The following is a 57151-nucleotide window of genomic DNA, read 5'->3' on the forward strand; positions in this document are numbered from 1 at the left end:
TTAATGTGCCATTAATCAAAAGCGGTATCAGAAGATTTATAAACACGAAAAGAGTATTTTAAAAAAATCAAATAAAAGCCTTAGAGGCAATTAAAAATAAAAACTTTGCGCCTTCGCGTCTTAGTGGCTAAAAAAAGTAGTGCCTTATTATGCTAAAGCAATTTTTAAATTTAAAATTATCCCAAAAATTATCTCCACAGCAAATTCAGCTGATGAAGTTAATTCAATTGCCTACGCAAGCTTTTGAACAGCGTTTATTAGAAGAAATGAACGAAAATCCAGCTCTGGAAGCTGGTAAAGAAGACGATTACGAAGCTGATGAATACGCTAATGAAGACTACGACGATTATGATGATGCAGAATCTGACAGAATCGAAGCAGACGACATTAACATTGATGAATATCTAAGCGACGACGATATGCCTGATTACAAAACTCAGGTAAACAATTACAGTGACGATGAAGAACGCGAAACGCCTTTTGCGGCTCCCATCAGTTTTCATCAGGACTTAATCAATCAGTTGAATACTTTTATTTTGAATGATGAAGAACGCGAAATCGCTGAATTCCTTGTTGGAAGTATTGATGATATGGGTTATATCCGTAGAAGTATTCCAGATATTGTAGACGACATGGCTTTCACTCAGGGAATTTATACTGATGAAGCAATGGTCGAGAAAATGATGACGGTAATTCATGAGCTTGAACCTTCAGGTGTTGGAGCACGTGATTTGCAGGAATGTCTACTTCTTCAGTTAAAACATAAAACTCCAACTGAATATGTTGATTTAGCGATTGACATTATCGAAAATCAGTTTGATGCTTTTACGAAAAAACATTACGATAAATTATTACAGAAATACAGCATTTCCAACGAACAGCTTAAAAAAGCAATTCACGAAATTGAACGTTTGAACCCAAAACCAGGCGGTTCTTTTACGGGAAACAATAAAGTTACAGAAAACATTGTTCCCGATTTTGCCATCAGAATTGTAGATGGCGAATTAGAACTGACCCTAAACGGAAGAAATGCTCCTTCTTTGCACGTTTCTAAAGATTATCAGGAAATGATGCAGACGTATAAAGAATCCCGTGATAAATCGACTGCGCAGAAAGATGCCGTTCAGTTTATCAAACAAAAACTGGATTCTGCTAAATGGTTTATCGATGCCATCAGACAACGTCAGGAAACTCTTTTTGTAACCATGAATGCGATTATGCATTATCAAGAAGAATATTTCTTAGACGGCGATGAAACCAAACTAAAACCAATGATCTTAAAAGACATTGCTGATATGGTTGGTTTGGATATTTCTACGATTTCGCGTGTAGCCAACAGCAAATATGTTGAAACGCCATATGGAACAAAACTGATTAAAGAGTTTTTCTCTGAAGCCATGAAAAATGATCAGGGAGAAGACGTTTCAACTTTAGAAATCAAAAAAATTCTTCAAAATACCATTGAAGAAGAAGATAAGAGAAAACCGCTTCCAGACGATCAATTGGCCGAAATCTTAAAAGAAAAAGGGTATCCGATTGCGAGAAGGACTATTGCAAAATATCGTGAACAGTTGGATATTCCAGTGGCGAGAATGAGAAAGAAAATTTAGGTTTTCATTTTTCCACCATTAAACATTAAGAAATTAACTTTTTATAGCGAATAGCAAACCTAACAGATTTTAAAAACCTGTTAGTTTTTTTTATTTATTATTTCAAATGATGGTGAATTCGTTATTCCGCTAGGAATATTTGATCGGTAAAAAAAATTAACGTGCTGAATTGTGTTCCGTAGAAACACCTGTTTACGGAATTAACCTCAACAATAATTTGTCCGATAATCAAACGTCCATCTACCGATGAGACATTCCTACGGAATGAAATATTGCTATTTCTTTTAAGCAACAAACCCGACAGGTTTTAAAAACCTGTCGGGTTTAATACGTTTCTAAAACGCTAAATTATTTATATTGATCTGGGAGTATCTTCACAGTAAACAAAAACACTTTCTTTTTGTCAGAGTAACTGTACACCAAAGAATAATCGTTTTCTCTAAAAACCTGCAGTCCAGGATTTGCTTTTGCCGTACTTAAAAGACTTTTTCTAATTTCTTCCTGAATTACACTGATTTCTGCAGTTTCTTTAACTACCTTCAGCAAGGTTAAATTATATTGAACTGTTCTTTCTTGAGGCAAAGTGACACTGTCTAAACGAATTCCTTCCTGAATATTTAACGGACAGCTTTTATTGTATTTCGCAACTAGCTCTTTAACTTCAGTATTTACTTCATCTTCCTTCTCACCAAGATAAAACTGAAAATAAGCCACCAAAGCAACTGCAATTCCAATTAATATTAACAATAAACCAGTCGATTTTCTCATATTTTGTAGTATTTTATTAAGGCTTATACAAGGAAAATAAATCTATTTTTCCTGATTTTTTTTCATGGCGTTAAAATACGCTGCACGGCTAAGTGGCTCGTATTCTTCGGTTTCGCCAAGCATTACCAATTTATCATTAGCGGTTTTTCTAAAACTATAATTTGCTAAGTTACCAGTTCTGGTGCAAACCGCATGAACTTTCGTTACATATTCGGCAGTTGCCATAAGTCCTGGCATTGGTCCAAACGGATTTCCTTTAAAATCCATATCCAATCCAGCCACAATTACTCGGATTCCCTGATTAGCCAAATCGTTACATACGGTAATAATTTCGTCATCAAAGAACTGAGCTTCGTCAATACCAATCACATCACAGCCTTGTGCCAAAATTAAAATATTAGCCGCTGCAGGAACTGGCGTAGAACGAATTTCGTTGGCATCGTGAGACACGACCATTTCGTCATGATAACGGGTATCAATAGCGGGTTTAAAAATTTCGACTCTTTGTTTGGCAAATTGGGCGCGCTTTAATCTTCGGATCAGCTCTTCGGTTTTACCCGAAAACATTGATCCACAAATAACTTCAATCCAACCAAATTGTTCTTTGTGATTTACTGTATTTTCGAGAAACATTTTGTATTTTTCTACCTTTAAAAATGAATAGTTTTTATTACTTTGTACTGGCAATAAATTGATGTAAAAATGTACTGTTTTACATTTTTTCAAAAGTAGAAAATTTTTATCAAACCTTAAATTCGCGAAAGCTTATTAACAGAAATAAAAAATTATCTTTTGAATTTACTTGAGAATAGAGACATTCAGACATCAAATACACTAAAATACCTTATTCACTATAATTTTCAACAGTTATGAAAAAAAAATTGGAAGCTGATTTAATTAGCATTGCACATCGAATTTTAAAACTTAAAAACAAATCCGATATCAATCAATTGTATCTTGAAACTCAGAAATTATACGAGAAATTAGCGGTATTAAAATTTGTCGAAGAGAACTTTGACGCCGCAAAACCAACAATTGGGCAAAGTGATATTGTTTCAGAATTAGAAACGATTTTTGATAAAGAAGAAGATATGGTTCCTGCCATAATTGAACTTGAAGCTCCAGCGGAAGAAAAAGTTATTGCACTTGAAGAATCTTATGAAACTGAAATTTCAGAAGAACAACCAGCAGAAATTGTTGAGGCTCCTGAACCGCTCATTGAAACAGAAGAGCCAGTAATCGAAGAAACTGTTGAACCAATTTCTGCAGAAATTGAAACACCAATTATTGCGGAAACTGCAGAACCAGTTTCTGAAAAAGTAATTGAACCAGAAATTGAGATCGAAGAAACTAAAAATCCTGTTGAAGAACTTTCGTTTACGACTGTGAATGAATTAAACCCAATTCCAGATTTTAAACCTGCTTTCGAATTAGAAACAGAGGCAATAAAAGAAGAGATTAAGGAAGAAATCAAAGAAGAGCCAAAAGCTGAGACCCCTGCGCAGCCAACAATTTTATTTGAAGATTTTGGCATTAATTACGCCGATGCACAATTTGTAAAAGTAGATAGCTTTGAAGCTGTTTCTCCAGTTAAGACTCCTTCAATTAGCGATTTTAAAGAAGAAAAGAAGGAAGAGAAAAAAGTGGAAACAGCTATTCTAGAAACTCCTGTACAGCCAAAATCGGTAAGCTTAAATGAGAAGTTGGCAAGAGGTTTTCATATTGATTTGAATGACAGAATTGCTTTTACTAAAAATCTTTTTGGAAATAGCACAGAAGATTACAGCCGTGTTTTAAACCAATTAATGACTTTTGATTCTTATAGCGAAGCAAAAGAGTTTATCGAAAACATGGTAAAACCAGATTATAATAATTGGGAAGGAAAAGACGATTACGCAGAGCGTTTTATGGGAATTATCGAGAAAAAATTTTCTTAAAGACATTTTCCCATCTCACATTTTACATTTCACGAATAAAAAACTATGTCAAAATTATATATCGTTCCAACGCCAATTGGCAATCTTGAAGACATGACTTTTAGAGCCATTCGGGTTTTGAAAGAAGTCGATTTGATTTTGGCGGAAGATACAAGAACAAGCGGCAAACTCTTGAAGCATTTTGAAATTGGCACGCACATGCACAGCCATCATATGCACAACGAACACAAAACAACCGAAAACTTAATTGCACGTTTGAAAGCTGGCGAAACTATCGCTTTAATTTCAGACGCAGGAACTCCGGCAATTTCAGATCCCGGATTTTTATTGACTCGCGCTTGTGTCGAAAATAAAATTGAAGTGGAATGTCTTCCTGGCGCAACTGCTTTTGTTCCCGCGCTTGTAAATAGTGGGCTTCCAAATGACAAATTTGTTTTTGAAGGATTTCTGCCTGATAAAAAAGGGCGTCAAACTCGTTTTTTGGCTTTGGCCGAAGAAACCCGAACAATGATTTTATACGTTTCGCCACATAAACTCGTTAAAACGTTAGCCGAATTTATACAATATTTTGGAGAAGACAGACAAGTTTGCGTTTCGCGAGAATTATCAAAAATGCACGAAGAAAATGTTCGCGGAACCGCAAAAGAAGTTTTAGCACATTTTGAAAAAACAGCACCACGCGGCGAAATTGTCGTAGTCGTTGCCGGAAAAACAATAACAAAAGAACCTAAGAAAAGTAAGTTTTCTAAGGATGAAGAAGAATAAAATAATATTAGCCACAGATTAAAATGATTGTCACAGATTTTTTTTAAAATCCTTTCTAATTCTTTTAATCTGTGGCAAAAAAACAACTATTATCATGAGCATACAAGCCTTTTTAGAAAAAGTAAAACAAACTCCAACTCAAATCACATTTCCCGAAACCATTGCAGTAATCGAGGAAAATTACAATTTTACCCCAACCGCTTTTCAAAACGGAACACAGCATAACGCAGCTGGAGAAAACTCAGGTTCTTGTAAATTATTTTCTTTCGCAAAATTGCAGAATTTAAGTAAAGAAGAAACTCTAGCATGCTTTGGAGCTTTTTATTTTGAAGAAGTTTTAGGTGATCCAAACGGAACCAATCACCAAAACATTAGAAACTTCATCAACTTAGGCTGGGACGGAATTCAGTTTGAAGGAAATGCTTTAGAAGCGAAATAATTATCTAAGATTTTCGATTAACGATTTTTAATTTCAGAAATCAACAATCTAAAATCTACACTCTAAAATCTAAAATCAACAATGCGTTGGACTTTAAAACCAAGACCTTCTGAAGATAAAATCAAGCATTTAGCAGAGGCTTTAAATGTTGAAGATTTTGTCGCAACCCTTTTGATTCAGCGCGGCATTGAAACTTTTGAAGATGCAAAGAACTTCTTTCGCCCTTCATTAGAACATTTGCACGATCCGTATTTGATGAAGGATATGGATAAGGCCGTTGTCCGAATCGAACAAGCCATTCAGAACGAAGAAAACATCTTAGTTTTTGGCGATTATGATGTTGATGGTACAACAGCAGTTTCTTTGGTTTCTTCTTATTTAAAATCACATTATCCAAACATTGCCACATATATTCCAGATCGTTATGATGAAGGATATGGCATCTCATATAAAGGAATTGATTACGCAGACGATAACGGAATTTCTTTAATTATTGCTCTAGACTGCGGCATCAAATCAATCGATCATATCGCTTACGCGAAAGCAAAAAATATCGACTTTATTGTTTGCGATCACCACCGTCCTGGAGAATTTCTTCCTGACGCTATAGCTGTTCTTGATCCGAAAAGAGAGGACTGCTCGTACCCTTACGACGAATTGTGCGGTTGTGGAGTTGGTTTTAAATTGATTCAAGCTTTAGGACAAAATCGAAATGAAACGATAGAAGATTTAGTTCCGTATTTAGATTTGGTCGCTACTGCAATTGCTGCCGATATTGTTCCTATTACAGGAGAAAATCGTGTTTTAGCACATTTCGGATTAAAAGTTATTAATAGCGAACCAAGACCCGGAATTAAAGCTTTAACACATCAGGTAAAAAAGAAAGTTCTCGATATTACCGATGTTGTTTTTATTATTTCGCCAAGAATTAATGCGGCCGGAAGAATCAAACACGGAAATCACGCCGTTGAATTATTGACTGAGTTTAATTTTGAGCAAGCACAGCAATTTGCCTCGGAAATTGAGCAATACAACGCAGACCGAAAAGATTTAGATAAAAAAATCACCAAAGAAGCTTTTCAGCAAATAATACAGAATAAAGAAGAAGAACGTTTTTCGACTGTCGTTTTTCAAGAAGACTGGCACAAAGGTGTAATCGGAATTGTAGCTTCGAGATTGATTGAAACGTATTATCGTCCGACTTTGGTTTTTACTAAAAGCGGTGACAAATATGCGGCTTCTGCCCGATCTGTAAAAGGTTTTGATGTTTACAATGCTTTAGACGCCTGCGCCGAACATTTGGAACAATTTGGAGGCCACATGTACGCTGCAGGAATGACTTTAAAAGCAGAAAACTATCAAACTTTTAAGGATGCCTTCGAAAAACAGGTTTCTGAAACTATTTTACCCGAAATGCTTACTCCAGAAATTGAAATCGATGCCGAAATTAATTTCTCTGATATAACACCCAAATTAATTCGAATTTTAAAACAATTCGAACCTTTTGGCCCTCAGAATATGACGCCTGTTTTTATGACTGAAAATGCTATTGATACAGGTTACGCTAAAACTTTAGGTGCAGAAGAAGAACATTTAAGGCTTTTTGCCAAACAAAACAACTCAGACGGAATCGCTGCAATTGGTTTCGGATTAGGAAAAAAATTAAACATTGTAAAAAATCAAAATCCGTTTCAGTTGGCATACTGCATTGCCGAAAACGAATGGAACGGAACTGTTTCAACACAGCTTATGCTGAAAGACATTAAAACAAATGGAAGAAATTAAATCCAATAAGCCCGATCCCTATCAGGCACTTCGATATAAAGAATTCAACGTATTTTTATTATTGCGTTTTGCAATGGTTTTTGCCTGGTCAATGCAGTTTATCGTAATTGAATGGGAAGTTTATAGTTTAACCAAAAACCCACTTTCTTTAGGAATTATTGGTTTAATGGAAATTATTCCTGCCGTTTCAATGTCACTCTTTGCTGGACATATTGTCGATCAAAGAGAAAAGAAAAGTTTATTGGTAAAGTGTATTTTAGGATTTTCAGTAATTAGCTTTGGGCTTTTCTTATTGACTTGGCCAAAAGTAGTTGGAGGCTGGTCTACACATGTTATTTTGTATTCGATTTACGCTTTAGTCTTTTTTGGCGGAATCGTCCGTTCCTTTATGGGACCAACTATTTTCTCTCTTTTATCATTGATCATTCCTAAAAAAGCATATCCAAATGCTGCCACTTGGAGTAGTTCGGTTTGGCAGATTGGAGCCGTTATGGGACCTGCACTAGCTGGATTCTCTATTAATTGGATTGGTGTTCACTGGTCAATGTGTTTGGTTTTTGGATTTTCAATTCTTTCGTTAATTGCCTTATCTCAAATCAGCCAAAAACCGATTGTAAATCCGAAAATGGGAGAATCTATGAAAGACAGTCTTATGGAGGGTATAACTTTTGTATTTAAAAATAAAATTGTTTTGGGTGCACTTTCACTCGATATGATTGCTGTTCTTTTTGGAGGTGCCGTTGCATTATTGCCCGTTTTTGCTCAGGACATCTTGAAAGTAGGTTCTGAAGGTTTCGGAATTTTAAGAGCCGCTCCTGCTGTAGGTGCTTTTATCACGATGCTCGTTTCTGCTTATGTGCCGTTGTATGAAAATGCAGGAAAGAAACTTTTAATTGCCATCTTTGTTTTTGGTTTATCCATTATCTTGTTTGGATTGTCTACTTATTTCTGGCTTTCTGTTTTCGCCTTATTTTTAAGCGGATTGGCAGATGGAATTTCAGTAGTAATCCGTCAGACTATTTTACAGCTTAAAACCCCTGATCATATGCGCGGACGCGTGGGTGCTGTAAACTCAATTTTTGTTGGATCTTCTAATGAATTAGGTGCTTTTGAAAGTGGCGCAACGGCTAAATTGATGGGAGCAGTTACTTCTGTTGTTTTTGGAGGAAGTGTTACGCTCTTAACCGTAGTTTTTACTGCACTAAAATCGCCTACATTTAGAAATCTGGATCTGAAAAGAGATATGGATGAACATCATAAATTGGAGTAAATAATTAAACCATATAAGGCATATAAGTTTAACCGTTGGATGCAATTTTAATTTGAATAAAATAGCACGCGGATAAAACGGATTTACTTTCGTAAAAACGCGGACAAAAACGGATTTTTTTTCTTTATACAAACCCGTTTTTATCCGCGTTTTCGTGATAACGAATCTGCGTAATCCGCGTCAAAATTTATACTATTTCAGTATCACCCAACGGGTTAAGTTTATAAAAAATTCAATCCATACAAATGAAATTATTAGTAACCGTTTTATTTCTTACTATTTCGCTTTTCGCGAAAGCACAAAACCTTTACATCAAAACTTACGGAAACGAAAAGAATAAAACCATCATTTTTATTCATGGCGGACCAAGTGGCAATGCGACTTTGTTTGAAGGAACAACGGCTCAAAAACTAGCCGATTTAGGTTTTTATGTAATCGCTTACGACCGAAGAGGCGAAGGAAGATCTGCAGATCCTGATGCTAAATTTACTTTTGAAGAAGCTTCTCAGGATATAAATTCGATTTATAAAAAATATAACTTAAAGAAAGCGACCATATTAGCTCATAGCTTTGGCGGTTTGGTTGCTACGCTTTATACCAATAAATATCCGCAAAATGTGAGTGCTTTGGTTTTGGCTGGCGCGTTGTTTTCTCAGCAAGAAACTTATGATCATATTGTAAATACGCTGAAGAAAAAATACAATACCGATTCTGAACAATTGAAGAAAATCAGTATTGTAGAAAATCTAAATAAAAATTCTGCTGCATACAGAAAAGGATGTTACGAACTTGCAGGAGAAAATGGCTTTTTTAAAATGCCAAATCCGACTGCAGAATCCAAAAAGCTTTACGCCGATTACGAAGCTGGAGAATTTTATAAAACCAACATTCGAAATAAAAATGCGCCGTTAGTTTTTTATCAAAACGAAAAACAAAATAACATCGATACGCGTCCGATATTAAAGAAAATTAAAACCGCTGATGTTCCTATTTATGGAATTTATGGAAAACAGGATGGTATTTTTTCATCCGCACAAATAAATTCTCTAAAGGCAATAACTGGAGAAAATCACTTTGCTTTCATTGATAATTGCTCGCATTATTTGTTTGTTGACCAACAAGCAGCATTTCTTTCTAACCTAAAAAAATGGCTAAAATAGTCTTATTATGAGATAGAACTTCCTAAAGAAGCAAAACCACAAACATTTTATAAATAGCTAAAAATCAATTATTAATAATAGATTTTAGCTTTTTTTTATGCTTTTGTTAATCAAGTATTAATACAAAGACTCCGTATCTTTGTGGCCTAAAAAAATTGCCATGAAAGATATCGAACAGATATACCGAAACGATTTTGGAATTTCATTTTATTGGAAAGAAGGCAACCAAATTATATCAGATAAAATCCAGTTGCTTTTTAAACAAATGGGATTCTATTTTTCAGTTCAAGAATTAAATGAATTTCACGATTTAATTGAAGACTGCGTAACAGATCATCATAATTATGACTTAAATGGTGTAAAACGCGCCTTCGATAAATTTTTATTAAAAACCCCTTATGTTGCATTGGATTTAGAAATATCTCCAATTGAATTAAATTCTATAAAAGACTTGGTTGATGGTTCTTTATTTCGACTTAATCTTAATGAATATATTTACGGTTCGGGCATGAACTAAAGCGTTTCCAACTATTTCAAGAGCCAAATTCCAACTTTTACTGTGCTTAGCTGAGAAAGATTTTTTCAAATTTTTATGATTTTTTTATTTAGAATTAATATAAATAATATTTATATTTGTTGAAATAAAAGGATTTACGATGAGAGAAATTGAACAAATATATCATAATAACTTTGGAATAGCTTTTTACTGGAAAGATCACAATACTACGATTTCAGACAAAGTACAATTGGTTTTTAAAGAAACTGGCTTTTATTTTACAGTTCAGGAATTGAATCTTTTCTGTGATTTGATTGAAGATAGCATGATTGAAAACTCTTGTTGCGAAGCGTGCGAAATGAAATATTCTTGCCATAAATTTTTATTGAAAACACCTTGTAACTCCATAGATTTAGCTGTAAACATGACCGAATTGAAATCGATTAAAGATTTGGTCGAAGGTTCTTTATTTAAAATTGAACTAGATGAATATGTTTATGGAGTTGGCATGAATTAAGAAGCATTCTAAATATTTTAACGTCTTTTTTTCATTATTGAAATATATTTTGATTCCATTCAAAAAAAAGTATATTTACAGCAATGAAAAAAGCTGTATTTCTACTTACCATAACCGTTCTGGCAATTCTTTTCGCCAGTTGCAATAACAAATCAGAGGAATATATTGACCCGCGCGGAACTGATTATGCCGGTTCAGAAAGTTGCATACAATGTCACAAGGTACAATCTGAAATGGCATTTCAAAGTTCGCACTTTAAAGCAACCTCCCCCGCTATTTTAGGAAATGTTTCGGGTGATTTCGATTCTAAAAATCATACTTTCATTTATGATAAAGACACCAAATTGGTGATGGAAAAGCGTGGAGACAGCTTGTATCAAGTTGTATATAAAAACGGTAAAGAAACGGCTAAATACAAATTTGAAATTGTGTTTGGAACCAAACATGCTCAAACTTCAGTTTACTGGAAAGACAATAATACATACGAGCTCCCAGTTTCTTTTTATCATTCTATAAACAATTGGGCAACAAGTCCAGGCTTCCCTGCTGATAAGCCTTATTTTGACCGCATGGTGGTAAAAGATTGCTACTCTTGCCATAGTTCTAATATTAGCTCACGAACGGTAGATCAAAGTTCTGCAAATAAAAACTTTATGTCGATGGATGTTGAAGACATAATAAATAAAAAAACTATAGTTTACGGAATTGATTGCGAACGATGCCACGGCCCAGCTAAAAAACACGTTGAATTTCATTTAAAGAATCCAAACGTAAAAGTGGCCAATAGCATTACCAGTTTTAAAACCTTAAACAGGCAGCAAAAACTTGACGCCTGTGCTTTATGCCACGCAGGTAATGATGGAATGAAATTAAAATCCCGTTTTGAGTTTAAACCTGGAGATAATTTATCGGAGTTCTTTCGCGAAACCAAAAGCATTAATGACACAACAAACTTTGATGTACACGGCAATCAGTATCGATTAATGGCACAGAGTAAATGTTTTATAAAAAGTGATAAAATGGATTGCATTACCTGCCATAATCCACATGAAAATGCTTCTAAAAACTTGGCTTCCTATTCTAAAATCTGTATGAGCTGTCACGAAGGTTTAAAACATAAAGAAACTACTTTAAAAACAATGCCTGAGAAGTTATTGGCCAGCAATTGTGTAGAATGCCATATGCCTAAAAAAGCGTCTGGAGCAATTAAATTTCAGCTTTCAAACAGTAAACAACTTTCAGAATATATTCTGCGAACACATAAAATCGGAGTTTATCCAACAAACGCAAAATAAAAATTTTGCGTTAAAATTTCCACGATGCCTTTTGATTGATTTTTACCGTATTAATTTGCCCTTTTGACTTTCGACTTTTGACCTTCGACTTTTGGCTTTTGACTTTCGACTAACTTAAACTATTTCTCGAATTTTTTAAGTTCAAATTTCTCACCATCAAAAACACCATAAGTAAAATAGCCGATCCAATCTCCAAGATTGACATATTCGGAATTTTCCCCAACCGGAATAATCATTGGTAAATGACGGTGTCCGAAGATAAAATAGTTGTAATGTTTGGTTTCTAGTTTTCGTTTAGCGTATAAAACCAACCATTCGTTTTTTTCGCCTAAAAACTTCACATCTTCGTCACCAGAAATCAGTTTATTTTTGACTGATAAATATTGAGCCAAACTAACTCCAACATCTGGATGCAACCAACGGAAAAGCCATTTTGAAAACGGATTCGTAAAGACTTTTTTCATTCTTTTATAACCTTTATCACCAGGACCTTTTCCATCTCCGTGGCCAATTAGGAATGTTTTTCCGTTAAAAGTAAATTCTTTATTATCATGATAAACCGGAATATTCAATTCGGTTTCAAAATAATCGTTCATCCATAAATCATGATTTCCGACGAAAAAATAAATCGGAATTCCGCTGTCGCGAATTTCAGCCAGTTTGCCTAAAATTCGAACAAATCCCTTTGGAACAACCGTTTTATATTCAAACCAAAAATCAAATAAATCTCCCAGTAAAAAAATCGCTTCTGCATCTTCTTTAACCTCATCAAGCCAGGCCACGAATTTCTTTTCGCGCGGTAAACTCAATTCTGGAGTAGGCGCACCAAAATGCTGATCTGAAGCAAAATATATTTTTTTCATTTAGATTTTTAGATTACTAGACTTCTTAGAATTTTAGACTTTATCTATATGAGCGAAGTCAAAGAGTTTGGAATTTGGAATTTAAAAAATTGAAAATTAATCTTTTTACAAATTATCAGAAGCGTACCATTCTGCAAACGACGATTCTGTTTCTTGAAGCTTAAGAGAGAAAAGAGAAATTCCTTTTGGAAGTCTTGCCACGATTCTTTCAGCAAAATCTACCACCATGTTTTCGCTTGTTGGCTGATAATCTACCAAAATAACATGATGTCCACGGTTTTTCAATTCATTTGCCAATTCGATATGCGGAGTTGTCTGATTAAAAACAGTTGCATGGTCAAATTGATCGACAATTTCTTCTTTTACAATTTTCTTTAGATCCGAAAAGTCAATTACCATTCCGAACTTTACATTCGATCGATCTGTAATTGGCGAGCCAATAACCGTTACCGATAATTTATAACTGTGTCCGTGAACGTTCTTGCATTTTCCGTCGTAACCGTACAAAGCGTGACCGGTTTCGAAACTAAATTGTTTTGTAATTCTGATATTACTCATCGATGTTTAATTTTAAGCTCGCAAATTTACAAATTAATTGCCGTTTTTAGCTCTTTTTTTAGCACGAGTATACATCCACAAAGCAATTCCGCCCAAAACTAGAAACGGAATAAAAGATCCAATGACAACCCCAATCTGATAACCGCTGTCTGGAGCATCTTTAATTTTCTCTGCAATGTCAACCTTTTGCATTAACGAAATAATAGTCATGTTAATAATTTATAAAGTGAAAAATTGATTTTAAAACATTTTACAAAACTATGTTCCTATTTGTCTAAAACCAATGACTTATATCATACCTTATTTTTTAAACTGAAGCAAAGCGTTTTTAGTGAAATCAGACAAAACGAGCTTACCCGTAATTGCAGCACGCTCAAACAAAAGAGATTCCCATTGTTCTGTTCCTTCCCAAATAATCTTTTTCATTTCGTAAAGTGCTTCAGGATTATATGAACTTAGCTTTATTGCAAAATTTTCAACCTCAGCATCGAGATTTTCAGCTTCGCATAAAACCGAAAAAAGTCCTTTTTCAAAAGCCCAATCTGCCGATTTCCATTCATGTGCCGCCAATGTCATTTGGGTCATTGCTGTTTTTCCTATTTTTCTTGAAACTGCTGGCTCAATTACAAAAGGACCAATTCCGATCGCTAATTCCGAAAGTTTTATGTCACTATGCGGAGTCGCAAAAACATAATCGCAGGCCGAAATAATTCCGACACCGCCGCCCACTGCTTTTCCCTGCACACGTCCGATTATAATTTTATTACAATTTCGCATGGCATTCAATAAATGAGCAAAACCTGAAAAGAATTCGACACCTTGTTCTTCGTTTTCTACTTTCAAAAGCTCATCAAAAGAAGCTCCAGAGCAAAACGTTTTTGCGCCTTCACTTTTTAAAATAATAACCGAAACGTTTTCATTTCGGCTTAATGCATTTATTTCGGCAGTAAGACGATCTAATAATTGTCGCGGAAAAGAATTACTTGCAGGATGACCAAACTGAACCGTTGCAATTGTATTTTGAAAAGAAGTTTCTAAACTTCCGTTTACATTTTCTAAACTCATAAAAAACAGATTTAAAAGTAAAGTTACGCTTTTGAAAAATAATACTCCAGAAACTCAGTGAAATTTGTTTTTTGAAAATTATTTAACTTTATTTGCTAACGCTTTGGGGGATTAGCTCATTTGGCTAGAGCGCTACGCTGGCAGCGTAGAGGCGACCGGTTCGAATCCGGTATTCTCCACCACAAACGAAAAACCCTTGTAAATTTTGTTTTACAAGGGTTTTTAATTTATTTAGATTATAAAAATCCAATCTTACTCATATTCAAAAACAGTAATATCGGTTGTATAATTAAATCCAGCAGCGTCATACTTTATTAAGTAACCCTCCTCATCATAGAAATATTTCGGAATTGCTTCAAATTGTGACTGCCAGATCCCATTAGATAAAATTTTTGCAGCAATTTTTGTGACATGAAGATATTGATTATCCAATCTATAATACGGTTCTTTATTATAAACCCCAGCTTTATTACGGTCAAATGTATATACTACATAACTAGTTAAAGTTCCAGTTTGATCTTCATTAACAGCATACCAGCTTTTAATATAGCTTGTGTCATCTGGATAAGTATATTTATAGTTCATTTGTAAAACATCATGAATGTAAAAATAAACATCGCTAATCCTATCTTGTTCATCATAAAAATACTTATAACTTACAAAACCGTCTTTTTCAATTCGTTTATCAATTAAACCTTTATCGTTATAGGTATAACTGCTTCCAAATGCATAAGACGAAATCATTTCATTTAAAGAACCGCTTTCATTATATGTAAAACTAAAGCTTTCTGGTGTATTAGTATTACCATTGTTTGTATACACTTTAGCTGCTTCAATTTTAGTAAGCTGTCCTAAATTATTATACTTATATACAAGTTCGTAATCTCTTTCTGTATTTTTATTTAGAGCTGTTTCTACCGTATCATATAAATTTTCTGAAGGCAGATCTTTATATATACCGGCATCTCTATCAAGATAGTATTGATAAATTTTACCCATGTAATTTTGGGCAAACTTAGTAGATCGTATTAGTCGTTTTCGAGTTTCATTACTTTTTGAAGTTTTAGAAGAACCAATATTTACAATAGCAGGCTTCATCATTTCTGACTTTGGAAGAACAGGTTTTGGCTTTACGGGATCTACAGGTTTTGGTTCTACAGGAATTACAACTTCAGGTTCTACAGGTGGTTCATCTGAAGAACAGCTAGTCATTGTAAATTGAAATAAAATGGCAAAAAACAGTAGTAATTTAAGTAGTTTTTTCTGCATATTGATCGATTATTTAGAGCACTAATATACCATTTATCTCATCACACTAATCAGATAATTATCTTATTTTTTGCAGTCTTTTTTTCGATGTTTACTTATTTCTCATTAGCAGAATCATCTGCATCAACTCTATCTTTCTCAGCTTTTTTAAAATCATTATTGAGCAAATTTTCCAATTTCTTTTTTTCTCGCTGATTTTTTCTGATTGTTAGCACAACAAGAATAATTACCAATACTGCTACAATCGCTATTAAACTCCAATTAATATCCATAGTTTTAATTTTTAATTAAAAGTAAATAATTAAAATTATCTTTCATGTTATCAAACAGTTAACTGTTTTTACTAACAAATAAATTTTATTCTGATACAATAAAACTTTTGAAAAATATTTCTTCAAAACTGTTTCCTATTTTTGTGTATCTAAAAATCTTCAAAAGAAGATATTGATAATAATTTTATAAGCCACTCAAAATGAATCAAACTTTAAAACATAAAATATTCTCATTCATAAAGAAACCCCTTATAATTGCAGTTTTATTTTTCGTTTTTACTTTAATAGAAATCTATTGGGCAATGGGCAGTTTCTCAGACAAACCATCAAGTGCTTGTTTGGATTGTTCTTTTTTTGACGATGCTTATTTAATGACTTTATTTTCTACTGTTTTCTTATCCATAGTTTTTCTGGCTCTTTCATTCATTAAAAACAGTACTCTAAAAGTTATACTTCAATTACTAATCCTAATTTCTGTTTGGTTTTTCTGGAATTACACCATTTTTGTAGATCGAGAATCTTCATGGAGCACTTATCTTTTTAAAGAGGAAATAATGTATACCCTTGAATTTTCCTTCCTTCCTATTTCAATTTTATCTCTTGTTACAATATTTACTTTAAACTATATTTCAAGAAAATTATGAGTCAAAGTAAAAAAATAATATTGCGAATTTATTTCATGATCAGCGCTCTTTTTGTCCTAGACTGTCTTTTGTATTATTTTAAAGAAATTAGTCTTAGCGGATATTATAGTGATGTAGTTTTATCATGGCTCTTGCTGATAAGCAGTTTTGCAATCATTATCCTCTTTTGGAAAAAACTTTTGGCAAAACTCTTTTTGGCAGCAATAATAGTAACATTTGCAATCAGCATTATTGCCATGATGCTACCGTTTTATGCTTTACTGCTTTCAAGTACATCTTTAGGTTTATACCAAAATAAAGACCTTAATGAAAATTACAGAGCCCAAATTGTTGGCTATAGTGTGATGGTTCATCCTTGGCTGGAAATAATTGAGAAAAAAGGATTATTTGAAAAACGAATTATCAAATGCACCGATCCCCAACTTATGAATGATAATTTGGAAATCAAAATTAGAACGGCAAAAGATATTCTTTTTAAAAGTGAAACCGATAGCACGCTGACTTTGACACTATTTTATGGCGGACCAAATAAAACTATTACTTTTAATAAAAACACAGGAAGTATTACTGCAATAAAAAACAATTAATTTTAGAACTACTTAAACCATCTAAGTTTCATTTTAAAAATTAATAAAGTATTTTCGTATACAGCAAAAAATTAAGTAAGATCTATACCTATAAAATGACAACAAAATCATTACTAATATCAATCCCTTTTTTAATTCTATTATCGGCCTGCAATAAAAAAGAAAACACCACAACGGCTAAACTTCCTGAAGTAACAGAACATGTAGAAACTGAAAACGATACACTGCAAACTGAAGAAACTTTAAGAAAAGAAAGCATTTATCTATTTAACGTGATGCCAAAAGACAGCAGCGATGTTGCTTTTGTTTCTCTTTCGGATATTTATCCTATTAACGACGAAAAAGATACGCTCGTTTTGCCCAACATAGAAAAAATGGGAAAATATGATGCGCAATATTTTACATTTGATAAAAACTACAGAAAGAGATTTTTGTCTAAAACCAATATCTCCGAAACCGATTCATTGTTTGTTTACGATTATGCTAAAAACAAACTGGTTTCTTTTGCGGTAAAAAATCTGAAAACCGCTGCACTGTTAAACGGATATTCTTCTGAAGAAGATTGGCCGTATCACAATTATGATTTTATGATTGGTTTTGAAATCAGCAAAAAATATTTAAACGGATTCAGTGAATATTACAGAGATGCTTTGGTATATGTAGGCAAAGAAAATCCGTTTTCGAAAGAACGTTTGAAGCCCATTTCGTGGAAAAAAATTGCAAAAAAGGATTATCCATCAAAAGCATTGAAAAATGACGCACGTGCTTTACTAAAGAACACAGTAACAGGCAATACGTATTTTTACAAAACCGATAGCTATGAGTATTTTTTACAAGACTATCTGGACAGCAATAAAATAATTTATGGCAGACGTCTTTTGGTCGTTGATTCTAAAACCAAAGATGTTATAATCGAAAAGCTTTTCAGCCAAAGCGAAGGCACATCTCCTTCTCCATTAAATTATGAAAATGGAGAAGATTCTATTGATCAATGGACAGGAAAACTTTTTAAAAACAAACCTGAAGTTCTTTTTGGTTTCGAATATTTTTCTTTTGGGTGTCCGAATATTTCTGTAATCGACAAATCAAATGAAGAAATTAATATTCAGTGTGATAATCGTCATTAATAGCTAAAAATTCCAAATTCCAAATTCCAAATTCCAACTACAAAAATTATATTTATACAATGGAAGAAATTAAAAATCGTATTGCTGCATGCGAACTTGATTATGATGAAATTCAAGAATCATCAAAGTAAATTCTTAATCAAACATTAGCTAAAGAAAATTTTTGCGTCTCCGCAACTTCTTGGCAAAAAATTGCTACAAGTTTATCACTAAATATCAAACCCCTTCTTTAATATACTTTATGTAATACTTCAAAAAATATAAAGGAAAAAATGCTCCTGCAATTGGTAGATAAATACCGCTAAAAGCATCATCATAATTCATAGTCTGTTTTTGTACAATCATTAATAAAATAGATACAAGAATAGGAAATATGTAGTAAGTTCTTTTTTCTTTCTGTCTATCAAAATATATAAATACGGATGAAATAAAAACTAATACGTATAAAAACAGATTAACCATAGAAATCAGAATCAATCCCCTATCAGTATGTTTATAATAAAAATAGGTCAAGAATAGCAACACAACAAATCCCACAACAAAGTTTGGAATCAAAAATGATCCCCATTTGTAACTCAGAAAAGCATATAAGGCAAAAAAGACAAACAAGAAAAAATAATTCCACATAACTTTTACAATTTTATTCTATTAAGAAATCTTTGCGTCTTAGCGCCTTTGTGGCAGAAATCCTTAACGCAACAAAAACCCCATCCTAATAGATCCATAAAAATATCCCGAATTAGTATCAATTCCTGGATCGTTTAATTCTCTTCCACGATATAGGAAAGAATACGACATATTAAAGTTGTTGTGTCGATACTTTAAACCCGCTTCGGCATTAAAACGGAGCGGTTCCAAATCGAACGTAATCGGACTTGTATCGTTAAACATACTGCCTTCGATCGTGGCATCATAAAATTGATAATTGACACTTGGCGCGGCATAGAAATAAAATTCTCTAATATTGGGCTGCGCTTCTTTACTTACTGAAGCATCGTACATATTTGAATTGTAAATTGGAATTAGTCTTTTAAAACCAAATCGAGCCATAAATCCTGTAGAAACTCCAGAGAAAATAGTTCCCAAATTACCTTCCGACTGCCAATGAAGATCTACAAAATCATTATGTTTTGAAGAAAACATTTTTTTTGAGTAAATAGCGTGAGCCTGAAATCCTAAAGCATTATGAATCTGATTTTCCCAGCCATATACTTTTTTATAGCCAATTATTTTATGAAAACCTTCCTGTAATTCTTCACCCAAAGCATTCGGACCAAGAAAACCAATTTGAAAATCAGTCTTTAAAACCGATTCGCTCTCGTAGAAAAAGCTTTTTCCCACTTCTGCAAAAAGATAGCCTGCAAAGGGCCGGTCGTTTATCGTAACTGCTTCTTTGTTTAAAAATCTGGGATTGTAAAGGTACTGACCAATTCTAAATTCGGTTATTTCTTTATTTATTTTCGGATTGTCATTTTTTGATAAAAAACGATAAAAAAGCTCCAAACCGTTGGTATAATACATATCATATTTAGACGATGTGTATAAATCGTTATCAGATATAAAACCTATTTCTGTAGTTTTTCCTTGTCCAAAAGTGAGCGTTACGGTCAATATTAGAAAAGCAAAAAGCGATTTTTTACTTTTTCTTTTCTTCTTTTCCATTATAATTGATTTTTCCAACGTAACGCATCTCACGTACAATTCGTTCTTTTCTTCTATTGATATAACTTGAAGATCCTGTAGCTTTAAATTTTCTTGGATTAGGCAGAATCGCGGCAATTCCTGCTGCCTGCATTGGTGTTAAACTCGAAGCATCTCGTCTGTACCAATGTTCTGTGGCTGCGTAAGCGCCATAAACTCCGTCACCCATTTCGATACTGTTCAAATAGACTTCCATGATGCGCTCTTTGCCCCAAATAATTTCAATCAAAATCGTAAAATACGCTTCTAGACCTTTACGGAAATAACTTTTTCCTTGCCATAAAAAGACATTTTTGGCCGTTTGCTGCGAAATAGTACTTCCGCCTCGAATTCGGCGTCCGCGTTCGTTACTTTTATAAGCTTTTTGAAGTGCTTTAAAATCGAAACCATTGTGAGTTAAAAAAGTTCCATCTTCGCTCGCAATAACTGCTTTTTGCAAATTCATTGATATTTTTTCAATCGGTTCCCAGTCGTGGTCAAAATAAACTTCTTTTCCTGCCATTTTATTTTCGATCGCACGAATAAGCATTAATGGCGTAAAGGGCACAGGAACATATTTAAAAAACACAACCGATCCTATTGAAATTCCAAAAAACCATAAAGCGGCTTTGATAAAAAACCATTTCACTTTTTCTCCAAAAGAACGATTCGATTTTTTTGAAGCTGAAGTTTTAGGTTTTGGTTTGTTTGTAGTTGTTTTTGGTGCCGGTTTTTTGGTTGCTGCCATTATATTAAATCTGCTAATTCTGTTCCTATTAAACTTCCTATCGCCACTCCCATTCCGCCTAAACGCACTCCACAGAATACATTCTCAGAAAGTTGGGTTACGACAGGATTCTTACTATTTCCGATTCCCATGATCCCACTCCATCGGTGCGCAATCTGAAAATCCTGATTTGGTAAAATTACATTTTTCAGTAAATCTTCCAATCTATTTTGAATAATTTTCGTTTGTCCAAATTCGGTTGTTGTTTCTCCCTCAAAATCAAGATTTCGTCCTCCGCCTAATAAAATACGATCTCCAATATTTCTGAAATAATAATAACCGCGGTCTAAATGAAACGTCCCTTTGATGTCTAAATTGCGAATGGGCTCTGTAATAAGCACTTGCGCTCTTGCCGGTTTTACAGCACCTTTTGTTAATTCGTCCGCAAAGCCGTTGGTGGCAAAAAGCAGTTTTTGGGTTTTAAAACTAAAATCGTTTACTACAACTTCGACATGATTTCCAGCATCGATATACGATTTTACCGTTTGCTGATTTAAAATTAAAATATCTGCTGAAATAGCTTGCTTCAGCAATTCTTGCATCATATTTCCAGTATCGATCTGTCCTTCAAATGGATTAAAAATTAAATACTCGTTACTATTTCCAAATCCAAAACGGTCTACTTCTTTCGAAAAAACATCCGCTTTAAAAAGTGGTTTCAGAACTTCATTGATAAACGGAATTTTAGAAATACATTCATTAAATCCAAATTCATCTTCTTTCAAAAATAATTCATATCCGCCGTAAGGTTTAAAATCGATTGCTGCGTCTCCTAATCTTTTTCGAAGCAACTGCAAACCTTTCCATCGTTTTTCTATAAGTGCCACAACATCTTCCTCTGAATGTGTTTTTAAGTCATCCATAATTTCAGAAAGACTTCCGAAACAGGCAAAACCAGCATTTTTGGTACTTGCTCCTTGAGGCAGCATTCCGCGTTCAAGAACCAGAATTTTTGCGGCAGGAAATCTTTCGCGTAAGCGTAATGCGGTATGTAAACCTACGATTCCGCTTCCTACAATTGTATAATCAATATTTGCAAACCAATTTTTGAGTTCCCAATAGCTTAATTCCATCATTTTAATAAAGTCTAATATTATATCCCGCGGCTTCGGGACCAAATTCCAATCTTGGGTTAAATTACAATTTTTTAAAATCCAAAACTAAATGAAATTCCAAATTCCAAACCCATTGATTACAATTTTACTCGAACTGTCAGACTAAGAGAAGTCGAAGCCACATTACGGGTAAACTCTTCGACTTCACTCCGTATTACAACTTGGAATTTTAACATTTTTTGGGATTTGGAATTTAACAACTTGGAATTTAAATGTTGTATTTTTAGCACCACAAAAAAAAGAATAATTTGATTATGAAAAAAGTAGTAGTAACAACCTTAATAATGATGAGTTTAAATGCTATCGGACAAAATGTAATGTCTCCGGAATTGTTATGGAAATTAGGACGAGTAACTCCACTCGGCCTTTCTAAAGATGAAAAAAATATTGTTTACAAGGTTTCAACACCTTCTGTAGCCGATAACAAATCGACTTCTAAACTTTATATTATTCCAGTAAACGGAGGTAATGCGACTGAAATTAAAGACACTAAAGACGTTTTAAAAGACAAAAACATTTCTCCTAACGGAAAATTTGTCGTTTACAATGAAGAAGTAAAAATCGATAAAGTATTAGGTAAAGATTTCTACCCAAGTCTTGACAAATCTGACGCTCAAATTTATGATGGTTTAGATTACCGCCACTGGGACACTTGGAACGAAGGAAAGTTTAATCACGTTTTTTATAAAGAAAATAAAGACGGGGCAAAAGGAATCGACGTCTTGAAAGGTGAAACTTTCGATTCTCCGCAAAAACCTTTTGGTGGTGACGAAGATTACATCTGGTCTCCAGACAGCAAAAGCATTTTTTATGTGTGCAAGAAAAAGGCAGGAACTGCTTATGCAATTTCTACCAACACAGATATTTATGAGTACAATTTAGAAACTCAAAAAACAACGAATAAAACTGAAGGTAATTTAGGTTACGATACTGCTCCACAATTTTCGCCAACAGGAAATTTGTCTTGGCTACAAATGAAACGTGACGGTTATGAGTCTGATAAAAACGACATTATTGTCGAGTTTAAAGGAATCAAAACCAACTTAACTGCAAACTGGGACGGAACTGTAGACAATTTCATCTGGAGTAAAGACGGAAAAACAGTTTTCTTTGTAGCTCCAATTGACGGAACAAAACAACTTTTCTCTGTTAATTTTCCTGGTTTAACTAAAATCGCGATCAATGTTCGTCAATTGACTAATGGAGATTTTGACGTAAATGATTTGGTTGGCTTTGCTGGCGATGAAATCATTGTTACAAGAACTGATATGAATCACGCAGGTGAGATTTATTCTTTCAACTTAAAGAAAAATACTTGGAAACAAATCTCAAATGTAAATACAGGTACTTATAAAACTTTAGCGTTAAGCAAAACAGAAAAACGTTACGTTACAACAACCGATGGTAAAAAGATGCTGGTTTGGGTAATTCTTCCTCCAAATTTTGATGCTTCTAAAAAATATCCAACTTTATTATTCTGTCAAGGCGGACCACAAAGTCCGTTGACACAATCATATTCTTTCCGTTGGAATTTCTCTTTAATGGCTGCTAAAGGCTATGTTGTTGTTGCGCCAAACCGTCGTGGAATGCCAGGACATGGAGTTGAGTGGAATGAACAAATTAGTAAAGATTGGGGCGGGCAAGTTATGGACGATTACCTTTCTGCGATTGACGATGTGGCAAAAGAAAGTTATATTGACAAAACTCGTTTAGGATGCGTTGGCGCTAGTTACGGCGGATATTCTGTATTTTATTTAGCAGGAATCCACAAAAATCGTTTCAAAACATTTATTGCTCATGATGGAGTTTTCAATACTGTTTCAATGTTAGGAACTACTGAGGAAGTTTTCTTTAACAATTGGGATTTTGGTGGGCCATATTGGGAAAAAGACAATGCTGTAGCACAAAAGGCTTATACAACTTTTAATCCTGCAACTCTGGTTCAAAATTGGAACAAACCAATTTTGATTTTCCAAGGAGGAAAAGATTTCCGTGTGCCAATCGGGCAGGGACAAGAAGCTTTCCAAGCTGCTCAATTAAGAGGAATCAAAAGTAGATTTGTTTATTTCCCAGATGAAAATCACTGGGTTTTAAAACCTCAGAACGCTCAAGTTTGGCAAGGTGAATTCTTCAAATGGTTAGATGAAACTTTGTAATTCATAAAAACAATATTGGACAGCCGTAGATTTACACAATCTACGGCTGTTTTTCTTTGCAGACCTCACAATTATATAACATAATGGGTAAATTTACTCTTCGTAAAATAGATTTTTTTAGATAAATTGCAATGTTTTAATCCCGAGGCTTCGGGATCGAATTCCCTCAAATCTTTCAAACAAAAATATGGAAACAAAAAGAAGCTACACCGCAATCAAAGTTTTATTCAGCTATGTTGCATTATTGGCTTTGGTTGTTACAGTTGGATGGTTTCTTTATTCTGAAAATGTAGTTTACAACAAACTGGAAGACAAGATTGCATTAGAAAAAAACAAAATCATCAGAGTTAGTAGATTGTATTCTAATGTTTATAAAACTGAAAGTTTAGCAAGGCAAACGATTCAGAACAACTCCGAAAAAGATTTTAAAAATTATCTTATCGAAACTGATTCTCTTCGCAAACGTATCGATACTTTAAAACAAGTTGTTACTACCGAATACCAGAAAACACTTCTAGATAGTGTAACTTATTTTTTGTCTGAAAAAACAGAAAACATTAAACAGTTAAGAGAAATCAAGAATAAAGCAGACGATGAAACTTCTGTAAATAATGCTATTGATGAAATCACGAAAATGGAGTTTAATTTAAGAAAACTCGAACTTCAGGATTTTACTAAAAACCCAAATCAGTTGGGGAGTTATCAGCGAAGTGTTTTACAACAATATGTTGATTATTTAAATTCGAACATTCCAGACGACAGCACCAATACACTTAGCAAAAAAGCTTCTGATTCTATTTTAGCCAACTCTAAAAAGCTTTTGAGTTCTGTAAAAATAAAAGCAGAAAAGAAAAAAGAATCTTTGAATTTTGAAGAAAATAAACTGCTTCAGAATGAAATTGCAATTTCGGATCAACTTAGAAAAATACTTCGCATTATTGAGCGAGAAATCATCATCAATTCGATCAAAAACAATTCATTAAAAGAGAAATCATTAAAAAGAGTCAACGAAATTGTAACGGCTTCGGCAGTTATTGGTTTGTTACTCACAGTGTTTTTCTCGATTCTAATTGTAAGCGATTATTCTAAATCTCAATTGTATAAAAAACAGCTCGAAATCGCGAATTTCAAAACCAAAAATCTGTTGAAAAGCCGCGAACAATTAATCTCGACAGTGAGTCACGATTTAAAAACGCCTTTGAGCACCATAGTGGGCTATTCTGAACTTTTAGGAAATTCAGACATCAATACGAAGCAATCCTATTTTATAAAAAACATTAAAAACTCGTCTGAATATATTACGCAATTGGTTCAGGATTTACTCGATTTTTCGCAGATCGAAGCAGGAAAAATTTCTATAGAAAAAGTCCCCTTTTCGTTGCCAGAAGTTATTGAAGATGTGGCCAGAAATATTCAAACGGTTTACAAGCAAAAAGACATTGATCTTATTATCAATGTAGACGAACAATTTCAGAAACGCATTGTAGGCGATCCATTTCGTTTAAAACAAATCTTGACTAACATTATCGGAAATGCTTATAAATTTACCGAGGAAGGCTATATTCGAATTGCCGCTTACCTAAATGATGATCAGTTTTTTACCATTTCAATTCAAGATACTGGAATCGGAATTGAAAAAGCAAATCAGAAATTGGTTTTTGAAGAATTTGCTCAAGCGAATGAAAACATTGAAAAGAAATATGGCGGAACTGGTTTAGGGTTATCTATTTGCCAGAAAATCATTTCTATTTTGGGCGGTAATTTAATTTTGGAAAGTATTTTTGGAAAAGGAAGCACATTCATTATTAAACTGCCTTTATTATTTGATAATAGCCAAAACTTTACTGCAACCGAACTAAAACCGAAGACGTCAAAAAGCATTAAGACACAAACTTTTATTGTTGTTGATGACGACATAAATCTTTTGAATCTAACAAGCGGGGTTTTAAAACAAGAACAACATAAGGTTTATTCTTTTACTAATCCGGCAAAAGCTTTAGCAACGCTTCAGACCACGCCTTTTGATTTTATCATTACCGATATTCAAATGCCAGAAATAGACGGATTTCTATTTTTAGAAAAACTTCGCGAACTTCCAGATACCATTTTCAAAAATCAGCCTGTCATCGCATTGACTGGCCGCACCGATTTGGACCTTTCGGTTTATAAAAATGCTGGTTTCACTACCGTCATAAAGAAACCTTACTCGCCAAAAATTTTACTGGAAACGATTCAACATATTTTAGATCATGAAGAAATTCCAATAACTGAATCTACGGAGAATGCAAACGAAAATGCTTCTCAAATATATTCTTTAGAAACTTTGAAAGATTTTTTAGGCCAGGATGAATCGGCTTTGAAAGAAGTTCTGAAATCTTTTATAGAAACATCGATCGAAAATTTAGGCTTTCTAAAAGCTGCAGTTCAAGAGAAAAATCATGATGAAATAAAATCTATTGCGCATCGTATTGCTCCCATGTTCAAGCAAATTCAGGCAAATGAGATTGGCGAACTTTTAAAAAATCTAGAAAAAGAGGATTTAAATACAATCGATATAAAAGCGACGTACGCAGATTTATCCGAAAAAATAGAAGTCCTTTTTAAAGAATTAAAACAAGAGATTTAAAGCAATAAAAAAAAGCAGTCTAAAAAGACTGCTTTTTTTATTCAATATTATATTGTTTCAATTTATTGTAAAGTGTTTTTCTGGTAATTTTAAGCAGTTTTGCTGCTTCAGATTTATTATTTTGCGTTTTTGACAAGGCGCTAATAATAGTTTCTTTTTCGTTTTCAGACAATGAGAAAACTTCAGCAGTTGAAGCAGGCTGATTTTGAATCTGGAAGAATTCTGCTGGAAGTACATCACTTTCGATAAAATCACCACGAGTTAAAAGAGTTGCACGTTTTACACAGTTTTGCAATTCTCGTAAATTTCCTGGCCAAGAGTAGTTCTGAAAAATAGAAACCACTTCTGGAGAAAACCCAATGACCTCTTTATGCAATTGCTGATTAGCTTTTTCTAAGAAATAATCTGCAAAAACCATTAAATCTTCGCCTCGATCTTTTAAAGATGGTGACTGAATTGAAAATTCATTGATTCTATGGTATAAATCCTCTCTAAAATCGCCGTTTTTTACAGCCTCACGTAAATCTTCATTTGTGGCCGTAATAATGCGTATATCAACGTTTATTTCTTTATTGCTTCCTACCGGTTTAATTTTTCTCTCTTGAAGCGCTCTTAACAACTGGATTTGGTTTTCGTACGAAAGATTTCCTATTTCGTCCAAAAATAAAGTTCCGCCATTTGCAGCTTCAAAATATCCTTTTTTATCATTGATTGCTCCAGTAAAAGATCCTTTTAAATGTCCAAAAAATTCGCTTGCCGCTAATTCTTTTGGAATGGCTCCACAATCTACAGCAATAAAATTATTGTCTTTTCTTCTGCTTTGCTGATGAATGCTTTTGGCAATGATTTCTTTTCCCGTTCCGCTTTCACCAATTATTAAAACTGACATATCTGTCGGGCTTACCAGCTGAATGTGATCTAAAAGCTTTTTGGATGCAACAGAAATTCCTTTAACAAATTCATTTTCTCCTGATGAAGACTGTTTTTTTACTGTCTTTTTTTCTTTTACAGGAGCTTGTTCTTCTTCCTCTTTTGTCACTTGTAATGCATTAGTAATTACAAGAAGAACTTCGTCTGGATTAAATGGTTTGGAAATGTAATCTGCCGCTCCATTTTTTATGGCTTTAACAGCAGTATTTACATCAGAGTATCCTGTCATTAAAATAACCGGAATATGTGGGTGAGAAATTTTAAATTCAGACATAAGTCCAATACCATCAGAATCAGGCAAGCGAAGGTCGGTCAAAATCAAATCGAATGACTCGTTTTTAACTGCTTCACGCGCTTCTGTCGCAGAGAAAGTAGTAGTTACTTCATACGCTTTTTTGATTAGAAATTTCTCTAATAATTTACAGAACGCAATATCATCTTCTATCAGTAATATCTTCGGCATTTGCTTTTAGGGACTTTTTTGCTAAAATAATATTATTAAACTTGTTATTTCATAAAATTATGTAAAATATGTAAAAAAAAAGAGACTGCACAATGCAATCTCTTTTTCACCAAAAACATAAATCTAAATTCACCTAATTATATCTTCAACCAGTTACCATTGACATCTGAGTAAACAGTAGCCTTTTGGTCTCCAACTGATATTTCTAGTTTGTACTCTTTTTTGTCATTGACAAATGCTTTATCCAGTTTTGCTCCTGGATAAGCTGTCTGCAAAGCTGTTTTCACAGGTGCAGGCACAGCATCTACCGTAACCTCTGTATATTCAGATTGAATGGCTACAGTTGCTTTAGTGTCTTGAGAAACAGGCAATACATTTGCATGCATTGACATAGTTCCTAGAATCACTATTGCTGATAAGATTAGTTTTTTCATGATGCTGATTTTAATTATTTCTTAATGATATTTCCAGAAGCATCTGTAAAAATTGTATACTTCTTTTCTCCACTTGAAATCTCAAGTTTGTACTCATTTTTCTCGTTTTTATAAGCTTTTTCTAGCTTAGTATTCGGGAAAGATTTTTCAAGTGTAGACTTTACAGCGGCCGGAACGGCATCTATAGACACTTCAGTAAATTCACTTTGAACGAATACTGATTGAGAAATCGAAACTGCTGGAAGAACCGTAGCATTTACTGTAAAACTTCCTAAAACAATCGCTGCTGATAAGATTAACTTTTTCATAATATTTAGTGGTTTAAATTATTTTTTAAGAATGTTCCCAGAAGCGTCTGTATAAACGATCGATTTTTCACCTCGAACGGTTATCTCAATTTTGTACTCCTTTTTATCATTTACCCATGCTTTCTCAAGCACTACACCAGGATAAGCTTCATCTAAGCCTTTTTTTACGGCTGCCGGAACTCCATCTACTTCTTTGTATCCATCCTGATCATTTACTGTCTGCACCATTAGATTGGTTGCAACAGGGGTTTCTGCGTTCATCGACAAACTGCCTAAAACAATTGCTGCCGATAAGATTAACTTTTTCATAGTAATAGCTTTTAAGGGTTAGACTTAATTATTTTTTAATCCAAGTTCCATCTGCGTTAGCAAAAAGGTTCCCTGATTTATCTCCAACAGTTACTTCAAGCTTGTATTCAGATTTTGTGTTTTTAAATGCTTTAGAAAGCACAGCATCTGGATACGCTTTTTTAAGAGCATCTGTTATTGCTGCTGGAACTTCTTCCAATTTAATCTCTGTATAATCATCTTGGATAGAGATTGTTTTTACGATTGTATTTGAAATTGGCGAAGTTGAAGCAAATGATGTTAAACCTCCCAAAACGATTGCGGCTGATAAAAATAAATTTTTCATGATAGTTGTTTTTTAATATAGTTAATTTGATCTTAGTATTCTTGATCCTGATTTTCACAAAACCTAATTTTTAGATTATTGTGTAATCCAAGTTCCGTCTGCATTAGCAAATAAGTTTCCTACTTTATCGCCAACAGTTACGTCAAGTTTATACTGTGCTTTTTCGTTTTTATATGCTTTAGTAATTACTGCTTCTGGATATGCTTTTTTCAAAGATTCTTTAATAGCAGCTGGTAATTCTTCTAATTTGATTTCAGTATAATCGTCTGCTATAGAAACCACTTTTACATTTGTATTGGTAATCGGAGTGGTTGAAGCAAATGAAGTTAAACTTCCTAAAACAATTGCGGCTGATAAAAATAAATTTTTCATAACGTATATATTTAAATTAATAGTTGTTTACGCTTTAAGTAATGAAATTATTATGCCGTAAAAGAAAAGAGCCGTGCCAAAGACCGTAAAAACCTGTATTAAAAGACTTTACATCAAATATAGCAAAAAAAGACAAAAGAAGAAAGGTGTGTAAATGTGAAAAAAGGTGTGTAATAAGTAAACACTTTTAGTGTAACCTTTAGAAAAATTTTAATAAATCAAATTCCAAATTCTATAGTTTAGATTTCCAATTTTGGAATTTGGAATTTGAATATCGGAATTTAAAAAGGTTTATAAAGAAAAAAGGCTTCCAAATTTGGAAGCCTTTATAATTATTCTGGACTATTCATTTTAAATGTATCCATAAATGCAGTTGTGTAATCTCCTGCAATATATTTTGGATCATCCATTAATTGTCTATGGAAAGGTATTGTAGTTTTCACACCTTCGATTACGAACTCATCCAAAGCTCTACGCATTTTGCTGATAGCTTCTTCACGAGACTGCGCAGTTGTAATTAACTTAGCAATCATAGAATCGTAGTTTGGTGGAATGCTATATCCTGAATAAACGTGAGTATCTAAACGAACTCCATGTCCTCCTGGCATATGAAGCGTAGTAATTTTTCCTGGTGAAGGACGAAAATCGTTGTAAGGATCTTCAGCATTAATACGAACTTCAATAGCATGTAATTGTGGAAGATAGTTTTTACCAGAAATCGGAATTCCAGCAGCAACCATAATTTGCTCACGGATCAAATCATAATCAATAACCTGTTCTGTGATTGGGTGCTCAACTTGGATACGAGTATTCATTTCCATGAAATAGAAGTTTCTGTGTTTATCCACTAAAAACTCTACAGTTCCAGCTCCTTCATATTTAATGAATTCAGCAGCCTTTACAGCAGCTTCTCCCATTCTTGCACGAAGGTCGTCTGTCATGAAAGGCGAAGGTGTTTCTTCAGTCAGTTTTTGGTGACGACGCTGTACTGAGCAGTCTCTTTCAGAAAGGTGACATGCTTTTCCGTAAGAATCTCCAACAACTTGAATTTCGATATGACGTGGCTCTTCAATAAGTTTCTCCATGTACATTCCGTCATTTCCAAATGCTGCAGCAGCTTCTTGACGTGCACTTTCCCAAGCTTTTAAAAGCTCTTCTTCTTTCCAGATTGCACGCATTCCTTTTCCACCACCACCAGCAGTAGCTTTCATCATAACTGGGTAACCAATTTCTTTAGCTATTTTTTGTGCATGTTCATAAGACTCTAACAATCCATCTGAACCTGGCACGCAAGGTACTCCTGCTGCTTTCATTGTAGCTTTAGCAGAAGCTTTATCTCCCATTCGGTCGATCATTTCTGGAGCAGCACCGATAAATTTAATTCCGTGCTCTTGACAAATTTTTGAGAACTTAGCATTCTCAGAAAGAAATCCATAACCTGGATGTATTGCATCTGCATTTGTAATTTCTGCAGCAGCAATGATATTTGACATTTTCAAATACGATAAGTTACTCGGAGGAGGGCCAATACAAACCGCTTCATCAGCAAATTTAACATGTAAACTTTCTGCATCGGCTGTAGAGTAAACTGCAACAGTTTTTATTCCCATTTCCTTACATGTACGAATTACACGTAGTGCAATTTCTCCTCTATTCGCAATTAATATTTTTTTAAACATCTTATTTTAATTAGATAATTAGACAATTTGATAATTAGATAATTTTAGATGCCTGATGTATTAATTCTGTCAGATCAATCTAAAATCTAAAATCTAAAATCTAAATTTATTTATGATGGATCTACTAAGAATAAAGGTTGATCAAATTCTACTGGAGACATATCGTCTACAAGAATTTTTACAATTTTACCAGAAACTTCAGATTCGATTTCGTTGAATAATTTCATTGCTTCAATTACACAAAGAACGTCTCCTTTAGAAACAGTGCTTCCAACTTCTGTGAAAACTGGTTTGTCTGGAGATGGTTTTCTATAGAATGTTCCAATAATTGGAGATTTTATAGTAATATATTTAGAATCGTTAGCAGCTGGCGCTTCTGGAGTTACACTTACAACTGTTGGAGCCGTAACTTGTGGAACTGCCGCTTGAGGTAAAGCTGCCTGAGCAGGTAATTGCTGTACGTAAGTTGCTTCAGTTACATTTGTTTCTAAAGTTGTTCTGATCGTGATTTTTACATCATCCATTTCTAACTTCACTTCTGCAACGCCCGAATTTGCAACAAATTTGATTAGGTTTTGAATTTCTTTTAAATCCATAATGATTCGTTTTTAGTTTTAATTTATTTTTTATCGTAAGCCCATTTTAAATAGATAGATCCCCAAGTGAATCCACCACCAAAAGCGGCAAAGATAATGTTATCTCCCTTTTTAAGCTTATTTTCAAAATCAGCCAATACTAATGGTAAAGTTCCAGAAGTAGTATTACCATATTTTTCGATGTTTACTAGAACTTTAGAATCTTCCAATTCTAATCTTCCTGCAGTAGCATCAATAATACGTTTATTAGCTTGGTGTGGCACTAACCAGTCAACATCTTGATTTGTCAAGTTATTTCTCTGTAAAATCAATTCACTAGCATCTGCCATATTAGTTACAGCATATTTGAAAACAGTTTTACCGTCTTGCATAATATTGTGCTGTCTGTTTTTTACAGTATCTTCAGAAGGAGGAATCAAAGAACCTCCTGCAGGTATTTTAAGAAAGTCACGCCCTACACCATCACTTCTTAAATATTCATCCTGCAAACCTAAACCTTCATAATTTGGTTCGAAAAGAACTGCTCCAGCTCCATCTCCAAAAATAATACAAGTTGCTCTATCAGTATAATCTACAATAGATGACATTTTATCGGCACCAATTAAAAGTACTTTTTTGTAACGTCCAGACTGAACATACGCTGCAGCTGTAGACATTCCGTATAAGAAACTTGAACATGCCGCTTGCAAATCGTATGCAAATGCATTTGTGGCTCCAATTTCTGTTGCAACAAATACTCCTGTAGAAGCCACCATCATATCTGGTGTCGCAGTTGCCATTATAATCATATCAATCTCAAGCGGATCAATATTTGCTTTTGCAATTAAATCCTTTGCTGCTTGTATAGCAAGGTAAGATGTACCTTTATCAGCATCTTTAAGAATTCTTCTTTCTTTAATTCCTGTTCGAGCGGTAATCCACTCATCATTGGTATCAACCATTGTTTCTAATACTTGGTTCGAAAGAACGAAGTCAGGAACATAAGCTCCAACAGCGGTAATGGCGGCTGTGATTGTATTCATTATATTCTATTATTTTCTTTTCAAATTACGATTAATTTGAAAAATTTTTAAAAGACCCGAAAATTACAAAAAAAACGTAACGAATTTGTCTATATTTTCCTAAAAAACGAAAATTATAATCAACAAAAAAAACTCTCACTATGTGAGAGTTCTAGTATAATTTACAAAAACGTATTAAGCAACCGCTTCAGATTTATCGATAACAACTTGCCCTCTGTAGTACATTTTACCTTCATGCCAGTAAGCTCTGTGGTATAAATGCGCCTCACCTGTAATAGGACATGTAGCGATTTGAGCTACAGTAGCTTTGTAATGTGTTCTTCTCTTATCTCTTCTTGTTTTCGAGGTTTTTCTCTTAGGATGTGCCATTTTACTATATTATTTATCCGTTAATAGTTTCTTTAATTTTTCCCAACGCGGGTCAATATCTTCTTCTTTGTTACTCTCTTCCTTTTGTTCTTTTACACTTAACTCATTTAGTTTTGTCAAAGCCTCTGTTTGTAGACTTCCGTCTTTAACACCTGGATGAATTCTCTTGTGAGGTACAGAAAGCGCGATCATTTCATAAATATATTGCGCTATATCTACCTCATGTTCACCATGTGGCAAAATCAACAATTCTTCATTATCATCATTAAATTCGTCTCCAAAGCGAACAATTAACTTCATTTTCCCTTTTATAGGTAAATCAAAATCTTCGCCTGTTAGATCACAAGGCACATTTACTGTTCCTTTGTGTTTGAATTCTAACTCTAACATGGTACTTTTCTTTTCGAAAAGTAAATTAACTTTAATATCCGAACTTTGAAACTCATCGTATTCAAAATTCTTAAAGAACTCGTTATTTATTTGATACTCAAAATGGTGTTTTCCTAGTTTTAATCCTACGAAAGGAATTAAAAATTCTTTTGTTTTGCTCATTTCAACATCAATTTGATCCATTCAGTTCTAAAACTAGATATCTGAATTGGGGTGCAAAGATATAAAATTATTACAAATCTAATAATCTTATTGACCTTTTTTTGTTTATAACTGTTTTTCTTTTATTTTAAGAGGTTTTTGGCTAATCTCCTCATACTGATTACGCGAGCGAAAAATATCAATCGCAAGATAGACTGCTTCTTTAAAAGAATTATAATCTGCCATATCTTTACCAGCAATATCATAAGCTGTACCGTGGTCTGGAGAGGTTCTAACTTTATTTAAACCTGCTGTATAATTCACGCCTTTTCCAAAAGACAATGTCTTAAACGGAATTAATCCTTGATCGTGATACATTGCCACGATAGCATCATATTTCTCATATTGACTGCTTCCAAAAAAACCATCCGCAGGAAATGGACCAAAAACCATTGTTCCCGAATCGAAGATTTCCTTTAAAGTTGGCTTCAAAATCAGATCGTCTTCTTTTCCAATCACACCGCCATCACCAGCATGCGGATTCAGTCCTAAAACTGCAATTTTTGGCTTCACTATACTAAAATCCTGGATCAAAGATTTTCTAATAGTTTCTATTTTTTTTGTTATCAATTCTTCTGTCAAATGAGAAGCCACTTCGTTTAACGGCACATGATCTGTAATTAAGCCTACTCGCAAATTATCTTGAACCATCATCATTAGCGCATCGCCTTCTAATTCCTGATTCAAATAATCGGTGTGCCCAGGAAATTTAAAATCCTCAGACTGTATATTGTATTTATTAATAGGAGCCGTTACTAAAACATCTATTTCACCATCTTTTAAAGCTTTTGTTGCTGCCGTAAAAGACTTAATTGCATATTCACCTATTTTAGGATCATTTACTCCAAAGCTTATATCAACCCCTTCTCTCCAAAGATTCAGAACATTTATTTTACCTGGAACGATTTGATCTAATTTATCAACTCCATGAAATTGAACTGTCGATGTAAAGCTCTTTCTAACGAATGAAAGAATTTTAGCATTTGCAAAAATAACCGGCGTACACAATTCCAACATACGAGAATCTTCGAATGTTTTCAGTATAACTTCGCTTCCAATACCGTTTAAATCTCCCACTGAAATTCCAACAATTATATTTTCTGCTTTTTTATTCATGAGCTCAGTTTATTTATTACTAATTTTGATGTGCAAATTTAGTAAAATAAAACCACAATGTTCACAGGAATTATAGAAACACTCGGAAGGATTCACGAAATTCAAAAAGATCAAAACAATCTTCACATAACAGTTGACTCATCAATAACCCACGAATTAAAAATAGACCAAAGCGTTTCTCACAATGGAATATGCCTTACAGTAGTAGCCATTAAAGATTCTCTTTATACCGTGACGGCAATCGACGAAACTATTCTAAAAACTAATATTAGCGATTGGAAAACTGGCGACATTGTAAATCTAGAAAGAGGAATGAAACTTGGTGACCGTCTGGATGGACATATTGTACAGGGCCACGTAGACCAAACTGGAACCTGTGTTAAAATTGAAGAAGCAAACGGAAGTTGGAATTATACTTTTGAATACGACAAAAATCAAAACAATATCACAATCGAAAAAGGTTCGATTACAGTAAACGGAGTCAGCCTTACGGTTGTAAATTCTAAAACGAATGAATTTAGCGTTTCAATTATTCCGTATACTTATGAACACACTAATTTTAAAGATTTCAAAGTTGGAACAAAAATCAACCTTGAATTTGACGTAGTAGGAAAATATATCTCTAGACTTTACTCAATAAATAAGTAATAGTTTTAAATTTTTCTATAAAAAAAGCTTCAATTAAATTGAAGCTTTTTTTATTTGACTTTTATATATTACAGTAGCACCTAGAGCTAAACCACCTAATAGTAGAAAAACAACATGTTGGTCAATTGGCATATTTGCTTCAGGATTACAGCTAGGCAGCTCTGGATCCTCACAATCAGCGGCAGACGTAGCATTCGCAGTTTTGGCTGTACTTCCTGAAGTTACTGGAACTGGCGGATGCGCAGATCCAGCAGACATTATCAAAACATTTAATAATAAGGCAATTACTAAAAATGGGGCTTTTAGATTTTTCATAAATTCAAGCTATTGCAAAAAGCAATTCTAGATAATTATTGATAAATATTCTTTAATAGAAATTTCGCACAAGCGCTTTTCTATCTCCAAAATCTTGGACAAAAGTATAAGTTTTTTAAACAAAACCAACTTTTAAAACCAAAAATCCAGAACAAATTTTAACATTTTTCTTAAAAACACTTCTAATCCTTTCAGAAAACGTTCTAGAAGAATAATGTTCATTTCCAGCACTATTCGTAAGAACCAAAAGACCATAAGAATTTACTTATCTTAGCAAAAGCAATCTTTTTTGTTCTCTCAAAAAATCTCTTTCACCGAATATACGCCAAAAAAAGAAGTTTGGGTTCAACTTTAATTACATTTAAGAGAATATTCTCAAATTAATATATTTGTAAAATCAAAACACACATACAATCCAATTCCAAAAGATTTAAAACTTCAAATTCAAATCTATTTTTAACTTAATTAATCAAATGAAAAAACCATATACAGTCGGAAGTTTATACGCAGGTGTTGGCGGTATTTGTTTAGGTTTTGAAAATGCAGGTTTTAAATTAGAGTGGGCAAATGAATTTGACAAAAAAGCCTGTGTTACATACAGAAACAATTTTGAGCACACTCTAATAGAAGGAGATGTAATGCAGCTAGACGTAAAAGATCTCAATAAAATTGACATTCTTACAGCTGGATTTCCATGCCAACCTTTTTCTCTAGCTGGCCACAGAAAAGGTTTTAAAGACAGCAGAGGAAATCATTTTTTTAAAATATTAGATTTTATTGACGAAATGCGTCCCAAAGTAGTGTTTCTTGAGAATGTCAAAAACCTAAAAGGACATGACAAAGGAAACACAATGAAAGTAATTCAGCGCGAAATCAAAAAACGGGACTACACTTTTGACAGCGCTATTTTGAACACTAAAGATTTTGGAAATATTCCGCATAATCGAGAGCGAATTTTCATGGTTGCTTTTGACAAAAAATTCGTAAAAAAAGGCTTTAGATTTAATTTTCCAGAGAAAGAAGAATTAACCAAGAAGCTAACCGACTTAATTACAAAAGAAAAAGTCGATAAAAAATTCTATTACACCGAAGACAAATACATGTACAATATGTTAAAGGAAACAGTTGTGAGAGAAGATAGAATTTATCAATTCAGGAGGCAGTATGTGCGAGAAAACAAAAAAGAAGTTTGCCCCACTTTAACTGCAAATATGGGAACTGGCGGCCACAATGTTCCAATCATTACAACTGAATTTGGCTTTAGAAAATTAACTCCAAGAAAATGTTTTCGTTTTCAAGGATTTCCAGATCATTATAAATTACCCAAAATTTCAAATTCCAGCCTTTACAAACAAGCCGGAAATTCAGTAAGTATGCCTGTTATAGAAAGACTTGCTTCTGAAATATTCAAATGCATTGAGAAAGCAGAAGCTAGACAGCTAAAAGCTGAAAAAGTTTAAATACTTAAACGCATAATTGTCCCTTCAATTTTTGCCAAGCAAACCTCTAGATTCTTCTCAATTTCTTTACTCCAGAATCTTAAAATCGTCCAATTTTCAGAAATAAGAAAAGCATTGACTTCTTCGTCGCGCTGTATATTCCTTTCGATTTTCGGAATCCAATATTCTCGATTCGTTTTAATTCTTAGTTGCTCCGTTTCCCAATCTTTTCCATGAAAGAATTCACTATCAACAAAAATGGCAATTTTATATTTGGCAAAAGTAAGATCTGGCCTTCCAAATACTTTCTTATTGTTTTTTCGGTATCTGTGACCCAATTTCCATAATGCTTTTGCAAGCCTTACTTCGCCTTTTGTAGCAGTACTTTTTATCGCCTGCATCGTTTTCCTCCTTTGTTCGGGAGTTAATCTATCCATCTGAAGATTAAATTTGTTTTGGATGGATAAAGTTAAGGGATTTTAGGAAAAGGGAAGTTTAATTTTTGATGTGAAAAATTTCAATTTTCACATTTCGAAAAGGGCAAAAAACAAAAAAGCCTTTACATTTCTGTAAAGGCTTTGCAAATAGGAATTATTCCTAAATTATTTATTTGATTAGCTTTTCCAAAAGCTTAATTTGTTCGTCTTTAGATTTTAGAAGCTCCAGATTAAGACGTTTTATTTCTTCTAAAGCTTCTATCCATTTTTCGACAGGATTTACATTAAAAGTTGGATAATAATTATATCCATTAGATTGATCGTTAAAAGTATTAGAAATAATATTTACCGCTTTTTCTTCATCAAAATTCTGAAAAGCTTCAACAGGAATCCTTAATGCATTTGAGATTTGCTTCAGCAAATTATCTTCAATTACATCTTTTTGCTCCAGCATAGAAATTTTCTTTTGGTTCCAGTCATCTCCCAGATCAAAAGCCAATGCTTCTTGTTTAATACCAAGCATTTCTCTAAAACGTTTTACATTTCTTCCCTGATGTATTTTTTGTTCCATAATGAGTATAGATTTCTAAAGGCTCAAAGATAAAAAAATATCCCTCTAAAAACATTCTTTTGTCAGATAACACATCTATAGTCAACCTTTTTAGGACGAGACATAAAACAAAAAAGCCTCTACATTGATGTAAAGGCTTTATGTTTCTAAAAGTGTGGTCCCACCTGGGCTCGAACCAGGGACCACCTGATTATGAGTCAGATTCCTTTTCTTTTATTATAATTTATGTTTTCATTATTATAACTGTAAATCAACTAATTAAGATTTTTAAAAACACTAATAAATCATTATTTCTTATTTTAATTGTACATTTGTTCGTCAAATGCTCGTCAAAAATTACAATCTCTTTTCAATTATGGTATCATACAAATTTACATTAAAAGCAACACCAAATGCAAAAGGCGAGTACTTTATTAATCTTGTATTAATTAAGGACAGGATAAATACAAGTTTATCGATCAGGAAGAAATGCAAATATGAAGATTGGTCATTTGAAACAGAACGTCTCAAAAAATCACACAAAGAATACAAGCAAATTAATGACCTGATTGAAAAATATTCGGGTCGGATTAATACTATTATTTATGAATTTGAAGCTGATGAAACACCATTCACCTTGCAAGATATTATAACCAAATTCAAAAAAGATTCTGGAAAACAGAAATCATTAAGCTATACTACTTTTCACGAAAGTTTAATCGAAGAAATTAAAAATGCAGGAAAATTATCAACCTCAAATATTGAAAAGGAAACCCTAAAATCGATTCAACGTTTTTTTGGAAAAACCGAAATCACTTTTAGAGATTTATCCGTTGATGCGATTTATAAATATCAATCTTTTTTAAATGGCAATAATAATAGCCAAAGTACCATTGGCATAAGAATCCGCACTTTAAGGGCTGTTTTTAATAAGGCTATTAAACGTGAAATTATTCCTGCAACAATGTATCCGTTTAATAAATTTAAAGTGTCAAAAATTAAGGAAGGTGGTAAGAAGGAATATTTAACTGAAGAAGAACTTGAGTCATTGAAAAATGTAAAACTGTTAGAAAAAAAAGACATCATAGCTCGAGATATGTTTTTACTAAGTTTTTATGGTAGAGGAATCAATTTCATTGACCTAATACAATTAAAAAAAACAGATCTATATAAAGAAACAATTACATATAAAAGGAGTAAAACTGGGGTAATTGTAAATTTTAAAATAAACGAATATTGGAAGCGTAAAATCGAGGAGTATACTTCGCCAGGAGACTCACTTTATCTGTTCAATATTATTCATAATAATCAAAACTCCGAAATTTATATAAATAATAGGAAAGAAAAATATTTAAAAATATACATAAATACACCTCTTAAAAGAATTATTACTGATTTACGTATTCAAAAGAAAATCACGTATTACTGTGCAAGGCATTCTTTTGCAACTATCTTAAAATTCAACAATATCTCAATAGATATTATCAAGGAAGCCTTAGGTCACAAAGATATTAAATCTACGATGTCCTATTTAAATACACTTCCAAGCAATACTTTAGACAAAATGATTGATGACATTATTTTTTAATTAAAAAACACAATACTTCATTACTTTAAAACCATTCAATCTAGTTAGATCCTACGGGCTTAATTCATTAATCAAATAGGGGTAGAAACTTTTTTTCAACGGTCTTTAATAAATATCATATTTGGAAAAATCATATTTTGACTATGTTTAGTTAAAAAATAAACCAAAAAAAATAGCACAAAAATAATTTTTCAATTTTAGAAAAAAATTTTGTGCTATCCTTCTTTTTAAGATAATACTAATTCACACGGAATCTAATATAATCTGGAGTGTAAGGTGAAGTTGTATAATGACAAGCTCCTAAAATTCCCCCTGTTAATTTTTCTAAATCCATTTGATCTTGTTCGTTAATTGCAATGCTTTTAAATTGCTCAAGAGACATTTTTTGGTTGTCTTTAACAACATTTTTTAAATTTTTCAAATCTAACATAGTTATATTTTTTTAAGTTATTAATAGGTACAAAACTACAAATAGAATCCATAATCGCAAGTATTTTCATATAATTTTTATATTTACTACTCCTCATATTTTCAAAGTTGTTTCTCTGCAATGAAAAACCAATTTTTATAAATTTGATATGAAATCGAACTATCATCTTTTAAATGTGGAGTTTCAATTATTTTATCAACTATTGTTTTATAATTATTCTTTTCAAAAAACGATTTAAATTCTTCAGCCGTTAACATTTCCGTCTCATCAGAAAAGAAGTAATCTAAAGGTCCAAAATGAATAAATAATCCTTTTGATTTTAAAATACTATTAATTTTAGGAAACCAAAGCTTGAGAGCAATTACATCGGTAAAGTAGATTGAAAATATAGTATTTAAAGAATAATTATTAAATGGCAAGTCTAAGACATCAGAAACAAAAAAATCAATTTTATCAGCTATTTTTTTTCTATTTTCAATGTCTATTGCAGCAGTATATTTTCTTGCAACATCTTCTATTTTAAAGACATTCTTTGGATTAGGATTATAAAAGTCATAGCTAACATTATTTAGCAACTTATTTATATGCCATATCATGGAAAAAGATTTATCTGTAGAATATATTTTATCAAAAATATCACAAAATTCGACAACTAATCTACCTGCTCCACAACCTAAAAACAAAGAATTTTGAAATTTATAATTACTAAGTTCTTCTTTTATAGAATTAACAATGATTTCAATCTGCTCTTCCCCTTCTTTTAAATAGCACCAATCTCTCTTTAGGTACCAAAAATCTTTTAATGTTATTTGATAATTATCATTTCTATTCAAATTTAACTTTAAGATATTATCAACACTAACTGTATCTTTTAATACTGCTAAAATTTCATTAATATTATTAAAATTCTCTAAATATGCTTCAAGAAGTTTATCAACATATTGCTGTCTTTCACCATTATATCTGCTTAAATTTAAAAGTTTATTTTCATTACTTTTATTACTGTTATAAAGGAGTAAAAATGATTCAGCTAAATACGAATCTACATCTTTAATGTAAATTTTAACACCACCAATTATTACAAAATCTGTATTAAATACCATAAAAAATTTACTTAATTGCTAAAAAACCTTCGAAACAAACATATTTCATAATGCTGACAACATCTTTAAATCCAGCTCTCTGAAGTAAATCCAAATTGCCTTGAGTAGAAAAAGGTTCCAAAACTCCTTTTAAACTCCGCGTCTTATCAAAAATATCTTCCTTAGAAAAACCTTGTTCTAATTTGTAGTCATTATATAAAGCTGTAAAAATATCTTGAAACCTAGCATCCGGTCCACGAACTTTTTCAAATAGAACAAATGCTCCTCCCCAATTAAGTGACTCATATATTTTATCAAAAATCAGTTGCCTCTCTCTAGGTTTAATAAATTGAATTGTATAGTATGAAACTATCATATCAGCTTTGTCAAGATTCATACTTAGAATATTATCACATATGATATCGATTTCATTGTATTCTAAAACCTTTTTATTAGCAAAATCAACCATGTCTTGTTCGATTTCTACTCCTATAAACTTTATATTCTTTTTTCTGTTGTGTTCAGCTAGTTGCAATGTAAGTGAACCTGTACTGCACCCTATCTCATAACACACCGAATCATTTGAAAGAAAAAAATCGGAAAGGCGACAAACCAAATCATGTCCCTCCTTATACATAGGAACAGATTTTAAAATATGGTTGTCGAATTTTTCAACAATTTCACCTGAAAAATTCCAATCAGCATTCATCATCTCTATTGAATTAAAATTTTTTATTAGTTAAATAAAAAATAGGAAAGTTTGAATCAACTTCCCTATTAATACAATTTTAGTTATCAGCTGGAATATTACCAGCTATATTGATAACCTCCAGGAATTCTTTCCCAGTGACAAGCACCTAAAATCCCTCCAGTTAATTTCTCCAAATCAACTTGATCTTGTTCTTGAAGTGCAATACTTTTAAATTGCTCCAAAGACAACTTCTGTCCTTCTTTAACTGCTGCTTGAAAATTTTTCAAATCTAACATACACTATTTCGTATTAAATTAATAATTTGATAAAGTAAATACTTATTTTTTTAATTAACAAATATTTAATGCATTACTTCTTAATGTGTAGTTAACCAATAAATCAATGGTAAAATCATTAATTTCATCATCATTTTCATGAGGAACTATTTCCTTTAAAGAATCTCGTAACTGATATCCATAAAAATTCGATTTATTTTTCACCAAATCAACCAATATCAAATCGTAATTACTTAAAATAAAATTAAAGTATCCCCATTCTTTTTTAAATGAATAACTAATATAAGATACTACCAACTTATCCATATCATGAGTAGTCTGGAAAGTATCATATATTACTTTTTTATCTACCGTATCAATATAAAAAAGCAGGCCCTGATCATTAATTTTAAATTCACAATCAAGAATTTGCACTCTATTTTCTTTATTATGCTGTTGTATAGTAAGATAATTTTTAAGCCTGTTCTTATATAAATTATCGTAATCGATATTTAAATGATAGTTATATATATAATCATCCATTTCAAACTTCGTAAATAAAACCTCAGCGTTAATTTCCGATATAGCTTTCAATAATTCTGTTCTGTCAAAATTTTCCGCATCAATCTTGTAATCTCTTTCTAAAACTGCTTTCGTTTCTTTAAAATAATTCATAATGGTTATCTCTAAGTGTTCTTTTTACTTTTTCGTAATATTCAGGATAATTTTCTTTAAATGTCATATATATAAACTCGTTCATGTTTAATGATTTTTTCCATGTTGAGACAGGATGTATATAACTAGTTCTTGGAACATCGTGTATTTTTACTAGTTCAGCGAAGCTTTTACTAATAGGCATTGACATATACGGCTCGATAGGCATGTTTTTTTCTATTGACAAACTATAAAATAACGCTTGCTCAAAAAAAACATTAAATGGCGTTAAGTGAGGAAGTAAATCTAATTTATCATAATTTTTATCAATAATCTCAAAAGCTTTTTTTGTATACATTTTAAAAAAATCAATGTCGCACCCTCCAATTATTCCAGCATTAATACCTTCAAAATTATTTAAGGTTGCTTTAGATTTTACATATTTTTTCATCTCTAATGGTAACGTGAAATTATTTTTTTCAATCTCCTCAGTAACTAATGCATAATATTCTACATTATTCTCGAAGTTCTGGCAAATTAAAGATTTAGATAGCAAGTCTTTTTCAAATTCTTTCCATATAAAAATATCGTTGTCAATATGTAAAAAAGGTTCGTCTTGAATTTCATACGCTTTTATCTTACCGACTGCCCATAGCTCGGGTCTATAATTATTAATCTCGTTTAAACTGGTATTAACTTTATCATAAGGTAATTCTAAATCGTCAATTAAAATTTTAGCGCCCAGATCATCTGTTACAAGTTCAACATTTGAATAAAACTCTTTAAGTTTCAAGACACTTAAGCAATTTGAAATTAAAAACATTTCATTATTTAGCCAAGATCCGCCTTTTGCTTTCTTTTTTTCTATTGAGTGCAAGAAAGGCTTAGTCCAAAAGCTTTGTACTATTTTATAATTATTCATTTTAATAAATTTTCTATTTGTTTAAGGTATATTTTATCAAGCGGATTGGTATAATTATCTTTCATACTAAACCCTTTGTTGTAAAAATCTTTAGCCTTTAGAAGATTCTCTTTACTTAAGCTTGTTTTTTTTTCTTTTTTGTAGGCTAGTGCTAAATAATAGTATGTCTCAGCTAAATAATCATTTAATGTAATTTCTTTTTTTAAACTTTTAATAGCTTCTTTAATATTACCAGTTTCATAATACAGAATTCCTAAATGCAGATAATCATAATTTTGAGGTGTGTAATCTTTAACAGACAACTGTTCTTTAATTAAATTAATCGCTTTCTCTTTTTTTCCAAGTGATTTATAGCATAGTGCAATAACTATTTTCAAATGATAATCCCCGTTCTGTGAATATCCAATATTGTCTTTGTTAATTTTCTCAAGAGCTTCTAGGTCTGTCAACGCTCCTTGGTAATCTCGCAGAAACTGATACTTACACCAGCCTCTATAACCTAAATTATCACTAGGATTAACATCAACAGCTTTATCAATTATTTTTTTCCACGTAATAAAATCTCCCCTTTTTAAATAAGGAACAGACTTTTCTCTATAAGCATAATCAAGGTTTGGACACATTTCAATTGCTTCATCAAAATCCATCTGAGAGAATTTATGGCCTTGATACTGTTCGGCATTTACTGCAATTTCGCACGCTTTTTTACAAATGGAATCTTTAAATGCATTGCAATTTGGCTGGCAAAAAATTATGGTCGGAAATAGTATTAAAATTACTTTTAAGATTCTCATGGTAAAATTTCAAGGAGTTTATAATTATCCAATTTAAAAGTCAAGTACTGATAATAATCGAAATTTTTCCCATCATATTCTCCAACTAACCAGCCATCAAGAGATTTAGTTATTTCTAATAATTGACTTTTAACACTCTCATCAAACTTTGCAGGCAAATAATTTAAGTTCATTTCTTGAACTCTAAACAAACCGGTTTTCCCTTCGCAGTTCACTAAAAACCGTATTGTTATATATCCTGTTCCTCCTTCTTTATCTCCAATCATCCCGGGGTGATATTTTTCTTTGAATATTTTAATAATTTCGTATTTTTCTCCTTTATATTGAAATCCTTTAGAAAAATTATAATATTGTGCTGTTTGCTTTTCATCACATATTTTAAAACTTTGATCATCAATTAAAGGATCAAAATTAATATCACCAACCCGTTGAGGATATGATTCTTTTATTTCTTGAGCATTAATGTTCAATGACAACAGAAAAAAAATTAAAATGCTCAATTTCATTAAGTTTGTTTTATTAAATACTTTATAAGAAAAAACATACGGCTGATTCGATACATCTAAAGAATAAATTGTCTTGCGGTTTCTTTCTGTCAATTCGTCACATCTTGAAGAAAAAAAAGTATACCATTTTAGTCCTTCTGACTTATAAAGATGTGGCAAACTGAATTTCTCAACCGAGGCATTAAACCTTTTCATGTTGCTAGAAAATCGTCCTAGTAATTCATGAAGTTGCCTTTCATTAAAGACATTATTTTTTATACAGTTTTCAAAACAAATATTAATATTTGACTGCGTGAACATTCCATGGAATCGACCGTAGACTTCTCCATGATCTTGTGGATTTTTTGTAAAATCTGAAATAGGGCTTTTAAATGGAATAGTGAATAAATCTAATTTTGTATCATACGTCAAAGTATTAAAAACAACATGAGAGCCTTCGTGTAAAATGTGATCCAAAAAAAATATTTCGTCATCTTCATTATTGACGTTTAAAAAAATCATATTATGACATTGAATGGAAGCAAAAGAATATGGCTCCCCACAATACATCATAACTTTTTTCACATTCTTTTTTAATAATTTAAAATAATCAAAATAATATTTTTTTATTATATCCAGAGCATTATTAAAATGATCAATATGTTTGGTAAAAAGATTGTTTGTTTCAACATTTACAATTTTCCCCTCATTATTTACAAACATACATTCCTGAAGTGGATGAATCGTTTTTACTAATTCAATTTGTTCTTTCAAATAAAAAATTGGCTCGAAATCGTAATTGATCTTATTATTGTCACTATCTATTAGCGTGAATTTATCCTCTATATTTACTAATATTAATTCACTTTCCAAAACATTGGTTTTAAAATACCCTATTTTAGAAATATAAATTATTCCCTCTTTATTTGTAAATACAGCTATTTTTTCCTTAGCAGTTTTCTCATAACCATAGATAAGGCAATCTAACCACTTATTATCCTTTTGAGTTACGTAAGCAAAAAGAAGAGGGTCCTGATAAATTTCTTGATTGTCGAAATCTAATCTTTCAAAAATATCATTATGCCTTCTGTAAAGTAAAAGCTTGAGTGAGTCAATAGTTTTATCCAGGCATGCATCAAAATCATCATAAAAAAAATCCATAATTACTGTTTTAAATCTTTAGTCAAAATGTATACAAATCGCTCAATTAATTTTAAATCCGCTGTTATTATTTCTGCTTGACCTACTAAATTGTTTGGCTTAATTTTTTTATTCTGATTAGTTATTAATCCATTGTCTAACGAAATGTTTATAAAGTAGTAATTAGAATTTGTTACAGTTGTAATTTTATTAATTTTTCCTTGCAAATAACCATATTCTTCGGATGGATAATTTGCTAATTTGATTATTACTTTTTGACCTTTCTTTACTTTACCGGAGCCAACAGTAGCCATTTTACCTCGAGCAAAATAGCTTCCTTTTTCTGACTGGACTAAAGTAAAGAGGACTTGTTCATTTTTTACAAACTGATTAATTTTCCAGACCTCAAAAAAGTTTATGTTACCATCAGCTGGCGCTTCAAATAAATATTTATTTTTCCAATTTAAAATTTGGGATTTTAATTCTTGAACTGCAGTACTGATATTCGTTACATAATCAATATTTTGATTTTCCTTTTCTAAAATTAACTCCGCATTATCTTTCTTAATTAAACTCTTATCGCTTTCAAGATTAGATATATTCGTACTAAAACTTTTATACCTGTTTTCTGTCTGAAGTAACTCAATTTGCATTTTTTCAAAATCACTTTTAGAAATCACTCCCTTTTCAAACAATTCCGAATATCTTAAATAATCCCCTTTTTTAAATTCATATTCTTTTTTAGCTATTTCTTTTTGATAATTATAATCTGACTGAATGTTATTTACTTTATTAATTCTCTCTTTATTTGAACTAATACCGACTAGTTGTGGATTATAGGTTTTATAAAATTTATATTGACTTATGAACTTAATTAAATTATTAAAATATAATTGGCTTTCTCCAAGCTCTAATTTCTCGGGAATTTTCACTATCAATTCTTCAAATGGAAGATTAAGTAGCGAATCAATTTCCTTCATATCCTCTGTGTTTGCAGAGTTTTCTATAACAGCAATCCACTGACCTTTTTTAATAAACTGACCATCGCTAAAATATAATTCCTTTAGCTTTCCACTAGTTCTACTAACAATATTGATCGGAGGATTTTGCGATGTAATTTCTACTTCAGAAACAACAATATCGGGATATTTAATTACCCATGTCAATAACAGTAATATGAATATTATAATAAAAAAAACGGAATTCCCCCATGAAATGATCCAAGAGGGCGTTTTTTCCAATATCTCTTTTGAATACTCGCTTTGCTCGCTTAATAAATCAATTTTCTTTTTCATTTTTTTAATTTGATAACTCTAATTGATTTTTTACCAGTCTAAAATAGGCTCCCTGTTTCTCAACCAATTCTTGGTGGTTCCCTTCTTCTATTATCCTACCTTTCTCCATGACTATTATATTATCCGCATTTTTAACAGTGCTTAATCTATGAGCAATTACCAGCGCAGTTTTACCTTCAAAAAAAGTATTAAGATTATTCATTATTATTTTTTCATTATTTGCATCTAAAGCACTTGTTGCCTCGTCAAAAAATAGAAAATTGGGATTTTTGTAAACTGCTCTAGCAATTAACATTCTTTGCATTTGACCACCACTCAAATTTACACCACTTGTTCCAGAAGGCCCTATTCTTGTATTATAACCAGAAGGTAAAGACTCTATCATTTCTTCGAGGTTTGCCATTTTGACAGAATTCATTAAATCATTTTTGTTAATCACCCCTTCAGCATTAGATTCTGTAATGTTTCTTGCTATCGTATCTGTAAAAATATAACCATCCTGCATCACTACACCACATGAGCTTCTCCATTTCTTTGTATCTATATTTTTAAGATTTATTCTACCTACAGTTATATCTCCTTCCGTTGGAGGATACAATTTCAACAATACTTTTAACAAAGTGGTCTTTCCGCTACCACTTTCTCCAACTATAGCTGTTGTTTTACCTTGAGGAATATGCAAATTGATATTTTCCAAGATCATTTTTGATTTTTTCCCGCCGTATTGAAAATATATATTTTTTAAGTAGATATCATGATTCATAGGCACCTCATTATGGAATTCTGAATCTGAATATTCATCTTTTATATCATTTATTTCGTTCATCCTCTGAAGACTTATTTTAGCATCTTGAGCATCAATGAAAAATTGAAATAAAGTCATTAAGGGAGCATTAAGCTGTCCTATTATATATTGAACTGCGACCATCATTCCCAAAGTCATATCACCTTTTATAACAGAATAAGCTGCAACAAAAGAAATAAATATATTTTTCACTTCGTTTATTGAATTTGCACCAATCGATTGAATTTGAGATAATTTTAAAGACTCAATAGATATTTTATAGAGTTTAATTCTCATTTCTTCCCAACCCCATCTTCTTTTCTTCTCTGACCCATTAATTTTAATTTCCCTTATTCCATTTACTATTTGAATCAAACTGCTAGAATTTCCAGCGGATTCATCGAACCTCCTATAATCAAGTTCAGCTCTTTTCCTCATGAAAAAATTAATCCAGGCTACGTATAAAATTGCTCCAGTTAAAAAAACCAAAAAAATTGTAACATTATATCCTAACAAAATAATCATGAAAATAATCATGTTGAGCATCGAGAAAAAGGTATTTGGGGAAGTTGTAAGAAATCTTTCCAATCTTTCAGAGTCCTGAACCCTTTGAAGTATATCTCCTGTAATTTTAGAATCAAAAAATGATACGGGAAGTTTCATTAATTTAATAATGAATTCAGAAGCTATTGTTAAATTTATCCTTGCACCGATGTATAATAAAAGCCAACTTCTTATAATGCTAATTACGGACTGTGAGAGAAAAAGTGTTAATTGCGCAATTAAGACTAAAACAACAAAATTGATATTTTTGTAATTTACTCCTTTATCAATTATTGCTTGGGTAAGAAATGGAAATATTATTTGAATTATACTGCCTATAAACAAACCTATAAAAAGTTGAATAATATATTTCCTGTAAGGTTTGATGTAAGGTATCAGTGATTTGAAACCTTCTTTTTTCTTTACATCTTCTTTTCCCTCATAAAACGCAGGAGTAGTTTCTAACAAAATTATTAAACCTTCGTCTGAATTATTTAGATATCTAGTATTTTGCCAACCCTCTATAAATTTCTCTTTATCATAAATTAATAAGCCGTGGTCAGGATCGGATACATATACCTTGTTATTCTTAATTTTATATACTATAACAAAATGTCTCTGCCTCCAATGTACAATGCATGGTAAAGGTGCTTGCTTTTCAAGCGTGTCAAAATTAACTGTGGCAACTAAAGTTTTAAATCCAAGAATTTCAGCAGCATCTGTTATTCCCAACACCGACACTCCTTCAGTTGTAATTCCGCATATATCTCTCAGATAATCAGACGAATAAATCTTACCATAAAATTTAGCCAGAATTCGTAAACAAGTTGGACCACAATCGGTTCTGTCATATTGCCGATAAAAAGGGAATTTTCGTTCTTTAATTAGAAACATTTTAATATTTTTGGAAGTAAATATATACAAAAATATGGTTAACTTAAAAAATTTATCAAAAATTGGAATTGGCACCTATAGAATGTCTATTCAAGATTTAGAGCATAGAAATTCATTAAATTATGCAATAGAAAAAGGTATAAATTTAATTGACACAGCTTCTAACTATCAAAATGGAGATTCTGAAAAATTAATAGGAAACTTCATTAAAGATTCTCAAAGAAAAAATGTCTTTGTTGTAACTAAAGCTGGGTATATACAAGGTGATGATATAGAAAAAATAAAGGGTCTAAATATTAAAAAACTAATAAAAATTACTAATCATTTTTTTTATTCACTTGATAAAAAATTCATCAAATTTAAATTTTACGAATCATTAAAAAATTTGAACACAGATTATATTGATTGTTTTTTAATACATAATCCAGAACATTATTTTGCTATCGAAAATAATTACCAGAAAGACATTAATAATGACATACTTGAAATTTTTGAATTTTTAGAAAGTTTGGTGACAGAAGGTAAATTAAGATATTATGGAATTAGCTCCAATAACATAGCTACTATTAATTCTAAAGGAATTGATATTTATAAAATACTTGAATCAAAAAATAATTATCCTTCTTTTAAAATTTTACAATTTCCGTATAACCTTGTAGAAAGAGAGGCTTCAAACATTTTAATAAATAAAAATTCATTAATAAGCTTATCCAAAGAAAAAAACATTATTACAATGTCTAACAGACCTCTTAATTCAAGCCTAGATGGAAAAGTATTAAGGCTTGTATATAATAAATCTGATTTAAGTTTAATTGAACATGAAAAGGAAGAAGAACTTTTCAATTCTTTCTTAATAAAAATTACAGAAAAACTAAAAATTTTAGGAGAAAATTCTCCATTGGATGTATTTTTACCGATAAAATTTTTTATTGACAATAGAAAAATTATTGCAAATTCTGAAGCAATTGATAAAGCCATAAATAACTATCTAATACCGTTTCTTTCTCAGATTGAATTAAACAATTATGAAACAATAAATATGTTACGAGAATTGCGCAATTATTGGGTACTTTTTTCCAAAGAATTTAACAATAAAAGGCTTGAAAGTTTACAGCAAGAATTAGTTCACAAAGGAATTTTAGATTCCAATGATAAAAGAGAGTTTCCAGTTTTAGCGTGCAATTTTTATCTTAAAAACGGAATTGATCATGTCTTAATGGGGCTACGGAATAAAAAATACATCGATGAGATTACAGAAATTTTACAATAGCAATGTACAATTCTTATATGCTATAAAATAAATTGTAAAAACTACTCTATTTATTGGAGCTAATAATGTAAAATTAAAATTACTTAAGGCGAAATAAATAAACTTAGAAATCATCATCTGTAATCATTAAATATTGAATTTCAATTCTTTAATTTTACAAAAAACTTCCTTTTTTTCTTAAATGTAAAGATTTGTCTAATCATCATTAGCTATATTTTTCAGAGAATTTATATATGCTTTTTCCATTAGCATTTTGGTTTCTTTATCACTACTATTATACATATACTCCCAAGATTTTTTTATCCTATCATTTTGAATTTGTTTGATTTCAATTTCTTTGTTATTATCGTTATAATGTATTGCCCATTTGTAAAGGTTGCTTATTACAACCATAATCGAAAGCCACAAAAACCACCTGCCAAAAACAATTTTATAAAATAGTTTTGCATCCTGTTCTGGAAATAACAAAATCTGAAATTTCCTAACGATACTTTTTGGTTGCCTACCAATCATATATTTTATGTCTAGAAAACCTTTTTGTAGAATAGCCTCAATTTGCTTAATATCCAATTGTTCTAAAACATTTTTTTCTATATTATGTTCCTTTTTAGACGCATCGATTTTATTCTCTATGTTTTTAACTGCAGTAATAAGAGCCTCAATATGCTGGTTATTTGTTTTCTGTTCCAGTGTAAATTCCTCCAGTACTAATTGTAATGTCTCCCTTTCTATATGACCTTTGTCTTTAATTGAATTTGTTTCCATATTTTTTATTTTTTAACATCATCTCCTTAATGCTGGTTTCTTCTTTTTCTTTTGAGAAATTTTCTGTAATTCAGGATCGATATAATCCGGATCATATTCAGAATTCATTAACTGTCCTATAACTCCTAAAACCTCTTTAACAACTGTTTCTCTTGGTCTATCTAAACTATAGCCTTGCTTTTCTTTGTTTTGCTTTTCAGTAAAAGAATTAGGTATTGACTGACAATCTCTATCATAATTTTTTTCTTCACCTGCATTTTTCATGGCATACTGTTGTTTCTGATTTAATATCTTTTCAATTTTCATCAATGAAAAACCAACTTCGCTTCCTTTTATTTTTACTTTTTTATCATCTATAAAACAAATCCCCCTGCCCTTAAGAACTTTATAACCCAACTCCCGCATATGTCTTTCAAATGCTAAATAGGAACTGGTATACTTTAATGTCTGTTGGATATCTTCTTTAAGCTTTTCTTTTCTACTATCATGGCGAGGCAACAACCTTTCTTTAGGAGAAAGGAATGCTCTTGGACTTAATACTTTTTGAAGACCGTATTTCTTTTCAAGCCGTCGACAAAGTTCAGCCATGCGTTTGTAGCTATTGCTATCATTGGCAACCCTCCCATTAAAACCTACTCGATTGGCTGCTATATGAATATGCTGCTCTTTGGTATCCTTATGCAGTACGCAGATGTATTGATTGTCTGCTATACCAAACTCCTTGGCACATTTTCTTCCAACTTCTCTCAATTGTTCTCTGGTCAATTTATCTTCCGGAGCTAAACGTAAGGTCAGATGCAGCATTGGTTTTTCAACACGCCTGCTTAATCTCCTGACATCTTTAAACTGCTCTGTAAGCTCATATTTGTTACCGAAGCACTTATTATATTCTAATACTTCTGCTCGGCCTTTATGCTGCAGAAGGTCTTGCATTGCAAGTGCAAGTTTTTTCTCCTCAGACAATTCTCTTTTGTCTTCCAAACAGTAGCTGATACAATGATAAAAAGAGCTGCCTATGCTTACACGACCTATCATGACAAAATTTTTTTAATTTGGATAGCAAGATCTTTAACCTTCTCCGACTGTACTTTTAATTCCGCTCTTTCAAGCGGACTTAATTCATCATTACTATTTCTCTTTTTAGCTATCTGGTTTAGGTTGGCTGCCATGTGGTTGAGCACTCCGGTAAAGCTTAGAATTTCTTTTGGAAGAGCTTTATTTGTGCAATCAATCTTTGCCTTGAGTCCAATTTCACGAAGGTATTCGGAAACGGTAAGATTTACTTTTTTAGCTTTAGATTCAATTATTTTACGCTCGTAGAGTGTACATTTAATTGCCATAAGCTGGTCTCTTTTTACCGCCTTTTTCGGCCTACCTCCTCTATTTTTTTTAGTTTCATTCTGTTCTTCCATCGTCTCTTATCATTTATTTTTTGAATGTGGCAACATGAAAAAAAACTCTCTCAACGAATGCGATAGCATGAGGGGAGCCAGCGTTTTGGTTTTACCAAAACATAGCTGGCTACCACCGGGACGTCATATAGATCGCCTAAAACTATGACCTCGTTTAACTTGCTGTTCCTGGTTTAACCATTCGTTTAAATCTTTCTTTGGTCGGTATAAAAAACTTTGGTCAGTATATTTTGCAGAATCTCTTTGCAGGCATTCGTTAGTAAATTTTATACCTCCCGTATCTCTGTCTAAATAAAGATCGACTCTCTCGTGTTTTTCCATTAAATGTAGTGACTTGTTAAAAAAGGATAGTGAATTAAGTACCAAAAAATTTGTTTGCACGTTAACCGATTTTTCATTCATCATTTTATAAGAGAGGTAGTCAAAAAAGCCTTCAAAAACGACTAGTGCTTTTGTTTGGCAATCTATAAAAGTGATATCTTTTGGTGAACTGCTGCCTTTAAAATTTTCACTACGTAATTCATATCCTCCTGAAATATTCTGAAATCCAATAGCAGTATGCTTTCGATTATTTAACCAAAAATCAACCTCTTTACAATGTTGTCTTGCGATCTCTTGCGAAATGCTTCGGTTGTGTAAATAAGCCATCAGGAATTTATTTTCTAATGTGCGAACATCAACAATAACAATTTTATCAAGGAGATTATCTTTCTTCTCATTTGCAATTCTTTGATTTGAAGACTGTCGATTCTCATTCTTAAGTGATAAACTTGTCCCAGAGAAAGTACTACTGCCATTTAAAAGCCGTAAAAATTCAGAAACTGTACATCTAAAATATTCGATCCCAAAATCAACTACATTTCCTCCCTTCCCTAATCCATGGTCATACCATAAATTTAATTTTTGATTCACTTTAAAAGAGGGTGTCTTTTCATTTCGGAGTGGCGATAGATACCAATAATCCTGATTTTTTATTTGTGATGGCTCATGTCCCAATGTTTCAAGATAATTGACTAAATCAATTTGATTTGCAATTTTACAATTGAACTTTTCCATAATTTTTTTTTTTAAGTAAATCTTCTATTTGATTTGCAAAATTCTGTTCATTTGCTATTGAAAAAAAAGAATTTTTATTTTGCTTTTTCATGAAACTTTGATGCAAATACTGTCTAATGCATTGATTATAGTAAGATTACTCTGAATCAATGGATGCATCATTGCATCACTTTATTTTTCCCCTGCATCAGTTTTGCATCAAAAAGAGTCTTTATTAGCTTGATGCAAGGTTTGATGCAGATATATTTGACTCAATTACAACACTTTATCTTAGTCTTGCATCAAAGCATCAAATATTTTATAAAACAAAATCTTTTTGATGGTATAGAAACGTCCTCTTCGATCTACTTTTACATATTCACCATGCGACAATAATTCAATTCCACAATAAGACTTCGTATTATCTTCGGGTGTAAAACCCCATCGTTTCAGAATATTTCTTATTTCATTAGCAGAAATATCCATTCTGTTATTTTGCTTTCTCAGTAGAATAAAAAGATCATTAGGAGCTAATTTCAACTCATCCTCTTCCATTTTCTCAAAACATTCATGAATCAATTCAAGCATCAGAATTTCTTCTTTATTTCGATTTACAAGTTTTAACAAAGAGGCAGTCATAATCTGTTCCGGTTTAAACCACATTCTCGTTTTTTGTTGAGAAAAATAATTTCTCATTTGGAGGTACTTTAAGAAATACGGAATTTCTTTGTTCAGTTTTTTAAGAAAGAATACATCCTCTGTATTTATAGTGCGAATTTTACGAATCCAAAAACGGATTTCTTCTTCGTCTATTTGGATAAAATTATCTTCATTATTAGAACAAAGAATAAATTTCGCAAAGAATTCGATTTCTTGTCGATCCTTGCCTTTTGCTTCCATTTTATCTTTGTCAGTTGTAGAAAGATACTTTAATCTTTCTGTAATCTCCTTTCTATCAAAAAAGACTTCATCAATAGCCACAAGAAGCATACTCGCCCAATCAGAATTAAACTGCGAGCCAAATGAATCTCCTTTTATGTAAGTCATATTCATTCCAAAAATTGCTTTCAGCCACTTTATGAAGGAGCTTTTTCCTGTCGATCGTTCTTTGCTTACTAAGCAAAGAATCGGTAATGTTTGCGTAGGTTTTTCATATAAAAGTTTTATGTAGTCTAAGCCTAATTGCGCTTGATCGCCAAAAATATGTTGAATAAATTGCAATGAATTAGGAATCAATTTTTCTAGTTCATCTATCGGAAAATCCTTGACGATGGGTTGGTTAGGTAGTTCATGATAGGTATTATAGAAATCATCTACAATTTGCTCGTAACCAAAATGATTAGGAATACAGCAAAATCCATCTAATTTAAGTATGCTATTCAAAAATGATTTTCCATGATCTGAAATGATTGTTTCACGATTCCACCGAACCATTACTTTTACTTTATCGCCAGATATTAAAGGTTTATCAATAATTTTGAAATAGGAAGTTCCTACTCTGATATAAGGAATATCTAAGTCCATAAGATTCAAATTATAATCCTTACAATTTTGTCATAAGAATTTGATTAAAAAATAAAAGATTTTTATGCGCTAATTTTACGGAAGTTGAACGCTTTATTTTTTCCAAAAAGTAGCATTTGTGTTCTCAAGATCTTCAGTAGTGCTAATGATCTCTCCGTTTAAATAATCAAGAAGATCTGCTTTTCTAAAATAGATTTTCTTTTGACCTTTTTTCTTGGAATATCTAATCTTTCGTTGGTGGGTAAGCTGATAAATGTATTTGACCTCTATAGATAAAAACTCGGCAGCTTCTTCAGAGGAATAAACATCTTTACTATTTAAAGATAGTTTCATTAATGCCTTTTTAATAAAGGCATCTTGTTTCTTTGCTAGTTCCATTACGATCAATTCCAATCGATCAATTTTGGAAGTAAAATTACTTGCATCCATGTATCTAATTTTTAAATTATGAAACAAGTTTACGGAGGTTTGGTTATGTAAAAAATCGTGTAAAAACAATTTACATATTTAAAATAACTAATAATAATAAATTCTCAAACGGAACAAATCACTTTAGCTTATTATATCTTTAAAAAATATATTTGAGTAATCAAATTTTACATAGCGATCAAGGCAATTTTTCAAAAAATCTTGTAAAATCGTTAATGTGTAAAATTTTATCTCCCTCATTTATTGCAATATAATTATTTAAGAAATCAATGATTTTGGTATTTGTTTTATCTTTAATCTGAGAATTCCAATTTTTTTGAATATTGAAAAGTGATGTCAATATTTCAATTATGTTCTGTTTAGAATTTCTTTTATTATCTGTTTTTATTAGAATAGATTTCTCTTTTATACCAATCCCATTGCATAACTTATAAAGATTTTCAAT

The 57151-nt window shown here is 32.1% G+C and carries 63 protein-coding genes and 1 tRNA gene (2 of these 64 running past the window's edge); 21 read left to right on the plus strand and 43 right to left on the minus strand.

The genetic code is table 11. The features are described from left to right. Both M0M44_RS03255 and rpoN read left to right on the plus strand, forming a co-directional pair. Positions 1-62 carry the end of a GxxExxY protein gene (locus M0M44_RS03255; protein WP_248728486.1) on the plus strand. The gene continues 409 nt to the left of window position 1, outside the view, so 62 of the gene's 471 nt are visible here — the last part of the coding sequence; its start codon lies beyond the left edge, outside the window; its stop codon occupies positions 60-62. 87 nt (positions 63-149) lie between these two features. After that, positions 150-1610 (plus strand): RNA polymerase factor sigma-54, encoded by a 1461-nt coding sequence (rpoN, locus tag M0M44_RS03260; RefSeq protein WP_095928315.1) that lies wholly within the window; start codon positions 150-152, stop codon positions 1608-1610. 348 nt (positions 1611-1958) lie between these two features. On the opposite strand, the gene M0M44_RS03265 is transcribed toward rpoN, so the two are convergent. Together M0M44_RS03265 and M0M44_RS03270 are read right to left on the minus strand one after the other, a co-directional pair. Further along, the gene (locus tag M0M44_RS03265) at positions 1959-2378 is read right to left on the minus strand and encodes a hypothetical protein (RefSeq protein WP_248728487.1); all 420 of its coding nucleotides are present in this window, start codon (positions 2376-2378) and stop codon (positions 1959-1961) included. A 42-nt stretch (positions 2379-2420) separates the two neighbouring features. After that, positions 2421-3011, minus strand: coding sequence for a thymidine kinase (locus M0M44_RS03270; RefSeq protein WP_095928508.1), 591 nt, complete (start codon positions 3009-3011; stop codon positions 2421-2423). Between the two features lie 236 nt (positions 3012-3247). On the opposite strand from M0M44_RS03270, the gene M0M44_RS03275 reads away from it, so the two are divergent. The 9 genes from M0M44_RS03275 (at position 3248) to M0M44_RS03315 (ending at position 12042) form a co-directional block, all read left to right on the plus strand. Then, positions 3248-4315: a hypothetical protein gene (locus tag M0M44_RS03275; RefSeq protein ID WP_248728488.1), complete on the plus strand. Its 1068-nt coding sequence runs from the start codon at positions 3248-3250 to the stop codon at positions 4313-4315. A 45-nt stretch (positions 4316-4360) separates the two neighbouring features. Beyond that, complete coding sequence (gene rsmI / locus M0M44_RS03280) at positions 4361-5080, plus strand: 16S rRNA (cytidine(1402)-2'-O)-methyltransferase (RefSeq protein ID WP_248728489.1); 720 nt, start codon at positions 4361-4363, stop codon at positions 5078-5080. A 94-nt stretch (positions 5081-5174) separates the two neighbouring features. Continuing rightward, complete coding sequence (locus M0M44_RS03285; RefSeq protein ID WP_008465164.1) at positions 5175-5519, plus strand: HopJ type III effector protein; 345 nt, start codon at positions 5175-5177, stop codon at positions 5517-5519. A gap of 81 nt (positions 5520-5600) precedes the next feature. Next, positions 5601-7304, plus strand: a complete 1704-nt coding sequence (gene recJ / locus M0M44_RS03290; RefSeq protein WP_248728490.1) for a single-stranded-DNA-specific exonuclease RecJ — start codon at positions 5601-5603, stop codon at positions 7302-7304. After that, positions 7291-8574, plus strand: coding sequence for an MFS transporter (locus M0M44_RS03295; protein WP_248728491.1), 1284 nt, complete (start codon positions 7291-7293; stop codon positions 8572-8574). The genes recJ and M0M44_RS03295 overlap by 14 nt, the downstream gene beginning before the upstream one ends. A gap of 245 nt (positions 8575-8819) precedes the next feature. After that, positions 8820-9734, plus strand: coding sequence for an alpha/beta fold hydrolase (locus M0M44_RS03300; RefSeq protein ID WP_248728492.1), 915 nt, complete (start codon positions 8820-8822; stop codon positions 9732-9734). 160 nt (positions 9735-9894) lie between these two features. Beyond that, positions 9895-10251, plus strand: a complete 357-nt coding sequence (locus M0M44_RS03305; protein WP_248728493.1) for a hypothetical protein — start codon at positions 9895-9897, stop codon at positions 10249-10251. A 139-nt stretch (positions 10252-10390) separates the two neighbouring features. Then, positions 10391-10747 carry a hypothetical protein gene (locus M0M44_RS03310; protein ID WP_248728494.1) on the plus strand — a complete coding sequence of 119 codons (357 nt, stop codon included), beginning with the start codon at positions 10391-10393 and terminating at the stop codon, positions 10745-10747. 83 nt (positions 10748-10830) lie between these two features. After that, positions 10831-12042 carry a cytochrome c3 family protein gene (locus tag M0M44_RS03315; protein ID WP_248728495.1) on the plus strand — a complete coding sequence of 404 codons (1212 nt, stop codon included), beginning with the start codon at positions 10831-10833 and terminating at the stop codon, positions 12040-12042. A 119-nt stretch (positions 12043-12161) separates the two neighbouring features. On the opposite strand, the gene M0M44_RS03320 is transcribed toward M0M44_RS03315, so the two are convergent. From M0M44_RS03320 to M0M44_RS03335, 4 genes are all read right to left on the minus strand, one after another. After that, on the minus strand, positions 12162-12905 hold the full coding sequence (locus M0M44_RS03320; RefSeq protein ID WP_248728496.1) for a UDP-2,3-diacylglucosamine diphosphatase: 744 nt from the start codon (positions 12903-12905) through the stop codon (positions 12162-12164). Between the two features lie 105 nt (positions 12906-13010). Further along, positions 13011-13463: a 6-pyruvoyl trahydropterin synthase family protein gene (locus M0M44_RS03325; RefSeq protein WP_035653234.1), complete on the minus strand. Its 453-nt coding sequence runs from the start codon at positions 13461-13463 to the stop codon at positions 13011-13013. Between the two features lie 33 nt (positions 13464-13496). Beyond that, positions 13497-13673, minus strand: coding sequence for a hypothetical protein (locus tag M0M44_RS03330; RefSeq protein WP_008465178.1), 177 nt, complete (start codon positions 13671-13673; stop codon positions 13497-13499). Positions 13674-13763: 90 nt separating this feature from the next. Next, positions 13764-14528 (minus strand): enoyl-CoA hydratase/isomerase family protein, encoded by a 765-nt coding sequence (locus M0M44_RS03335; RefSeq protein WP_248728497.1) that lies wholly within the window; start codon positions 14526-14528, stop codon positions 13764-13766. Positions 14529-14633: 105 nt separating this feature from the next. On the opposite strand from M0M44_RS03335, the gene M0M44_RS03340 reads away from it, so the two are divergent. After that, positions 14634-14710: transfer RNA gene (locus M0M44_RS03340), tRNA-Ala, on the plus strand. 70 nt (positions 14711-14780) lie between these two features. Here M0M44_RS03340 and M0M44_RS03345 read toward each other — a convergent pair. Further along, positions 14781-15797, minus strand: coding sequence for a hypothetical protein (locus M0M44_RS03345; protein WP_248728498.1), 1017 nt, complete (start codon positions 15795-15797; stop codon positions 14781-14783). 95 nt (positions 15798-15892) lie between these two features. After that, the gene (locus M0M44_RS03350) at positions 15893-16069 is read right to left on the minus strand and encodes a hypothetical protein (RefSeq protein WP_248728499.1); all 177 of its coding nucleotides are present in this window, start codon (positions 16067-16069) and stop codon (positions 15893-15895) included. 200 nt (positions 16070-16269) lie between these two features. Here M0M44_RS03350 and M0M44_RS03355 point away from each other — a divergent pair, with 200 nt between their 5' ends. The 3 genes from M0M44_RS03355 (at position 16270) to M0M44_RS03365 (ending at position 18427) form a co-directional block, all read left to right on the plus strand. Further along, positions 16270-16713, plus strand: coding sequence for a hypothetical protein (locus M0M44_RS03355; RefSeq protein ID WP_248728500.1), 444 nt, complete (start codon positions 16270-16272; stop codon positions 16711-16713). Continuing rightward, complete coding sequence (locus M0M44_RS03360) at positions 16710-17300, plus strand: hypothetical protein (RefSeq protein ID WP_248728501.1); 591 nt, start codon at positions 16710-16712, stop codon at positions 17298-17300. The genes M0M44_RS03355 and M0M44_RS03360 overlap by 4 nt, the downstream gene beginning before the upstream one ends. Positions 17301-17395: 95 nt before the next feature. Then, entirely contained in the window at positions 17396-18427 is a 1032-nt protein-coding gene (locus M0M44_RS03365) for an oxidoreductase (protein ID WP_248728502.1), read from the plus strand. Between the two features lie 690 nt (positions 18428-19117). Here M0M44_RS03365 and M0M44_RS03370 read toward each other — a convergent pair. Genes M0M44_RS03370 through M0M44_RS03380 form a run of 3 tightly spaced genes read right to left on the minus strand, consistent with a single transcriptional unit; the run spans position 19118 to position 21967 of the window. Then, a complete protein-coding gene (locus M0M44_RS03370) occupies positions 19118-20089 on the minus strand; it encodes a lipid A deacylase LpxR family protein (protein WP_248728503.1) in 972 nt (323 codons plus the stop codon). Next, the gene (mtgA, locus tag M0M44_RS03375) at positions 20064-20855 is read right to left on the minus strand and encodes a monofunctional biosynthetic peptidoglycan transglycosylase (protein WP_248728504.1); all 792 of its coding nucleotides are present in this window, start codon (positions 20853-20855) and stop codon (positions 20064-20066) included. Before mtgA ends, M0M44_RS03370 begins: the two co-directional genes overlap by 26 nt. Continuing rightward, positions 20855-21967, minus strand: a complete 1113-nt coding sequence (locus M0M44_RS03380; protein ID WP_248729980.1) for an NAD(P)/FAD-dependent oxidoreductase — start codon at positions 21965-21967, stop codon at positions 20855-20857. Before M0M44_RS03380 ends, mtgA begins: the two co-directional genes overlap by 1 nt. Positions 21968-22263: 296 nt before the next feature. Here M0M44_RS03380 and M0M44_RS03385 point away from each other — a divergent pair, with 296 nt between their 5' ends. Further along, positions 22264-24165, plus strand: a complete 1902-nt coding sequence (locus M0M44_RS03385) for a S9 family peptidase (protein ID WP_248728505.1) — start codon at positions 22264-22266, stop codon at positions 24163-24165. 187 nt (positions 24166-24352) lie between these two features. Next, complete coding sequence (locus M0M44_RS03390; protein WP_248728506.1) at positions 24353-26791, plus strand: ATP-binding protein; 2439 nt, start codon at positions 24353-24355, stop codon at positions 26789-26791. 37 nt (positions 26792-26828) lie between these two features. On the opposite strand, the gene M0M44_RS03395 is transcribed toward M0M44_RS03390, so the two are convergent. The 12 genes from M0M44_RS03395 to pdxA form a co-directional block, all read right to left on the minus strand. Beyond that, positions 26829-28184, minus strand: a complete 1356-nt coding sequence (locus tag M0M44_RS03395) for a sigma-54-dependent transcriptional regulator (RefSeq protein WP_248728507.1) — start codon at positions 28182-28184, stop codon at positions 26829-26831. Between the two features lie 137 nt (positions 28185-28321). Then, entirely contained in the window at positions 28322-28618 is a 297-nt protein-coding gene (locus tag M0M44_RS03400; RefSeq protein WP_248728508.1) for a PepSY-like domain-containing protein, read from the minus strand. Between the two features lie 14 nt (positions 28619-28632). Beyond that, positions 28633-28926, minus strand: coding sequence for a PepSY-like domain-containing protein (locus tag M0M44_RS03405; protein ID WP_248728509.1), 294 nt, complete (start codon positions 28924-28926; stop codon positions 28633-28635). 18 nt (positions 28927-28944) lie between these two features. Then, positions 28945-29235 (minus strand): hypothetical protein, encoded by a 291-nt coding sequence (locus M0M44_RS03410; protein ID WP_248728510.1) that lies wholly within the window; start codon positions 29233-29235, stop codon positions 28945-28947. A 28-nt stretch (positions 29236-29263) separates the two neighbouring features. Continuing rightward, complete coding sequence (locus tag M0M44_RS03415; protein WP_248728511.1) at positions 29264-29560, minus strand: hypothetical protein; 297 nt, start codon at positions 29558-29560, stop codon at positions 29264-29266. 75 nt (positions 29561-29635) lie between these two features. Further along, positions 29636-29932, minus strand: coding sequence for a hypothetical protein (locus M0M44_RS03420; RefSeq protein ID WP_248728512.1), 297 nt, complete (start codon positions 29930-29932; stop codon positions 29636-29638). 332 nt (positions 29933-30264) lie between these two features. Next, a complete protein-coding gene (accC, locus tag M0M44_RS03425; RefSeq protein WP_248728513.1) occupies positions 30265-31611 on the minus strand; it encodes an acetyl-CoA carboxylase biotin carboxylase subunit in 1347 nt (448 codons plus the stop codon). A 110-nt stretch (positions 31612-31721) separates the two neighbouring features. After that, on the minus strand, positions 31722-32207 hold the full coding sequence (accB, locus tag M0M44_RS03430) for an acetyl-CoA carboxylase biotin carboxyl carrier protein (protein ID WP_095928350.1): 486 nt from the start codon (positions 32205-32207) through the stop codon (positions 31722-31724). A 23-nt stretch (positions 32208-32230) separates the two neighbouring features. Beyond that, positions 32231-33229: a beta-ketoacyl-ACP synthase III gene (locus tag M0M44_RS03435; protein ID WP_095928351.1), complete on the minus strand. Its 999-nt coding sequence runs from the start codon at positions 33227-33229 to the stop codon at positions 32231-32233. A 174-nt stretch (positions 33230-33403) separates the two neighbouring features. After that, positions 33404-33598, minus strand: a complete 195-nt coding sequence (rpmF, locus tag M0M44_RS03440) for a 50S ribosomal protein L32 (RefSeq protein ID WP_008465217.1) — start codon at positions 33596-33598, stop codon at positions 33404-33406. A gap of 9 nt (positions 33599-33607) precedes the next feature. Continuing rightward, a complete protein-coding gene (locus M0M44_RS03445) occupies positions 33608-34150 on the minus strand; it encodes a YceD family protein (protein ID WP_248729981.1) in 543 nt (180 codons plus the stop codon). Between the two features lie 105 nt (positions 34151-34255). Further along, the gene (pdxA, locus tag M0M44_RS03450; protein WP_248728514.1) at positions 34256-35305 is read right to left on the minus strand and encodes a 4-hydroxythreonine-4-phosphate dehydrogenase PdxA; all 1050 of its coding nucleotides are present in this window, start codon (positions 35303-35305) and stop codon (positions 34256-34258) included. A gap of 57 nt (positions 35306-35362) precedes the next feature. Here pdxA and M0M44_RS03455 point away from each other — a divergent pair, with 57 nt between their 5' ends. Further along, positions 35363-35953, plus strand: a complete 591-nt coding sequence (locus M0M44_RS03455; protein WP_248728515.1) for a riboflavin synthase — start codon at positions 35363-35365, stop codon at positions 35951-35953. A gap of 33 nt (positions 35954-35986) precedes the next feature. Here M0M44_RS03455 and M0M44_RS03460 read toward each other — a convergent pair whose 3' ends face one another. After that, positions 35987-36268: a hypothetical protein gene (locus tag M0M44_RS03460; protein WP_248728516.1), complete on the minus strand. Its 282-nt coding sequence runs from the start codon at positions 36266-36268 to the stop codon at positions 35987-35989. A 473-nt stretch (positions 36269-36741) separates the two neighbouring features. Between M0M44_RS03460 and dcm the strand changes: the two genes are divergently transcribed. Next, a complete protein-coding gene (gene dcm, locus M0M44_RS03465; protein WP_248728517.1) occupies positions 36742-37728 on the plus strand; it encodes a DNA (cytosine-5-)-methyltransferase in 987 nt (328 codons plus the stop codon). Here dcm and M0M44_RS03470 read toward each other — a convergent pair. Together M0M44_RS03470 and M0M44_RS03475 are read right to left on the minus strand one after the other, a co-directional pair. After that, entirely contained in the window at positions 37725-38144 is a 420-nt protein-coding gene (locus tag M0M44_RS03470; protein ID WP_248728518.1) for a very short patch repair endonuclease, read from the minus strand. The two genes, dcm and M0M44_RS03470, sit on opposite strands and share 4 nt — an antisense overlap. 169 nt (positions 38145-38313) lie before the next feature. Then, entirely contained in the window at positions 38314-38715 is a 402-nt protein-coding gene (locus M0M44_RS03475) for a helix-turn-helix domain-containing protein (RefSeq protein WP_248728519.1), read from the minus strand. Positions 38716-39070: 355 nt separating this feature from the next. On the opposite strand from M0M44_RS03475, the gene M0M44_RS03480 reads away from it, so the two are divergent. Next, positions 39071-40282: a tyrosine-type recombinase/integrase gene (locus M0M44_RS03480; protein WP_248728520.1), complete on the plus strand. Its 1212-nt coding sequence runs from the start codon at positions 39071-39073 to the stop codon at positions 40280-40282. Positions 40283-40520: 238 nt separating this feature from the next. On the opposite strand, the gene M0M44_RS03485 is transcribed toward M0M44_RS03480, so the two are convergent. From M0M44_RS03485 to M0M44_RS03530, 10 genes are all read right to left on the minus strand, one after another. Continuing rightward, complete coding sequence (locus M0M44_RS03485; RefSeq protein ID WP_008465227.1) at positions 40521-40712, minus strand: hypothetical protein; 192 nt, start codon at positions 40710-40712, stop codon at positions 40521-40523. A gap of 101 nt (positions 40713-40813) precedes the next feature. Beyond that, positions 40814-41815 carry a class I SAM-dependent methyltransferase gene (locus tag M0M44_RS03490; RefSeq protein WP_248728521.1) on the minus strand — a complete coding sequence of 334 codons (1002 nt, stop codon included), beginning with the start codon at positions 41813-41815 and terminating at the stop codon, positions 40814-40816. A gap of 7 nt (positions 41816-41822) precedes the next feature. Further along, the gene (locus M0M44_RS03495) at positions 41823-42506 is read right to left on the minus strand and encodes a methyltransferase domain-containing protein (protein ID WP_008465231.1); all 684 of its coding nucleotides are present in this window, start codon (positions 42504-42506) and stop codon (positions 41823-41825) included. A gap of 95 nt (positions 42507-42601) precedes the next feature. After that, complete coding sequence (locus tag M0M44_RS03500; RefSeq protein WP_035691350.1) at positions 42602-42781, minus strand: hypothetical protein; 180 nt, start codon at positions 42779-42781, stop codon at positions 42602-42604. Positions 42782-42835: 54 nt separating this feature from the next. Next, the gene (locus M0M44_RS03505) at positions 42836-43435 is read right to left on the minus strand and encodes a hypothetical protein (protein WP_248728522.1); all 600 of its coding nucleotides are present in this window, start codon (positions 43433-43435) and stop codon (positions 42836-42838) included. After that, the gene (locus tag M0M44_RS03510; protein ID WP_248728523.1) at positions 43422-44336 is read right to left on the minus strand and encodes a DUF6734 family protein; all 915 of its coding nucleotides are present in this window, start codon (positions 44334-44336) and stop codon (positions 43422-43424) included. The genes M0M44_RS03505 and M0M44_RS03510 overlap by 14 nt, the downstream gene beginning before the upstream one ends. Then, positions 44333-45130 carry a tetratricopeptide repeat protein gene (locus M0M44_RS03515; protein WP_248728524.1) on the minus strand — a complete coding sequence of 266 codons (798 nt, stop codon included), beginning with the start codon at positions 45128-45130 and terminating at the stop codon, positions 44333-44335. Before M0M44_RS03515 ends, M0M44_RS03510 begins: the two co-directional genes overlap by 4 nt. After that, positions 45127-46776, minus strand: a complete 1650-nt coding sequence (locus M0M44_RS03520; protein WP_248728525.1) for a hypothetical protein — start codon at positions 46774-46776, stop codon at positions 45127-45129. Before M0M44_RS03520 ends, M0M44_RS03515 begins: the two co-directional genes overlap by 4 nt. A 2-nt stretch (positions 46777-46778) precedes the next feature. Then, a complete protein-coding gene (locus tag M0M44_RS03525; protein WP_248728526.1) occupies positions 46779-48050 on the minus strand; it encodes an HlyD family secretion protein in 1272 nt (423 codons plus the stop codon). A gap of 4 nt (positions 48051-48054) precedes the next feature. Next, a complete protein-coding gene (locus M0M44_RS03530) occupies positions 48055-50271 on the minus strand; it encodes a peptidase domain-containing ABC transporter (protein WP_248728527.1) in 2217 nt (738 codons plus the stop codon). Between the two features lie 34 nt (positions 50272-50305). Between M0M44_RS03530 and M0M44_RS03535 the strand changes: the two genes are divergently transcribed. Continuing rightward, a complete protein-coding gene (locus M0M44_RS03535; protein WP_248728528.1) occupies positions 50306-51541 on the plus strand; it encodes an aldo/keto reductase in 1236 nt (411 codons plus the stop codon). Positions 51542-51736: 195 nt separating this feature from the next. On the opposite strand, the gene M0M44_RS03540 is transcribed toward M0M44_RS03535, so the two are convergent. The 7 genes from M0M44_RS03540 to M0M44_RS03570 all read right to left on the minus strand — a co-directional run. Continuing rightward, entirely contained in the window at positions 51737-52306 is a 570-nt protein-coding gene (locus M0M44_RS03540) for a hypothetical protein (protein WP_248728529.1), read from the minus strand. An 18-nt stretch (positions 52307-52324) separates the two neighbouring features. Further along, positions 52325-53341: a relaxase/mobilization nuclease domain-containing protein gene (locus M0M44_RS03545; protein WP_248728530.1), complete on the minus strand. Its 1017-nt coding sequence runs from the start codon at positions 53339-53341 to the stop codon at positions 52325-52327. Beyond that, positions 53338-53718, minus strand: coding sequence for a plasmid mobilization protein (locus M0M44_RS03550; RefSeq protein WP_248728531.1), 381 nt, complete (start codon positions 53716-53718; stop codon positions 53338-53340). The genes M0M44_RS03545 and M0M44_RS03550 overlap by 4 nt, the downstream gene beginning before the upstream one ends. A gap of 123 nt (positions 53719-53841) precedes the next feature. Beyond that, entirely contained in the window at positions 53842-54774 is a 933-nt protein-coding gene (locus M0M44_RS03555; RefSeq protein ID WP_248728532.1) for a toprim domain-containing protein, read from the minus strand. A gap of 270 nt (positions 54775-55044) precedes the next feature. After that, positions 55045-56277, minus strand: a complete 1233-nt coding sequence (locus M0M44_RS03560) for a primase-helicase family protein (protein ID WP_248728533.1) — start codon at positions 56275-56277, stop codon at positions 55045-55047. A 93-nt stretch (positions 56278-56370) separates the two neighbouring features. Continuing rightward, entirely contained in the window at positions 56371-56706 is a 336-nt protein-coding gene (locus M0M44_RS03565) for a helix-turn-helix domain-containing protein (RefSeq protein ID WP_008465248.1), read from the minus strand. A gap of 178 nt (positions 56707-56884) precedes the next feature. After that, a protein-coding gene (locus M0M44_RS03570; RefSeq protein ID WP_248728534.1) for a hypothetical protein crosses the window boundary here: on the minus strand, positions 56885-57151 show its final stretch. 534 nt of this gene lie beyond the right edge of the window; only the last 267 of its 801 coding nucleotides appear in the window; its start codon lies beyond the right edge, outside the window; the stop codon is at positions 56885-56887.

This window comes from Flavobacterium humidisoli (assembly GCF_023272795.1).
In the GTDB taxonomy this organism is placed as follows: Bacteria; Bacteroidota; Bacteroidia; order Flavobacteriales; family Flavobacteriaceae; genus Flavobacterium; species Flavobacterium humidisoli.

Coding starts and splice junctions, on each gene's coding strand:
- rpoN (WP_095928315.1), top strand. CDS start 150: ATGCTAAAGCAATTTTTAAATTTAAAATTATCCCAAAAATTATCTCCA.
- M0M44_RS03265 (WP_248728487.1), bottom strand. CDS start 2,378: ATGAGAAAATCGACTGGTTTATTGTTAATATTAATTGGAATTGCAGTT.
- M0M44_RS03270 (WP_095928508.1), bottom strand. CDS start 3,011: ATGTTTCTCGAAAATACAGTAAATCACAAAGAACAATTTGGTTGGATT.
- M0M44_RS03275 (WP_248728488.1), top strand. CDS start 3,248: ATGAAAAAAAAATTGGAAGCTGATTTAATTAGCATTGCACATCGAATT.
- rsmI (WP_248728489.1), top strand. CDS start 4,361: ATGTCAAAATTATATATCGTTCCAACGCCAATTGGCAATCTTGAAGAC.
- M0M44_RS03285 (WP_008465164.1), top strand. CDS start 5,175: ATGAGCATACAAGCCTTTTTAGAAAAAGTAAAACAAACTCCAACTCAA.
- recJ (WP_248728490.1), top strand. CDS start 5,601: ATGCGTTGGACTTTAAAACCAAGACCTTCTGAAGATAAAATCAAGCAT.
- M0M44_RS03295 (WP_248728491.1), top strand. CDS start 7,291: ATGGAAGAAATTAAATCCAATAAGCCCGATCCCTATCAGGCACTTCGA.
- M0M44_RS03300 (WP_248728492.1), top strand. CDS start 8,820: ATGAAATTATTAGTAACCGTTTTATTTCTTACTATTTCGCTTTTCGCG.
- M0M44_RS03305 (WP_248728493.1), top strand. CDS start 9,895: ATGAAAGATATCGAACAGATATACCGAAACGATTTTGGAATTTCATTT.
- M0M44_RS03310 (WP_248728494.1), top strand. CDS start 10,391: ATGAGAGAAATTGAACAAATATATCATAATAACTTTGGAATAGCTTTT.
- M0M44_RS03315 (WP_248728495.1), top strand. CDS start 10,831: ATGAAAAAAGCTGTATTTCTACTTACCATAACCGTTCTGGCAATTCTT.
- M0M44_RS03320 (WP_248728496.1), bottom strand. CDS start 12,905: ATGAAAAAAATATATTTTGCTTCAGATCAGCATTTTGGTGCGCCTACT.
- M0M44_RS03325 (WP_035653234.1), bottom strand. CDS start 13,463: ATGAGTAATATCAGAATTACAAAACAATTTAGTTTCGAAACCGGTCAC.
- M0M44_RS03330 (WP_008465178.1), bottom strand. CDS start 13,673: ATGACTATTATTTCGTTAATGCAAAAGGTTGACATTGCAGAGAAAATT.
- M0M44_RS03335 (WP_248728497.1), bottom strand. CDS start 14,528: ATGAGTTTAGAAAATGTAAACGGAAGTTTAGAAACTTCTTTTCAAAAT.
- M0M44_RS03345 (WP_248728498.1), bottom strand. CDS start 15,797: ATGCAGAAAAAACTACTTAAATTACTACTGTTTTTTGCCATTTTATTT.
- M0M44_RS03350 (WP_248728499.1), bottom strand. CDS start 16,069: ATGGATATTAATTGGAGTTTAATAGCGATTGTAGCAGTATTGGTAATT.
- M0M44_RS03355 (WP_248728500.1), top strand. CDS start 16,270: ATGAATCAAACTTTAAAACATAAAATATTCTCATTCATAAAGAAACCC.
- M0M44_RS03360 (WP_248728501.1), top strand. CDS start 16,710: ATGAGTCAAAGTAAAAAAATAATATTGCGAATTTATTTCATGATCAGC.
- M0M44_RS03365 (WP_248728502.1), top strand. CDS start 17,396: ATGACAACAAAATCATTACTAATATCAATCCCTTTTTTAATTCTATTA.
- M0M44_RS03370 (WP_248728503.1), bottom strand. CDS start 20,089: ATGGAAAAGAAGAAAAGAAAAAGTAAAAAATCGCTTTTTGCTTTTCTA.
- mtgA (WP_248728504.1), bottom strand. CDS start 20,855: ATGGCAGCAACCAAAAAACCGGCACCAAAAACAACTACAAACAAACCA.
- M0M44_RS03380 (WP_248729980.1), bottom strand. CDS start 21,967: ATGGAATTAAGCTATTGGGAACTCAAAAATTGGTTTGCAAATATTGAT.
- M0M44_RS03385 (WP_248728505.1), top strand. CDS start 22,264: ATGAAAAAAGTAGTAGTAACAACCTTAATAATGATGAGTTTAAATGCT.
- M0M44_RS03390 (WP_248728506.1), top strand. CDS start 24,353: ATGGAAACAAAAAGAAGCTACACCGCAATCAAAGTTTTATTCAGCTAT.
- M0M44_RS03395 (WP_248728507.1), bottom strand. CDS start 28,184: ATGCCGAAGATATTACTGATAGAAGATGATATTGCGTTCTGTAAATTA.
- M0M44_RS03400 (WP_248728508.1), bottom strand. CDS start 28,618: ATGAAAAAACTAATCTTATCAGCAATAGTGATTCTAGGAACTATGTCA.
- M0M44_RS03405 (WP_248728509.1), bottom strand. CDS start 28,926: ATGAAAAAGTTAATCTTATCAGCAGCGATTGTTTTAGGAAGTTTTACA.
- M0M44_RS03410 (WP_248728510.1), bottom strand. CDS start 29,235: ATGAAAAAGTTAATCTTATCGGCAGCAATTGTTTTAGGCAGTTTGTCG.
- M0M44_RS03415 (WP_248728511.1), bottom strand. CDS start 29,560: ATGAAAAATTTATTTTTATCAGCCGCAATCGTTTTGGGAGGTTTAACA.
- M0M44_RS03420 (WP_248728512.1), bottom strand. CDS start 29,932: ATGAAAAATTTATTTTTATCAGCCGCAATTGTTTTAGGAAGTTTAACT.
- accC (WP_248728513.1), bottom strand. CDS start 31,611: ATGTTTAAAAAAATATTAATTGCGAATAGAGGAGAAATTGCACTACGT.
- accB (WP_095928350.1), bottom strand. CDS start 32,207: ATGGATTTAAAAGAAATTCAAAACCTAATCAAATTTGTTGCAAATTCG.
- M0M44_RS03435 (WP_095928351.1), bottom strand. CDS start 33,229: ATGAATACAATCACAGCCGCCATTACCGCTGTTGGAGCTTATGTTCCT.
- rpmF (WP_008465217.1), bottom strand. CDS start 33,598: ATGGCACATCCTAAGAGAAAAACCTCGAAAACAAGAAGAGATAAGAGA.
- M0M44_RS03445 (WP_248729981.1), bottom strand. CDS start 34,150: ATGAGCAAAACAAAAGAATTTTTAATTCCTTTCGTAGGATTAAAACTA.
- pdxA (WP_248728514.1), bottom strand. CDS start 35,305: ATGAATAAAAAAGCAGAAAATATAATTGTTGGAATTTCAGTGGGAGAT.
- M0M44_RS03455 (WP_248728515.1), top strand. CDS start 35,363: ATGTTCACAGGAATTATAGAAACACTCGGAAGGATTCACGAAATTCAA.
- M0M44_RS03460 (WP_248728516.1), bottom strand. CDS start 36,268: ATGAAAAATCTAAAAGCCCCATTTTTAGTAATTGCCTTATTATTAAAT.
- dcm (WP_248728517.1), top strand. CDS start 36,742: ATGAAAAAACCATATACAGTCGGAAGTTTATACGCAGGTGTTGGCGGT.
- M0M44_RS03470 (WP_248728518.1), bottom strand. CDS start 38,144: ATGGATAGATTAACTCCCGAACAAAGGAGGAAAACGATGCAGGCGATA.
- M0M44_RS03475 (WP_248728519.1), bottom strand. CDS start 38,715: ATGGAACAAAAAATACATCAGGGAAGAAATGTAAAACGTTTTAGAGAA.
- M0M44_RS03480 (WP_248728520.1), top strand. CDS start 39,071: ATGGTATCATACAAATTTACATTAAAAGCAACACCAAATGCAAAAGGC.
- M0M44_RS03485 (WP_008465227.1), bottom strand. CDS start 40,712: ATGTTAGATTTGAAAAATTTAAAAAATGTTGTTAAAGACAACCAAAAA.
- M0M44_RS03490 (WP_248728521.1), bottom strand. CDS start 41,815: ATGGTATTTAATACAGATTTTGTAATAATTGGTGGTGTTAAAATTTAC.
- M0M44_RS03495 (WP_008465231.1), bottom strand. CDS start 42,506: ATGATGAATGCTGATTGGAATTTTTCAGGTGAAATTGTTGAAAAATTC.
- M0M44_RS03500 (WP_035691350.1), bottom strand. CDS start 42,781: ATGTTAGATTTGAAAAATTTTCAAGCAGCAGTTAAAGAAGGACAGAAG.
- M0M44_RS03505 (WP_248728522.1), bottom strand. CDS start 43,435: ATGAATTATTTTAAAGAAACGAAAGCAGTTTTAGAAAGAGATTACAAG.
- M0M44_RS03510 (WP_248728523.1), bottom strand. CDS start 44,336: ATGAATAATTATAAAATAGTACAAAGCTTTTGGACTAAGCCTTTCTTG.
- M0M44_RS03515 (WP_248728524.1), bottom strand. CDS start 45,130: ATGAGAATCTTAAAAGTAATTTTAATACTATTTCCGACCATAATTTTT.
- M0M44_RS03520 (WP_248728525.1), bottom strand. CDS start 46,776: ATGGATTTTTTTTATGATGATTTTGATGCATGCCTGGATAAAACTATT.
- M0M44_RS03525 (WP_248728526.1), bottom strand. CDS start 48,050: ATGAAAAAGAAAATTGATTTATTAAGCGAGCAAAGCGAGTATTCAAAA.
- M0M44_RS03530 (WP_248728527.1), bottom strand. CDS start 50,271: ATGTTTCTAATTAAAGAACGAAAATTCCCTTTTTATCGGCAATATGAC.
- M0M44_RS03535 (WP_248728528.1), top strand. CDS start 50,306: ATGGTTAACTTAAAAAATTTATCAAAAATTGGAATTGGCACCTATAGA.
- M0M44_RS03540 (WP_248728529.1), bottom strand. CDS start 52,306: ATGGAAACAAATTCAATTAAAGACAAAGGTCATATAGAAAGGGAGACA.
- M0M44_RS03545 (WP_248728530.1), bottom strand. CDS start 53,341: ATGATAGGTCGTGTAAGCATAGGCAGCTCTTTTTATCATTGTATCAGC.
- M0M44_RS03550 (WP_248728531.1), bottom strand. CDS start 53,718: ATGGAAGAACAGAATGAAACTAAAAAAAATAGAGGAGGTAGGCCGAAA.
- M0M44_RS03555 (WP_248728532.1), bottom strand. CDS start 54,774: ATGGAAAAGTTCAATTGTAAAATTGCAAATCAAATTGATTTAGTCAAT.
- M0M44_RS03560 (WP_248728533.1), bottom strand. CDS start 56,277: ATGGACTTAGATATTCCTTATATCAGAGTAGGAACTTCCTATTTCAAA.
- M0M44_RS03565 (WP_008465248.1), bottom strand. CDS start 56,706: ATGGATGCAAGTAATTTTACTTCCAAAATTGATCGATTGGAATTGATC.